Source organism: Campylobacter geochelonis, assembly GCF_013201685.1.
In the GTDB taxonomy this organism is placed as follows: Bacteria; Campylobacterota; Campylobacteria; order Campylobacterales; family Campylobacteraceae; genus Campylobacter_B; species Campylobacter_B geochelonis.
This window is the reverse complement of sequence record NZ_CP053844.1, coordinates 57,672-115,342: the sequence shown is the minus strand read 5'-3', so window position 1 is coordinate 115,342 and position 57,671 is coordinate 57,672. Positions and strand designations below refer to the sequence as shown.

Genomic DNA, 57,671 nt, shown 5'->3' with positions numbered 1-57,671 from the left:
CTTTAGGCTTTTGCTTGGTTACATCTGGTGTTGGGCTAAATGATAACAAAGTTGAGTTTGTTTGCGCTGCAGCTCACGCAGTGCAAAAAGCTGAGCCAAATTTAATGCTAATTGGCTGCAATGGCATAGCTAAAAAAGAGCAGCTAAAAGAGCTTAAAAAAGCTGGAGTTTTTAGCTATAACCATAACCTCGAAACCTCTCGCGAATTTTATAAAAACATCTGCGATAGCCACACTTGGGATGATAGATTTGCTACAAATTTATATGCCAAAGAAGTTGGACTAGAGCTTTGCTGTGGCGGAATCCATGGGCTTGGCGAGAGCGAAGAAGATAGAATTAGTTTTTTAAGCTCATTAAAGGAGTTAAATCCGTTCTCATCGCCTATAAATTTCTTTATTTCTCACCCTGCTTTACCGATAAAACAGCCAAAATTAGACGCCGATACGGCATTTAAAATCATCAAAGAGACAAAAACAGCTTTGCCAAACACAAGAGTTATGATAGCTGGCGGGCGAGAAGCAGTTCTTGGCGATAGGCAATACGAGATATTTGAGTATGGTGCAGAGGCGATAGTTATAGGAGATTACTTAACGCAAAAAGGCGAAATCGCAAGCAAAGATATCAAACGACTTGAAGATATGGGTTTTGAGTTTTTGGATATGTGTCACTGATAATTTGATAAGCTGTAAATGGGCTAAATTTATACCATATATTTGTCTAAATTTAGCTACAATTTTTAGTAAATTTAGACAAAATTAAAGCAAATTTTACTTTATATTTTACATTTTTTTTAAATCTCTTATCGCAAATTTTTAAAATTTGATAAGAGATTTATTATCTCATCAATGCTATTCAGATAAATTTTAGCTAACTTGATGTTTCACGTGAAACAATCTAATAGTCAATGCACTTTAAAAATTCATTTTTCACATCAACGCAACTTTTTATGCTGTAAATTTGACCTTTATAAATAAATTCAAGTAAATTTGAGTGAAGTAAAAGTCTTGAACTTCCACAAATTTCTACCCTGCTCTCTTGAGAAATTTTCTCATCTAAAAAATCACACGCCACCTCATCGCTCACACCATACATCGTATCGCCCAAAATCGCGTGCCCAGCATAGTCAAGATGTGCCCTTATTTGGTGTTGTCTGCCTGTTTTTGGAATGCAACGCAGATATGAAATATCAAATTTATCGAGATATTCGATAGTCTCAAATTTAGTCAAAGACTCTTTGCCATTTTTACTAGTAAACATTTTATTTTTAAGGCTTTTTGCACCTAAATTTTGAGCTAAATTTACACTTACTTCAAATTTAGACTCAGTTTTTCCTCTGGCAAACGCCAAATACTCCTTTTTTATAAGCTTCTCTTCAAACATTTTTTTAAAACAAACTTCAGCTTCTTTATTTTTTGCAACTAAAATAAGCCCACTTGTCTCTTTGTCTAAACGGTGTGCGACCTTTGCATTTGCCCCAAAAAGCGATATTATCTCATCATTTAAGCTGTACTGACAACTTCTACCGTTTTGATGTGTTAAAACTCCACTTGGTTTATCAAAAACAGCAAATTCTTCATCTTCAAAAACTGGCTTTAACCCACGTGGCAAACACTCATAAACGATCAAAAAAACATCTCCATAAAGCACTTGATTTTTGCCTTTTACGACTAAGTCATTATTTATCATGCGACCCCTATCTATAAGGCTTTGAGCCGACTTCATACTATAACCGTTTTTAAGTAAAATTTCATAAGCTTTTTGACCGGTTGCAGTAGCTATATTTTTTTTGTTATAAGGCAATTTTTACTCACTTTTTGATAGAATATTTATTCATTAATTTATATAAAATTTGTTTAAAAGAAGGTAAAAGATGGTCGAAAGATACGCACGAAAAATCATGAGTGAAAAATGGAGCGTTCAAGCCAAGTATGATGCGTGGCTAAAGGTTGAAATCGCAGCAACAAAAGCATGGAACAAGCTTGGCTTAGTCAGCGATGAGGAGTGCGAAAAGATAGTTAAAAACGCTAAATTTGACATAGAACGCATAGATGAGATAGAGCAAACCACAAAACACGATGTTATCGCCTTTTTAACAAGCGTTGGCGAGAGTTTGGGTGATGAGAGTAGATGGGTTCACTATGGCATGACAAGTAGCGATTGTATCGATACAGCCGTGGCTTTACAGATAAAAGATAGCTTAGATTTGATACTTGAAGATGTCAAAGAGCTAAAAACTGCGATAAAAAAACGCGCGTATGAGCATAAAAAGACACTAATGGTCGGTCGAAGCCATGGAATTCACGGCGAACCGATAACATTTGGTTTGGTTCTTGCTATTTGGTATGATGAGATAAACCGTGCGATGGAACTACTAGAACATGCTAAAAAAGTTATAAGCGTAGGTCAAATTTCAGGCGCTATGGGAAATTTCGCTCACGCTCCACTTGAGCTTGAAGAGCTTGTATGCGAGAATTTAGGACTTCGCCCTGCTCCAGCAAGTAATCAAGTCATCCAAAGAGATAGATACGCTCAAGTTATGAGCGCTTTGGCGATTTTGGCTTCAAGTTGCGAGAAAATCGCAGTCGCTATCCGCCACTACCAAAGAACGGAAGTTTATGAGTGTGAAGAATACTTTAGTCCAGGACAAAAAGGCTCAAGCGCGATGCCACATAAACGAAATCCAGTTTTAAGCGAAAATGTTACCGGACTTTGTCGTATGATACGCTCTTACGCAATGCCAGCTATGGAAAATGTCGCTTTGTGGCATGAGCGCGATATCAGTCATAGTTCGGTTGAGAGATTTATCCTGCCAGATGGCTTTATCACGGCTGATTTTATGCTAAATCGCTTGAGCGGTTTAGTCGATAAACTTGTCGTGTATCCAGAAAATATGATGAGAAATCTAAATTTAACTGGCGGACTTGTCTTTTCTCAACGAATTTTACTAGAACTTCCTAAAAAGGGAATCTCTCGCGAAGATGCATATAAAATCGTTCAAAGAAATGCGATGAAAGTTTGGGCTGATTTACAAGAGGGTAAAAAAGCAGTTGATGAGGCGGGACACAGCTTGTTTTTACAAAATTTATTAAAAGATGAAGATTTAAGAAAATGCCTTGATGAAGATGCGATAAAATCATGCTTTGACTATGGTTACTATACTAAAAATGTAGATGGAATTTTTAAAAGGGTTTTTGGTGAGTAAGACCAAAATTCTATCAAAGTAACTATAAATAAATTTAAGGAAAATAATGAAAGTAATAAAACGTAATGGAAGAACTGAAGAGTTAGACATATCAAAGATTAAAAAATACACCACTTCTGCAGTCGAAGGTATCGATAACGTAAGCCTTAGTGAGCTTGAAGTGGACGCAAAAATTCAGTTTCGAGATATGATAAGCACTGAAGAAATTCAACAAACGCTGATTAAAACTGCAGTCGATAAAATCGACATCGACCGTCCAAACTGGACATTTGTCGCAGCAAGGCTGTTTTTGTATGATTTATACCACAAAGTAACCACTTATAACGGATATAACACGTTAAGCGAGTATTTCGAGCGAGCCGAAAAAGAGGGTCGCATTATGGCTGGACTAAAAGAAAAGTATGATTTAGAAGACTTAAACGCTTATTTAAAGCCAGAGCGCGACTTGCAGTTTAATTATCTTGGCATAAAAACGCTTTATGATAGATATCTTATAAAAGATAGAAGTGGCAAGCCTATCGAGCTTCCTCAGCATATGTTTATGGCGATTGCGATGTTTTTAGCACAAAATGAGCTTGATAGTCAAGCTTGGGCTAAGAAATTTTATGATTTGATAAGTAAATTTGAAGTCATGCTTGCAACCCCTACTCTATCAAACGCCCGCACCACGCGCCACCAGCTCTCAAGCTGCTATGTTGGAAGCACACCTGATAACATAGAAGGTATATTTGATAGCTATAAAGAGATGGCGCTTTTATCTAAATTTGGTGGCGGAATCGGCTGGGACTGGAGCAAAGTTCGAGCTATGGGCGGAAGTATCGATGGGCATAAAAACGCAGCTGGCGGTATAATACCATTTCTTAAAATCACAAACGACATCGCCGTTGCAGTCGATCAACTAGGCACTAGAAAAGGTGCAATTGCCGTTTATATCGAACCTTGGCATATGGATGTTAGCGACTTTTTAGATCTTCGTAAAAACTCTGGCGAGGAGCGTAGACGAGCACATGAGATTTTCCCTGCGCTTTGGATAAATGATCTTTTTATGAAACGCCTCGAAAATAACGAAAAATGGACGCTTTTTGATCCAGTTGATGTGTCTGACTTGTGCGATATGTATGGAAAAGAGTTTGAGAGAAAATATATAGAGTATGAAAACGACCCTAAAATTTCAAAATCAACCATGATGGCAAAAGACTTATGGAAAAAGATTTTAACGAGTTGTTTTGAGAGCGGAATGCCGTTTTTATGCTTTAAAGACAATGCAAATAGAGCAAATCCAAACAGCCATACTGGGCTTATTAGAAGTTCGAATTTATGTACTGAAATTTTCCAAAACACACAGCCAAACCACTATAAAATCAAAGTTGTTTTTAACGACCAAAGTTATCAGTATTTTGAAGAGGATGAAGATGTCGTTGTCGATGGCGGATATAGCAAAAAAGCTAAGAAAATCACAGCGCTTGATAGCATAAATGGGCGTGAAATTTTCATAGTAGAAAAAGGGCTTGATGAAGGGCTCACCGCAGTTTGTAACCTTGCTAGTATAAATTTAGGCAAGATTAATACAAAAGAAGAGATAAAACGAGTCGTTCCTATCGCGATTAGAATGCTTGATAACGTTATCGACCTTAACTTCTACCCACACGCCAAAGTCAAACACACCAACCTCAAAAGCCGCTCAATCGGACTTGGAGTTATGGGCGAAGCACAGATGTTAGCAGAGCGCGCTATAAAATGGGGAAGCTATGAGCATTTCGAACTGATTGATAAAATCATGGAAAACATCAGCTACAACGCGATTTACGCTTCATCAAATTTAAGCATAGAAAAAGGCAAATATCCAGATTTTGACGGCTCGATTTGGTCAAAAGGAATCTTTCCTATCGACTTAGCCAACGAAAATGCTAAAGCCTTAGTCTCTCGTGGTGGGCTTTTTGATGAGGATAGTTGCGACTGGGAAAAACTACGCGAAAAAGTCAAACAAGATGGTATGCGAAACGGCTATCTTATGGCGATAGCGCCAACTTCGAGCATAAGTATACTTGTAGGAACAACTCAAACGATTGAACCAGTTTATAAACGCAAATGGTTTGAGCAAAACTTAAGCGGCATGATACCTGTAGTTGTTCCAAATTTAAGCCCAGAAACTTGGCAGTTTTACACGCCAGCGTATGACCTAGATCAGCGTTTGCTTATAAAAGCAGGTGCGATTCGCCAAAAGTGGATAGATCAAGGACAAAGTCTAAATATCTTCATCTCGCTTGATAAAGCAAGTGGAAAAGTGCTAAGCGAGATTTACTCTCTTGCGTGGCAACTTGGTATAAAATCGACTTATTATCTACGCAGCCAAAGCCCAGAAACAGAGAGTTTTGAAAAAGATACGATGGATAGAAGCATCGAATGCGAGGGTTGTCAGTAAAGGCGAGTTTTAAGAATTTGGCTAAATGCTTGTGCGCAAATTTAGCCAAAATTTAGTCAAATCTTTAGCGAAAATCACTTAAAAATTTGGCTTAAAATTTATAGAATTTAGACATTTTACAAGGAGTTATGGTGCATGAAGTTCTTATTTTAAGCGGCGCTGGACTTTCAGCTCAAAGTGGGCTAAAAACTTTTAGAGATAGCAACGGACTTTGGGAAGAATACGATGTGATGGAGGTTTGCTCCACGCAAGGCTTTAGAAAAGATAGGCCAAAAGTTCTTAACTTTTATAATAAAAGACGAGCGCAACTTAAAGATGTAGAGCCAAATTTCGCTCACAAAACCATAGCTCAGATTAAGGCTAAATTTGGTGATAAAATCTCTGTTTTAACTCAAAATGTCGATGACTTGCTCGAAAGAGCTGGTTGTGAGGATGTTGTGCACTTGCATGGAGAGCTTACAAAACTAAGGTGTGAGAAGTGCGGGAGTGTTTTTGAAGTAGGCTACGAAGCGCAAACTGGAAAAATCTGCCCAATGTGTAAAAGCGATAAAATCCGCCACCATATCGTGATGTTTGGCGAGCTTGCGCCATTGTATGAAACGCTTTATCAAAGACTTGAAGAAGCCAAGCTTTTTGTTTGTATCGGCACAAGTGGCGAGGTTTTAAATGTCGCAAGTTACGCTAGAATGGTTGGTTTAAGCATATTAAATAATCTTGAAAGCTCGCGCATAGATCCCTACTTCACAAAATGCTACATAGAACCAGCCACAACAGCAGCGCCAAAAATAGCAAAAAATATCGAGAATTTTATCAGATTTGGTCAAATTTAGGGCTTTTTTAGGACTATAACGTTGTGTCGAATTTCATGTTTTATACTTTTAACTAGCAAAATTCTGCATTTTAATGATGATTAAGAGCTAAATTTATGAGAAAGTTTGGTTTTATATAAATTTATGATTAATTTTTATTATCAATTCTTATGCGACTATCATTATACTTTTTTTAAATTAATATGTAAATTTAGAGAATTTATACTGTATTTATAAGCTGGCAAAATTTATATAAACATAAAATCATATATTTTAATACATTTAGTTAATAAAATTATTTTTAAATTTGATAATAAACTCTTTAACCAGCTTTAATATTGTTAATATAAATTATATTTTATTATAAAAATGTAAATTAGATAAAATTTATTTATATTATTTTCTTGCTTTTATATTTGTGTAATAAACTATCAGCGTTTCTTGTTATTTCTAACTTTAATATACTAGCTTGTTTTTTGATAATACAAATTTTGATAAAATCATATCATATTATCTTAAAAATCAATCTAAAATTAAAACAAGTATAACCAAAATAATATGCCTTTAAACTCATATTTAAATGTATTAATGTCAAAACTCTTAAGCTTATTACGCTTTTTGATAACTTTATATATCAAAATTCGCACTTTTTGACTATTAATTGTATCAATTCGATTTTATAGACCTTAACATTATTAAGAAAGTACTGATTTTAGGAGGTTTAATTAAATTCTTGGTGTCATTACTCATTATTTTAACCTATACTTAATTATATGAATTTTGTAATTTTATTTACGAGCAATACAAAAACTCACAAAAAAATTTACCAAAAATCAAAACCCACCACCCCATCGAATGGTTTAAGAAAACTTAAACAAATGCTAAGCTAGCTAATTATATGAAAGCCTAGAATGGCTCTTTTGACCTTTTAAGAAATCTCGTTATTATAGGGGTTTGTTTGATGAAGTTTTTTGTAAATGGTGTCAAGAGAGAGACTTGAACTCTCGACCTCCGGCTTATGAGACCAGCGCTCTAACCAGCTGAGCTACCTTGACACACAAAATAAGAGATGAATTATAACCCAAACTTGCTTATATAAATATAAAAATTTAAATTCAGTTGTTAAATTTGAATATAAACTACAAATTTTATATCTACAATCATCACAAATACAATCGCAAAGTATAAAAGAAGATACAAATGTATTTTTTAACAAAACTGGAATGACAAACTTGTATCACAACACATAAAAGCTAGAAAATCATATCAAAAGTAAGCAAAGCAAAGCCCTTAAAGCCCATCAAGTCGTCTACAAACCGCTAAAATTCTACTTCCAAAGTTAAAATTTGCTATAATGTTGTGATAAAAATTTAAACCAAAAAAGGAAAGATATGAAACGAGCAAAAATAAGAAAAATTTATAACCAAAAACGCTTCGAAAAAGATGCCTGCGTTCTTATAGGTGGCTATTTTATCCCGATTTCAGAATCCTCGCAGTATCTTACTATGCGTAAATTTTATACAAATTTAATCATAAATTTCTTTAAAAAACACTCCGATGATGTTAGCGTTGATTTTCAAGGCTCACAAGATGGCGAAGCAGTCGTTGCAAGGGATAAAAAAGGCGAAATCATCGCTTTGATACATATTGATCCTTACAACTTAGAAATCATGCAAGCAGAGTATGAAAATGGTAAATTAGAAGAGTTTTTGAAAGAGTATTGCTTTTAAATTTAGCAGTTTTTTGCGCAAGAGAAATTATCAGATAGCTTAAATTTTGCGGCAATCACTTAAAATACACTAGCCTGATTTAACTTATAAATTCGGCTAGGTATGCTTTCGTGCTATTAAAGTTATATTAAAATAAATTATAATTATATAGCCAGATAAATTTAGCGCACGCACCGCGTCTTGATAGATAAATTTCTATTAATTTGACCGTTTACTAAACTAAATTATGCCAAAACCCCTCAAGTAAAATTTTCAGATATGGCTAATCAAACTAGCGCTATACGCCGCTTTATAGCCATTATCTATATTTACCACAGTTATGCCGTTTGCGCAGCTATTTAACATGGCCAAAAGTGCTGCCATTCCTCCAAAACTCGCCCCATAACCAACACTTGTAGGCACCGCGATAACCGGCACGCTTACAAGCCCTGCTACAACACTAGGCAAAGCCCCTTCCATACCAGCAATAGCGATGATAACTTTAGCTTTTTGTAGCTCTTCAAGATGTAAAAAAAGCCTGTTTATACCAGCTACGCCAACATCAACTATCAGTTTTGTGCTATTTCCAAAAAATGTCGCAGTCTCGTAGGCTTCTTGCGCTACAGCTAAATCAGAAGTTCCAGCTGCCACTATAGCTATGTAGCTATCTGTAAATTGTGGCTGTGTGAAAGTTATGCTGATAATCCCTGCTTTTTCATTAAATTTAGCATTTTATGGTAGAAATTTATTAAGTATTTTTACAAGAAACGGCTTAAAAGTTCAATTAAATATTAAATTTTCAAGTCCGTTATAAGGTATTTTGGAAGTATCTCATAAATGCCTCAAATTTGCTCTTATGATTAAGATATTTGATTTGTATTTTGCTAAATTTTTACCGTTTTGATTTTTTAAATTTTTAAAGAGGATAAAATTCAGAGTGCTTTAAAAAAATTGTAAAGATTGTCTTGAAAGCAAAAGCCTTCAAGACAAAACTATTATAGATAGCCAAAAAGTCCAGTTATGATATAACCAGCTATACAAGATACGATAACACCGATTAAACCAGGTATTATAAAGCTGTGATTTATAACAAATCTTCCTATGTGAGTTGTACCTGAACGGTCAAACTGAATAGCAGCCAAATCACTTGGATATGTTGGAAGGATATAGTATCCATAACAAGCTGGAGCAAAGGCTAGTATTATAGCAGGACTAACGCCGATACCTAAAGCTAGTGGCACGAACGCAACAAGAGCCGCAGCTTGTGAATTTACTAGTTTTGAGATAAGCAAAAGCATAACAGCATATGTCCAAGGATGATCTGTAACAACTGCACCAAGAGCTTCTTTAATCATCGGAGTATGGACAGAAAACATTGTATTTGCAAGCCATGAAATACCAAAAACAGCAACCATAGCAATCATACCAGAGCGGAAAATCTCATTTTTACCGATTTTACTTGCATCTGTTTTACAACAAATCAATATAAGCGAACCAGTTAAAAGCATGAAAATTTGGATAACTTGAGTCATACCAAGCGGTTTCATCACGCCTTTTACCTCCCATGCAGGACGCAAATCGCTGTAGTATCCCAGCAATGCAACAAGAGCAATTGCAGCTAAGAAAATCCACATAGCAACCCATTGAATCATAGGAAGTTTTTTACCAAGTAGAGTTGTGCTATCTCCGTAAACGTAGTTTTTAAACTCAGGGTCTTTGATTCTTTCTTGAAATTCTGGATCTTTATCCAAGTCTTTTCCTCTAAACCAAGAGAAAATTCCAATCGCTAAAACACCTATATAAGTTGATGGGATTGTGATTTTTAGTAAATCTGTGTAACCGTTAAAATTCTCAAGATGATGATTTGCATTTAACAAAAACGCAGTCAATGTCACAACAGCGACTGAAACAGGACTTGCTATAATACCAAGCTGAGCCGCTATAGAGCTAGCCGCCATCGGTCTTTCTGGTCTTATGCCATTTTTTATAGCGATATCATAAACTATCGGAAGCACGGTATAAACAACGTGTCCAGTTCCGCACAAAATGGTTAATGTAGAAGTTACAAAAGGAGCTAAAATACTTACATATTTTGGATTTTTACGTAGGATTTTTTCTGCGATTTGAAGCATAACATCAAGACCGCCACTTGCTTGAAGCGTTGCACTAGCAACAACAACAGCCAAAATCGTGAAAATAACATCGGTCGCTGGATTGCCAGGTTTTACACTAAAACCAAAAACTATAAGAACTAAACCTATTCCACCAAGCATACCAAGAGCTATACCGCCCTTTTTTGCACCATAAAATAGACAGATAAGTACGATAATAAGCTGCAAAGCAAATTGCGTACCATTGCTAAGATTTGTTAAGAATTCCATAAATTCTCCTCTACTAAAATTAATTACATGTTAATTCCTGAAATTATATAAACATAAAAATTAAAACTAAATTAAAAAAATAATTATTCTTTAATATTATGTAAACTGGCTATTAAAAGTCCCAAATATCGCTATTCTAGGCAATATAAATTCAAATTCCTAACTTAAATTTAAACTGAATTTATTAATAAATTTATAAATTATTTAACTTTTATGTGTCTGCTGAAGAATTTTTGCCTATAGTTTTATTAAGCTTTTAGCGCAAAAGGATGATAAATAAATAAAAATTCTCTAAATTTATACTTAAAGACTTGGCGATGTTGCATTTATGCTAGCAGACAAATGTTATCGTGAAGCTTTGGTGCTAGCAATTGTCTAAGCTGGCTTAAGATATTTTGCAACAAATGTTATCGCAGAGCTGATTTAAATACTAAATTTGCGTTAGCAGATATAATATTTTATTAAATTTTATTGTATAAAAATAAGTATTTTTAAATTTAAAGCAAACAGCATACTTGCAAAATATTTTAAAATACGCCATTTGCTAAAAACATAGCCAAATTTAGCTTTACTTGGTTAAGCGTTGTAAATTTTAAAGCTAAATTTAATTTTTTACAACCAGCTTGGTTTTTTACCCTCTATGATAATCCCATCATCTTGCGTACAAGCTTCTAGGCTATTTTCTTTGGCTTGAATGCAGATGAATTTGATACTTGAGTTTGCGTCAGCTTTGATACAGCGCTCGCCTTTTGGCGCGATTTTAAAGGCATCACCAGCCTTTATCTCAAGCTCTTTTCCATCGATGTAAAGTGCTCCTTTGCCACTTATGACATAGTACAACTCCTCATTTTGCTTATGCGCATGGATAAATGGCACGCTAACTCCAGCTGGTAGTTCATTTATCGACATCTCGCAGCCACTTAGCTCTAGCGCATCTTTTAGCACGACTCTTGGCTCATCTTTGCAACTTGTTAATTTAAAGTTCATTTTATCTCCTTTAATTTGGCTTTAACCTTAAATATATAGTTTGATATCTAACTATATATTTAAAATTTTTACTGCAACTCTTTTAAATTTAGTGTCATTTTTTTAAGCAAAGTTTCTAAAAAATCAAGCTCTGTTTGTGAAAACTCGTTTTGCGTTACGCGGCTTAACTCATCGTTAATTTTAGCAAAAATCGGCTTTAGCTCTAAGCCTTTTTGCGTTATTTTTATCATCACTACCCTTGCGTCATCTTCGCTTTTAAAGCGTGATATATAGCCATTTACTTCAAGTTTTTCAACTAAAGTTGTAACGGTTGGTTTGCTTCTATAAATTTTTTGAGCAACTTTTGCCATAGGATAACTTTGCCCACTAAAAAGCAAATTTAGTATATCTCCATGACTTGGCGCGATGTCATTGTATCCACTAGCTTTTAGTGAGTTTATGATAAGTTTGTTTGCTTTTTCTCTAATTCTTGCGCAATATGCGATGATAGCTCTGTTTTTCATAGTGAAATTATAGTTAGATATCTAACTATTGTCAAGACTAAATCATCTAAATTTAAAAAATCAAGCAAATTTGACTAAATTTAAAGCTAAATTTAGTCAAAAAAGTGGTAAATTTCTTCTTGTTTGCTAGCTATTTTATTCATCAAAAATAGCGTTTTAGTGTCTTTGTTTAAGAAAAGCTCTTTTGTATCTTCATAGAAATAAAACGGCAACTTATTTATCTTATTTTGTATCATTTCAAAACGCCTTTTTAGCATAGTAAGGTCGTTTTTGGTGATTTCGCTGTCTTCATCTTGTGTGGTTGATAGGTAGCTTTTAAGCTTTAAAATAGTTAAATTTATCTCTTTTAAATTCTCATAAAGTGGTAAAAATTCGCTCTTTTTGCTCTCTTTTATAACGGTTTTAAACTCATTTATGCCATTTATTGATTTATGGGTATTTTTATAAAATTCGCCCTTTTTCTCGACATCTATCATATCATCGATTGAGTCCGATAAATTCGTTAAATTCTGCATAAATTTAGGCATTAACTCATCTTTGCTTTTAAATGGCCAAATAGTCATAGATATGATAACGGCTATTAAAAACCCTATGCACATATCGATAAATCTAAAGAAAATCAAGTCTGAAAAATTTGGCGTTATGATAGAAAAGTAAATCGCCAAAGCCACGATAAGGCTAAAATTCCAAACCGTATATGGAAAAGTTTTTAAATAAAATATAAAAAATGCAGCCAACAAAACAAAAAGATAAAACTCAGGAGTATCTTTAAAGACAAAAACTATGCCTATGCCAACTGCCATGCCTAAAATAGTACTTATGATGGCATCTTTTGTGACGTTTTTTACAGCAGTGGCGTTTGCCCTCATCACAGTTACTACACCAAGCGCTATCCACATACCGCGATTTATCCCGCTAACTGAGGCTATAAATACGCTAAAAGCGACCGCAAATGAGTATTTTAAAGAAAACTGAAAAAGCTGATTTTTTAAATTTAGCGTCTCTTTTAGCTTTACAAATGATAGCTTTTGCCTTTTTGCTTTTAGCGCGATTTTCTCTTCGCCACCTGCAACGATGATTTTAAAAAGGTTGTATAAAACATCGAGCGAAGCCATAAAAATGGGCATCTCTTTTAGGCTTTTAACACGGTTGTAGGTATCAAATTTTAAATTTACATCTTTTTTTACGAAAAGATTTTTAAGTTCGTTTAAGTTATAATCAATCTCTTTTTGCAACCTGTTAAACAGCGTTTTTCTATCATCGTTGCTAAAATACCTAGAACGTATAGTTGAAATACAGTAGATCAACTCTTCCATTTTATATAGATAAAATATCGCTCTAGTGTGGTTTTTGATAAGTTTTGTGTCTTTTAAATTTACACTATTTTTTGAAAAGATGTTTTTTAAATTTGCGATATTTTGCACTGTTTTGTTTTGCCAAAACTCAAATTTAGACTCATTTTTAGCATTATTTGTAAGGATTATATCATCTAAAAGCGCGCTAAAACTTCGCTTTGTAAAAAGTCCATATCCGCTAAAATTTAAAACTCTAATTAAAGTCGCAGTTACTCCACCTATGAAAAATCCTATGGCTATCTCTTTGCTGTCTATACTTCCGTGGCTATGTTTAAACGCCAAAATTATGATAGAAGTAAAGCTTGCTCCAAGCAAGACTTTGTTTAAATTCTGGCTTAAAATCGAACTAGTCGAAGCGATAAAAAACCAGATAAAAGTTGGCACAAAAAGCCAAACCCCAAATGCATCGACATAATTAGCCGAAAAGATAAATGCCAAAGAAACTGCTAAAAACAGCGATAGATAGAAAAATTTCTCTTTATTTGTTCCATCAATCGCATTTAAAAAAAAGATGTTGCTTGCTCCATTTATCGCCCAAACAGTAGCGCCAAGTCCGGAACAAAAGTAGGCTATAAGCCCACTTAAAATAAGCGCAAATACCGCTTTTAGCGAGTATATAAGGCTAAATTTAGCCGGATCATACGTATGAATAAAAAGACGCAATCTTTTTAACAAATTTAGCACCTAACTTAATTTAAATAGTATTTTGGCTGAATTTACAGCTTTTCTGCTCTCTTGATAGGTAAGAAATTTAGCAAAAATAGAGCTTAAAATAGATGATAACTCGATATCAAAAAACTCTTTTAAAACTTTATCTGAAATTTCATCATTTGTTATTTGCTCTTTTATCTTTAAAAATACGTAGTGTCCTATCTCGATATTGCTGTCATTTAGCACGTCATTTTGGATAAATTCGTTAAGTTTTTTACAAATTTTAACAAAGCCGTGAGCATTTTTAACTCCTTCTAAGCTAGCTTCGATTTTCGTATAATCGCAATCTAGCTTTATACAAGTAAAAAAGCGCGAGAAAAGCGCCCAGTTTTCATCAAACCCTAAATTTGAATCATAAGTTGCTATGATATATAAATTCGACGGTATCGCAAAACAAGAAACCCCATCTTTTAACAAAACGCTATATTTTTCTTTTTTATTTTCATCAAAAGCCGTTATAGCAGGCGAGTTTTTGCTCTGCACAAAAGCGCCTTTGTTTGTGCTTGAGTATCTATCTAAAAGCAGTTGAAAACTCTCGCCAAAAACAGAGTTTATATCGCAGTTAGCGATGTTATGTAGGATTATAAAATACTCATTTTGACTATCTAAAATCGCTCTTTTACACATCTGTTTAAACGCACCATCTACAAACACTCCATTTACAAAACCGTCCATAATGTCGCTATAGTCATATCCAGGATGCAATGTTATAAACCGATATCGATACTCTGGGACATTTTTTATATGTAGTATCTCTCTTATCTTGTTGTATTTACCGCTACCAACGCCACCCATATATAACGTATTTAAAGATAGATTGTTGTTTTTATACTTTAAAACATACTCAAAAAACAAACTAGCATAAATACATTTTATACTATTTTCATCAGATGCGTTTGGATATGGCTTAAACTCTGTGATAAATTTGGCACTTTTTTGCGAAAAATCTTCCAGATTTCGTATCTCACCGCTATCGATAGTTGATAAAATCGAAACGCTACTTTGGTTATAAAAACATATAGTTAAGTTTGGATTATACACCGCTACAACGCTTATAAATTCCAAAAGCAAGTTATCACTTAGCGACATAAAATACCCATCTTCTAAGTGTAAATTTAGCCTTGTTTCATCTTTAAAAAGCGCAACAACGCTTAAAATGTTATCAGAGAGCAAACACGACTTCACAAACTCAACCAAAAGCATAGGCTGATTTAAAAGCGTAAGGTTAAAATACTCTTTTACTAAATTTTGACTACTTGCTTCAAAAAGCTTATATAATGCATCGTAAAATTTGACAATTTTTGTTTTAAAAGCGTGTTTTAGCTCTTTATCTTCGCAAAAATCGCCATAATTTTTAGCTATATTTTCTATAAAAATATATAACGCCACTATATCTTTATCGCTTCCGCTTAAAAACTCAGAAATGGCTTGATTTTTCTTGCCTGTAAATGTGTTTTGATGGGCTATAATTCTATCTTTTAAAGCAAAATCGTTATAAAAATAATTAATATTTGTCTCTAAAAATCTAGGTATGAAAAAATACTCCGGATGTGTAAAATTTAGACTAAAATCTAAAATTTTTATATCATTTGGCGATTCGTTGCTAAAATTTATATATAAATTTTGTAAAAATTCGCCCTCTTTTTGGCTAAAACTTTGGCTAACTTTTGAAAGCACATCTAAAGCAGATGAGATGGCTAAAACTTTGTTTGTTAAAGATCTGTCTGAAAATTTCTCTTTATAAAGATCTAGTAAACTATCCACATAACTAGAATTTGTACTCATAAAACGCTCCTTTATTCTCTTCCGCTCAAAAGTGGCACAAAGACACACTCTGAAAGAATCTCTTTTTGTATTTGATTATCTTTTTTATAAAATTTAATTATCTTTTGGCGACCATTTTCCTCGATAGGCGCAACTAAAATTCCACCATCGCTTAACTGAGAAAAAAGCCTCTCATCGATACTTTTAGCCGCAGCCGATAGCAAAATTCGCTCATACGGAGCATAATTTTTCCATCCAGCATTCCCATCATCATATCTTACATGCACATTTGAAATGGCTAAATTTTCAAAGTGTTTTTTCGCTTCATTTACAAGCTTTGATATCCGCTCGATAGTAAAAACTCTACGCACAATCTTGCTTAAAATCGCCGCTTGATATCCGCTTCCACAGCCGATTTCAAGGACTTTATCCACTCCTTCAAGCTCTAATGCCATAGTCATTTTAGCTACTGTTAAAGGTGAACTTATCCACTGATTTGCCAAAATCGGCTGCGGATTTAAGCTAAAAGCATGAGCGCCAACTGGAGCAAACTCACTCCTGCTAACCTTGCAAAACGCGTCGTATAAAGCAGGACTAAGCGTTACTTCGTTTGCTATATCAAGGGCAAGTTTTTCACATCTTGCAGCCTCTAATCTATCCATATTTTATCCTTGATTTCTTAAATTTAGTTTTAAATTTTGATAAATTTATTTTCTAAATTTTCTGTTTTCTATCCAAAAAAACGAATTTAACTAAATTTAAAAAATATATTTTTAAACAACCTACGCTAAACCAAAAAAATGTCTTACAATTTGATTGCTTTTTGCGTAATTTTAACGAAAATAAGATTTTTAAGCTCTTAAAAACAACATTTTTATTTACTTTTATTTGAAAATAACGAATAAAACAAGCCAATAAATTCATTTTTTGCCTACATACTCTATCAAAGAAGAAAATCCGCTAAAAAAACCAACCAAAAGCGTAAAAAAGCCATCTATAACTACCCAAGCAAGCCAACACAAAAGATAAAGGATAAAAATAGCAAAAACAAATAACAAAGTATCTTTTACACCATTTTTAAGACCAAGCCCAAACCGCACAAAAGATCCGCTTCGTGGTTTTACTATCTGGATTTTAGGATTTTTAACACTTTTCTTTTCAAATTTATTAAAATTTTCATCTTTTTGTTCTGAATTTGGCGCATTTTGGCTAAATTTTATATTTTTTAAATCCAAATTTAGCTTATTAGCCCCAAAAGTATTTTTTAAATCGCCTTTTATAAAAGCTATAGACTCATTTATGAGATTTAAGTTTTTAACCTCACCAAATTCTATGCTAAATTTAACCCTATCGCCAACTTTTAGCTTTGGCGTTACGTAAGAACTCATATCAAACTCATAAAGCTCATCGTTTTGCGCTTTTATCAAATTTGGACTTAAAATCACACCTATCATATCCTAGCCTCTACAAAAGCAAAAATCAAAATCACAACCATAACCGTTATAGCGCAACCGCACCAGTATCCGCTAGTATAAAAAAATCCTTTAAAATCATTTTTATTTCTAACCACAAATGTTTCTTTGATGTCTAAACTCGTGCTTATATCGGTATTTTGTTGGGTGCTTTGGCTGCGCGATATATCGCTAGTTTTATCTGGATTTTGAGTTTTTAGTTGCGTTTTATTTATAAATTTAGCATTTTTTAGGCTCTGTTTGCTGCTTTTTACATCGCCGATAAAATACACCTCACTTACTTTATCGTTTAAAAGCATAAACGCGACTTCATCGCCAAATTCAAGCTTGCGATTTAAAACATCTTTGTTTTTAAACGCATCTATGCTAAATTTATAAATTTCGCCATCATTACTAGCTATAACTCCATCATCAACTATCTTACCTAGCATTACTCAACCACCATCACAACCTAAAATCCCAAGCCACAAGCAAAATGGCTAGCATATATTTTTGGTTTTAACTCGCTATTTTGAGTAGTTTTTGCTGTGTTTGTTTTAATTATTTGCAAAATTTGCCTCTTGCTAACTGCGCAAATTTTGCTAACTATGCTATTTTCAAGACAAAAAGCTAATTTTTGCTTTACAACGCATTGATTTTTTAAGCTAAATTTATAAATTTTGCCATATTCTTTTAAAATAGCTTTATTACCTACAACCACGCACTTCATACAAACCTCCAAAATTCAACCAAAACCACTTAAAACAGAGATAAAAATATATTAAAAATCGCTAAACCTTACTTTTTATACTAAATTTTACCGACAAATGTCATATGAGTTTTCACTTCAGCCAAAAATTCAGCTTTTTTTAAGATTCACGCTTATTTTAACCAAATTCAAAACACTTCGCTAACGATAGTAACGCTATTTGCGACCACTATCATCACGAAGTAATCTCAATCAAAATATCTTAAAAATCATCAAAACTCAAGCTTCCCTTGCTATAGTTTGTAACTTTGCTTTCAAAAAAGTTGCTTTTTTGATCGTTAAATTTAGAAAAGTCATCAACCCATTTTATCGGGTGTTTTGCGTTATATTTTTTATTTAGCCCAATCGCACTTAAGCGTTGATCGACTAGATAGTGGATATATTCTTCTATGATATCATCTGTAAAGCCCATGATTTGGTTTTGCGTGATGTATTTTCCCCACTCGATTTCCAAATCTCCAGCCTTTTGAAACATCTCATAAATTTTAGCCACATTTGTTTCATTAAACAGCTCTGGGCGCTCTTTTCTAACTGAGTTTATCATGTTTTGAAAAAGCAAAAGATGTGTTATCTCATCTCGTTGGATAAAACGTATCATCTGCGCCGAACCAAGCATTTTCCCAGCTCTTGCAAGCGCGTAAATCGCCGTAAATCCGCTATAAAAGTAAATTCCTTCTAAAATTTGGTTTGCTACCATCGCTAAAAGCAGTTTATCTTCTGTAACCTCTCCAGCAAGCTCTTCATAAACGCTTGAGATGTAGTCGTTTTTTCTTTTTAGCATCTCATCGTGTTTTTCCATCTCATAAATCATATCGGTATTATCGCAAATCGCTTCAACCATCACCGCATAACTTTTGCTGTGATTTGCCTCTTCATAGGCTTGGCGGCTTAAAATCGCATTGATTTCAGGCGCTGTTATGTAAGGATTTATGTTATCTGCTAGGTTGTTTGTCTGAAAGCTATCCATGCTAATTAGCTGACTCCAGACCAAGTCATACATACGTTTTTCAGCGCTTGTTAAGTTGAAGTTATAGTCTCTAACATCATCGGTCGTATCGACTTCTTTTGGAAACCATGTGTTTGCCTCCATGATATCCCAAAGTTTAAGCGCCCAAACATACTTTGCTTTTGTAAAATTTAGTATTCCGTGCGGATTTCCACCAAAAACCTTACGATCGGTTAAAGTTTCGTTTGAATTTGGGTTATAAATTTTCTTTCTTTGCATTATTAATTTCCTTAAAAGTTTCGTTGGATTATAACTAAAAGTAACTTAGAAATTTCGTAATTCTATCTTTATATCCGCATTTATCTTGTTGTAGTCAAAATCCTTGATAGGCTTTTGCAAACAGCCAAAATTATCGCCAGTTGATAAGAAATTTTGTATACAATAAGTTCCTTTGTAACCTAAATTTTGTAATAAATTTGCCATCTTTTTTACATCATTTTCATCTAAAATATCAGCATGAACAGTTGTTCTAACTTCAAATTTAAAATCTATTTTTATAAGATATTTTAATGTTTTGATAAATTTATCGTATAAATTTGAGTTTGTTATAAAAAGATAGTTTTCTTTTAACGCCTTAAAATCAAGCGCTATAAAATCAACCAAATTTAGCCCTATCGCATCTTTTAAAACGTTTAAATTTGAGCCATTTGTATCAACTTTAAGTAAAAACCCAAGCTCTTTTACCATCTTAGCAAGCTCAAGAAATTCCTTGCTTAGCGTGCATTCTCCGCCACTAAAAACAACGCCATCTAGCTTGCCAACGCGTGATTTTAAAAACTCTTTAAACTCATCTTTGCTGATATTTCCCTCTGAGTTTACGATGTTTGTGTTATAGCAGTATAAACATCTCATATTACACCCTCCAAACCACGCTATACACGCAAGTTTATCCTTAAAATCAAGAGTTGTAAATGGCGTTATCGAATATATCGGTTTCATCAAGCTATTTTTATTTTTGCGCTCCCTTCGCAAAATGCGACTCGCTCTTTATGCTCGCCTTTTTTACCAAGATTAAAGCTCTCAACTGGTCTGTGATAGCCCATCACACGTGTGTAAACAACGCATTTTGTTCGTTTGTCTGCGTTGGCTTTTAAAATTTCTTCTTTGTTCATCTTATGCTCTTTGTTCATCTTATGCTCCTTGTTCTTTTAAAATCTCTTCATCGCATAATGGGCAGTATTCATGCTCGCCTGCGATGTATCCGTGTTTGCTACATACGCTAAAAATCGGCGTGATAGTTATATAAGGCAATTTATAGCTACTTACTATGTTTTTTACTAAATTTTTACACGCTTGTCCTGAGCTAATTCGCTCTTTCATATAAAGGTGAAAAACGGTGCCGCCTGTATAGCTTGACTGAAGTTCATCTTGCATATCAAGTGCTTCAAATGGATCATCGCCAAAATTTGCTGGAAGTTGGGTCGAGTTTGTGTAGTAGATGTTTTGCTCGCTTCCTGCTTGGATAATGTTTGGATATCTTTTAATATCCTCTTTAGCAAAACGATAAGTCGTGCCCTCAGCCGGAGTTGCCTCTAGGTTGTAAAGGTTGCCAGTTTCTTCTTGAAATGAGCGAATTTTCTCTCTTAAATACTCTATTAATTCTAATGCAAATTTACGCCCAAATTCAGTCGTGATGTTTTCTTTATCGTTTGTGAAATTTCGTATCATTTCGTTTGCGCCATTTATGCCAATCGTGCTAAAATGGTTATTAAAGTGCTTTAAATAGCGCGCCGTATATGGATAAAGTCCACGCTCATACATCTCTTGTATAAATTTACGTTTTTTCTCAAGCGTACTTTTAGCCAAATTTAAAAGCTCATCAAGTCTTTTATAAAGGCTTGTTTTGTCGTTTTTATAAAGATATCCTAACCTTGCTAAATTTAGCGTTACAACGCCGATACTTCCTGTCATCTCCGCACTTCCAAAAAGCCCACCGCCACGCTTTAAAAGCTCTCTTAAGTCAAGCTGAAGTCTACAACACATCGAGCGAACTGCTCCTGGTTTATAGGCTTTTTCGTTTGGAATTTTCTTACCAAATTTATCGGTTGTGTACTGTGAGCCGATGAAGTTTTGAAAGTAACTTGAGCCCATTTTAGCAGTATTTTCAAACAATACATTTGCCACTGGACTATCCCAGTTAAAATCTTCAGTTAAATTTACTGTTGGGATAGGAAAGGTAAATGGCTGCCCGCACTTATCGCCAGATGTCAAAACCTCGTAAAATGCGATATTTATCCTATCCATTTCGCTTTGAAAATCCCCATATGTCATATCGGTTAGCTTTTTTCGCCCTCGCTCGTTTGCCTTTTTAACTAAATTTACATCATTTAAATCCTTAAAAAGGTGCAAATCCTCTTTTGTAGGAATTTGGTTTTTTAAATCACTCGGGCAAGTTAGATCAATCGTAACATTTGTAAATGGGCTTTGACCCCAGCGCGCGGGAACATTGAGATTAAAAATAAAGCTAGTAATCGCCTTTTTTATCTCTTTATCACTTAAATTATCTTTAAAAACATATGGTGCAAGATAGGTATCAAAACTAGAAAACGCCTGTGCGCCCGCCCACTCGCTTTGAAGTATGCCTAAGAAATTTGCCATTTGATAAAGCGCTTCTCTAAAATGGCTTGGCGCTTTGCTCTCGACTCTGCCACGAACGCCATTAAAACCCTCATTTAGCAAAGCTCTTAAGCTCCAACCAGCACAATACCCACTCAAACAATCCAAATCATGAATATGATAATCCCCATTTCTATGAGCCACGCCCTCTTCTTTGCTATAAACGCTATCAAGCCAGTAGTTTGCGACTACTTTGCCCGCTGTGTTGTTAATCAGCCCTGCGTTTGAATAACTCGTATTTGAGTTAGCCAAAATTCGCCAATCAGACTTGCTGATGTATTCGTTTATCGTCTGCGTTGAGTTTATATAAGTCGTATCATCACTAAGCCCTAAAATCTGCTCGCGTTGCATTTTATGAGTGTGGCGATAGAGCATAAAACTTTTTAAAATTTCAAAGTAATTGTGGCTAAAAAGTGCTTTTTCAATCGCATCTTGAACCTCTTCAACACTTATAATATCCTTAAAAGCAATCTCATCGATAACGCTATAAAAGACCTTGTTATCATACTCTACACTTTCGCTTTTAAATGCTTTTTTGATTGCGTCTTCGATTTTATAAGTGTAAAATGGCTCTTTTTTGCCATCTCTTTTTAAAGTTTCTTTCATGAAAATGCCTTAGTGATTTTAAAATATATATGATTAGTCATTATACAAAAGTAAGTTTTAATGTCGCTTAAAAACTTAAATTATCTAATTTTTTTTGATAATAGTTTTCATAAAGTAATAAATTTATAACTATTTAAATAAAAAATAAAATTTAATCTATCTCCTTAAAATAGTGATTTTCTCGTTATAAATTTATATTGTTTTATATAATATAAAAAATATATTAAAATAATTATTTAGTATTTTTCTTAAGATTTTAAATTAAGAGATATTTCATCTTAAATCGATATAATTACATAATTACAACAAAGGAAAATTATGACCTGTAATCACTCATCTGGCTGTATTCACGAACCGTTAAGAGATTTTAATCATGAGCACGAACATCACCACGAACACGAACATCATCATGAGCATGACTTTCGCCACACAGATAAAAAAGTTTTAAAAATCAGCCTTATAATAACGGCTATAGCGATGGTTGCTGAGATAATATATGGCTATGTAAGTGGCTCTTTAGCGCTTTTAAGCGATGGCGTTCATATGCTAACACACTCGTTTTCTTTGGCTATTAGCCTTTTTGCCATTTTTATAGCACAAAAAGAGCTAAATGACAGCAAGACTTTTGGATACTATAGAAGCGAGGTTATAGCGGCATTTATCAATGCTTTAACTCTTGGAGTTAGCGTTATTTGGATAGTTTATGAAGCGATTAAGAGAATTTTTGTGCCAGAGGCAATCGATATAAAAACGATGATGGTAGTCGCTATTATCGGACTTGTGGTAAATGCTATAACTGGGTATTTGCTTCAAAAAGGCGACATGGAAAATGTAAATATCAAATCAAGCTTTGCACATATGATGAGCGATTTGCTTAGTTCAGTTGCTATCATCATCGGCGGCATTATCATACACTTTACAAACTTTTATCTTATTGATGCTTTGCTTGCGCTTATGATAGCAGTTGTTATAGCAAAATGGGCGTGGGGACTTTTAAAAGATAGTTTAGATGTGCTTTTAGAGGCTTCGCCAGTGGATTTAAATTTGGTTAAAAGCAAGATTTTAAAAAGCGGTTTGGTGCTTGATATCCACGATATACACATCACAGAAATCACGCGAAATATGTATGTTTTAACAGCTCACATTTTAATCGAGCGTTCAAATTTAGCAAATTTTAAAGAGATAGTTGATGAGATTTCTGAAATTTTAGAACATGAGTTTAAGATAGGACATGTCACGCTTCAACCGGAGTGGAAGTAGATATTTAACTCACGCGAGTTGTGCGCCAGTTTTAACTTGAGCTTAAAACGGTTTTGAACTTTATAAACTTTAGTCGAAATTGCTTTAAAAAGTGTCGTAACGTGGGAATTTTTTAAATTTACTTGCTAGACAGACTAAAAATAATTTATTTATCTCTTGATTTTAGCTTTACAAAGGCATGAACGCTAAATGCGAATTTAAAATATAGAAGAATATACACTAAATTTATACCAAAAAACTAATTAAAATCCTAAAAAATAAATTTGATTCAAATTTTCTTCTTCGCACCAGGTTTCATAAAGGATTTAAAGCACCACACTTGCAAGAGTGCATTCTCCGCCACCAAAAACAACGCCATCTAGCTTGCCAGCGTGATTTTAAAAACTATGTTTAGATATCTTTTTATGACTTTGAATTTATCAAATTTTATCACTTCGCACTCAACTAAAATCATAAAATGCAAGTAAAATTTATTGCATTTAAATTTAGTAAGCAAGTTTTTAAACTTAGTTAAAAGGAGTGCAAAGCCACATTTAGCGACTTTGCATTATTAAAAAAGGGGGTGATTTTATTTAGTTAAGCTATATGCTAGCTTAAAATACTTGTGATTTAAATTTATAAATTGTGCTTAAATCATTTAAGCACAATCTAAATTTTTCTAAGCTTAATTAACTAGCTTAAATACTCTTAGCTTTAATTATTTAAAAGCTTGATTTATATCGATTGGAAGCGCGCGGTATCCTATACTTCCACCCATTCCAGTGAAGCGAATCTCAACTTTTACATTTTGAGTACCATCTTCTATCTCATTTAAAATCGGCTCAGTATCGCCCTCGCCTATTAGGAATTTTCCAAGTCCAGCAGTGGCTGAGTAGATAAACATCGTATCGCGAGCTGGCTGATACTCAACTACCGAAGTTATTGGGCTATACCAGTCAAATCCTCTATCCTTGCCATACTCCCAAACTTGTTCAACTGTCATCTTTTTCTCATCGATGATATACTCAACCGCGCGGCTATATTTCATAGTTGGAAGTGCGGGTTGCTCCATACCACGGCTATCTCCGTTGTCAAAAACAGTTAGTGCTGTTTTTCCTGGTTTTGATTTTTGTGGGACTACATAAGCTGTATGTTGAGTCCACGTCCAGTCAAAGCCACCTTTGTCGCTTAAGTAGCCAGGGCATTTTGAGCCTTCAGACTCACAAACGATTTTGTTACCTTTGCTATCAACTGGCTGAAGCAAATATGGCTTAAATTTCTCTCCCCAGCCCTCATGCGAGCCAAGTATCCATTTGATTTTATGATCTCTTCCTATCTTAACAGCTGCTCCTTGATGACGCACCGATAAAACTATACTATCATCGGCGGGATCGTAGTTTACGCTATTTATATGCGCCCAGTTTCTACCAAGTCCTACTCCAGCGACATCGCCAAATGCTGCATTTGGATCTTCAAGGCTCTCTTTGTTTGTTGTTTGACCAGCTAAGCTTGCATCGACATTTAGACAAACCGCACCTTGATCCATAGCTAAAACGTTGTTATCTCTATAAGGATCTAAAATATCATAAATTTTCCACTCATCTACTACTTTTCCACTTTCATCAACTTCGATTATAACATCGCGCACGCTTCTTACGTTTTTGCCATCTCGTCTTTTTGCATCAGCTGAAGCAACGCGGATAAGATATGTGCCTTTTGGAGTTTGCTCAATGTGGTGAGAAAAGTCTATATAAGAAAGCGGCAGTCTTCTATCAAAAATCTCTCTACCCATAAGATCATATTTCATATATCTTTGACCCATACCAAAAAGCATCGCGCCATCTTTGGTTTGTTGAAAGCCCATCATATTTCCCTTTTCATAGATGTTTGATGGATCTCTTATCTCATCAGCTTTCATATACCATCTGATATCGCCATTTGCATCGATTACCCAGTTGTATGGCTCGTTATCCCACTCCATAGCACCACCTACTGGATGGTTCCACACAGCTTGACCAGAATCAGGAGTAGAAGCTCTAATTATATGGTTTACAAAGTATAATCTGTCTTTAAATTTAGGATCCATTTTAACAACATTTGCCTTTGGAAGTGTGCCGACTTGGTTGTTTCCAGGACCTGGCATATAGACTGCTGGACCATAAATTTTATAAGTTTCGCTCATCGCTTCGCCATTTCGTTTATAGCTTACTTCAACTGTGTTTTGATACTCTGGATAAAGGCCCCAAACAGGAATTCCACCGTGTAATCTTACAGCATTATCTGAAGGTGCGTATTTGATGTCGATTCCGCCGCCTTCTTTGCCTTTTACTGTAACTTTTACATCAGTTACGTTATATCCGCCATTCATAATAACTGCCGTTAGAGGCGCTACTTTATATGGATTCATAGCTATTGCGCCAAGTTTTCCAGCTGCTTTATAACTTACTGGACCACTTGCCCCGCCTATAGCTAAAGCCGAAGTTGCACCAACACTAAGTAGTAAAGCAGCGGTTAAAACCGAGCTTAAAATTTTGTTACTTTTCATGATAACTCCTTTTAAAGTTTTCACGATTGTAACTATAAAATTTGACACAAAATCAACATTAAAATTAAAATAAACTTAAATTTAATAAATTTATATAGCTAAATTTAGAATAACGAGCAAAACGAAAGCGTTTTTTAAATTTAAAAAGTTTTGTAAGCCATCAAAGGCTTACAAATTTAGCCTACTTAAACGCTTTTTGCACGCTAAAAGGCATAGCTTGATAACCAGCGGTATTCATTAGCTGAATTTCAACTGCTGGCTCTTTTTCTCCATATTTAAATTCAAGTAAAAATGGATTTGGTTGAGACTTCATACCGCCAGTTTGAAAGTCAAATTCCCCACCAGCCGTTGCAGAGTAGATAAATACAGAGTCTTTGTCTGCTTGATACTCTGTTAGAGAAGTTACTGGGCTATAAAAGCCATTTCCTCTTTGTTTTCCATATTCCCAAACCTGCTCTACGCTCATCTTTTTTTGATCTATTTTATAAATTACACCACGACTATATTTCATAGATGGAAGTGCGGGTTGCTCCATACCACGGCTATCGCCATTATCAAACGCGCTTACATATATGATATCTCCTTTTGATTTTTCATCGATTTTAAATGCTGTGTGTTGAGTCCAAGTCCAGTCAAATCCACCCCCTTCACTCTCATAACCAGGACATTTTGAACCACTTTCACCACAATCAATCTTGTTGCCTTTGCTATCAACTGGAGTTAGTAAATATGGTTTATACTTATCACTCCAACCCTCTGGCGAACCTAAAATCCATTTAACCTTTTTATCTCTGCCGATTTTGATTATAGCGCTTTGATGGCGTGAAGATATGATAATGCTATCATCCTCTGCATCGTGATCAACGCTGTTTGCATGAAGCCAGTTCCTACCAGCGCCAGAGCCAACTATATCGCCAAATTTATCACTTTTATCTAGTGCCTCAAGATCTTTGGCACTTAGTGTTTTTCCAGCTTGTGAAGCATCGATATTTAGACAAACCGCGCCTTGATCTAAGACTTTAAAATTTACATCTCTATAAGGATCAAGTATATCAAACATCCTCCACTCATCTTGAACAACGCCATCTTTATCAACTTCTATAACGACATCTCTAACTGTTCGAACGTTTTTGCCATCAAGCTTTTTTAAATTTGAGCTTGCAACTCTTAAAAAGTAGTTGCCATTTGGTGAGTCATCCATAGAGTGAGAAAAGTCGTTGTAGTTAAATGGAAGCTCACGGTTAAAAATAACCCTACCTAAAATATCATATTTTACATATCTTTGACCAAATCCCCAACTCAAAGCGCCATCATCGTTTTGTTTAAAGCCCATCATATTTCCAGATTTTACTACGCTTCTTAAATCATGGATTGGCGGGGTAAACAAAAACCATCTTATCTCACCAGTAGTATCAATTATAAAATTATGCGAGTTAAAATCCCATTCTAGCGCTCCACCAGTCGGATTGTTCCAAACTACTTTTGCGCCTTTTCCTGTTTTTTCCATCAAGTTATTTACAAGATAAAGTCTATCTTTAAATTTAGGATCAACCTTTACTATATTTGCTTTTTCGAAAAATCCAGCCGTTTGAAGCTGTGTGCCAGTTGGCTCTGCATAGACATTTGGCGCGTAAATTTTATAAGTTTCTTTAAAATGCTCTTTTTTATCAGCTAAAAACCTGTCATACTCAACTTCAACGCTAGTTACATAGTTTGGATAAAGCCCAAAAACCGGAATTCCACCATGAGTTAAAAGATGTTTATCAGATACTTTGTATTTTATCTCTTGACCGCCCTCTTTTGGCACTATTCTAACCGAAGCATTTTTTAAAACGTAGCCGCCATTTCTAATTATCGCTGTTAATGGCGCTATTTCGTAAGGATTCATGATAACTTCGCCGATTTGACCTTGTAACATATAATCAATCTTAGCGCCACTTGGACCACCTATCGCCATAACCGTACTAGGCGCAACTGCTATAAGAGCAATCGCCGCCACAACTGAAGATAAAACTTTTTTCACAACATTCTCCTTTTTTGATATATTTAAATAAAATAAAACTTATGTAGCAATTTTAATATTTATTTTTTATAATTAATTACAAAAATATAACTAAATTTTGGAAAAAATATGATATAATATTTAGCTTCTTTTTTTAACATAAAGGATAAAAGTTGCAAAGTATAGATACGATAAGCAAATTTTTTAGTCTAAAAGATGAAGATAAAGAGGCGCTAAAATCAATTTGCATAAGCAAATCCTACCCACCAAACAGCATTATTTTTTATCAAGGCGAGAGCCCTAAAAATCTTATATTTTTATTAGATGGATACGTTGGATGCTATCATAGTGATGATAATTATAAGGATATTTTCTTTCATATTTTTGATTTTCCTGGACTTATCGCAGAGCCTTTTACTATCGAGCAAATCCCATATAACGTTAATATCATCACATTTACAAAGGCAAAAGTAGTTTTTATAAACTATGATAAATTTAAAAAACTTTTTTTAAGCAAAAGTGAGGTTTCGCAAGCTTTGCTTAAGTCGTTGTGTAAGAAAATTTGGAACTACTCTCGCTTTGCAAACAGAGAAAAGCACAATGATATTATGGGTAAAATTTGCTATTTTATCCTACACCACAAAGAGCTTTTAAACGCGATTTCGCAGCAAAACATAGCCTTTATACTAAATTTAACACCTCAAATTCTAAGCAAATACTTAAAAAAATTAAAAGATGAAAAAATTTTAGAATTCAAACAAAATCAATGGAAAATTTTAGATAAAAATAGACTAAAAAACTATGCAAACATTTTAGAGGGTTATTAAATTTACAAGCGTAGATTATCAAATTTAAAAGCAAATTAAGCTTTAAAAAATTCTGATGAATAAATTTAAAACTTGCAACATTTACAAAAACAGCGCAAATAAAAGCTAAATTTTAGAAAAATACTTAGCATTTAAATTTAAAATAAATTTAACAAAAACAAAAGCTCAAAATCTGGATTTGAGAAAATTTTAATCATAAAAGTACGATTTAGTCAAACTTCAATTTTAAAAAATACCTGCGTATTAAAAATACCAACGCTTTCTTGTTCTAAACTATAAATATAAATTTAGCCAAGCTATGCGAAATTCTTTTGCGTCCCATCATCTCACATCTAAAAAGTATAAATTTAGCACTTAAATTTATAAAACACATCAAGAAAGCCAGCCATCAACCAAAGCAAAAATCTTAAATTTCTTATTTATTTTAAGATTATCGTGCTGTATTTATGCTATTTTTTCTTTTCTTGATTTTCTATATGCGTGATGTTAAGCTTAACAAATTTGTAACTTAAAAATAGCAAAAACACCCAAGTTGCTAGTAAAAACAGTGATTTTATCATCTTTTATCCTTAGTAAATATGTTCGTCATTTTCCACTTCATCAGCGCTTAGTTTTCTTTTATCCATTAATCGCCAAACATAAATGATATAAGCCAAAACAAACGGCACAAGAAGCGAAACAAAAGCCATAACTTTAAGCGTATAAAGGCTTGAACTTGCATTTTTTATAGTTAGTGAGCTTTGAAGATCATAAAATGATGGATAAAACGCAGTATCGTTTAGCCCAACAACCAAAAACACGCTCATCACGACTAAAACAACTCCCACGCCATAAGGAAAAATTCCTTTTATACTGGCTGTGAAAGCGCCTTTATAAATTCCAAAAAGCGCCAAAACAACGCCACATAAAAGCATAAGAAAAACAAGGGGCATTTGAAGTAAATTTAGCAAATACTTATGTTTTAGCATCTCAACAACGCCGCCATCTCCTACATGATAGCCATCTTTTAGCACTATCCAAAGCAAAAAAGCTACCAAAAACGGCACAAAAAACATCGCATTTTTCTTTAAACTTGCTCTAAATTTAGCCCTTAACTCGCTATCATCGATGTTATTTATAAGATATAAATTTCCACCAACTCTAGCTTGAAAAAACAAGGCTATGCCAAGTAGGTAATTTAGCGGATTTGCAAGCGCTTCAAGCCCACGAAATGGGCTTTTCCACTCGACAAAGTTATGCTCATTTAGCAAAAACTCACTTCCGCTAAAAAATGTTGAAACCGCGACACCGATTAAAACCACGCCAAGCGAGCCGTTGATAAACAAAAACACTTCATATGTTTTTTGTCCTAAAAAGTTATCTGGTTTTTTTCTATACTCATATGCAACAGCTTGAATTATAAAACAAAAAAGTATCGCAAGCCAAACCCAATACGCCCCGCCAAAACTTGTCGCATAAAAAAGCGGAAATGCCGCAAAGCACGCCCCGCCAAACATCACAAGCGTAGTAAAAGTTAGCTCCCATTTTTTGCCAACAGAGTTAATTATCATATCTTTTTCAAGCTCGTTTTTTGTAACGCACTCTAGCAAAGTCTGCCCGCCTTGAACAAACATCATAAAAACAAGCAACCCACCAAGTAAACTTACAACAATCCACCAATAAATTTGTAGCATTTCATACATTTTAAAATCCTATCTTTATCTGTTTTAGCATGATTTTTACCTCAGCGATAAACAGCACTGTAAATAAAACCGCAAAAAGCGTAAACGATATAGCGACATTTACACTGGCTAAATTTGTAGCCGCTATGCCAACTGGCATTAAGCCTTGTATCGCCCAAGGTTGGCGCCCTACTTCAGCCACTATCCAACCAGCCTCGCACGCAACATAACCAAGCGGCAAACTAAAAACGCAAAGCCAAAGGATTTTTTTAAAGCGTTCTATATCGTTTGCCATACTTAAAAACAGTGTTACGAAAAATAAGACTATAAAGTATGAGCCAAGTGCAACCATGATGTGAAAACTATAAAACGTAAGTGCGACTGGCGGCACGATACTTTCTGGCTTGTCTAAATATCCATAGCCGAAATTTGACATATTTTCTTGCAAAATTTGCTCTGCTTTTTGCATCGCAAGTTCATCTTTTGCCTCTTTTGCTTTTTTAAACTCGCTTAGTGCGTTAATGGCGATTTTACCACTATCGATTCTGCTTTGAGCTGATGGGACGCTAAATTTAGCATTTCCATAAACCAAGTCATCAATTCCTGGAGTGAAGTTGTTTAACCCTCTTGTTGCCATGATTCCAAGTGCGTAAGGAGCTTCAAATTTGATTAAAAAAGGCTCTTTATCATCGCCAATTTTTTTATCTGGGTTTAAAATTCCCATCGTAACTATCCCAGCATTTACTTCGCCTTTATAAAGTCCCTCCATTGCAGCTAGTTTCATAGGCTGTTTTTGTGCGACTTGATAAGCGCTCTCATCGCCTGAAAACAGAACAAAAAGTGAGCTTAAAACTCCAAAACTAGCAGCAACTATAAAACTTTTTTTCGCCATATCAAAATGCCTGTTTTTAAGCATAAAAAAGGCAGAAATTCCAAGCACGAAAAGTGCTGAAGTAACGTATCCGCCACCAACTGTGTGGATAAATTTGCTTATGCCAACAGGAGAAAGTGCCACTTCAAAGAAATCACTCATCTCATTTCGCACTGTATTTGGGTTAAAAGTTGTGCCAACGGGGTATTGCATCCAGCCATTTGCTATCAAAATCCAAAGTGCGCTTAAATTTGAACCTATCGCAACAAGCCAAGTTGAAAGCAGGTGAAAACGCTTGCTAACTCTATCCCAGCCAAAAAACATCACCGCAAAAAATGTAGCCTCTAAGAAAAAAGCTAAAATCCCCTCTATAGCCAAAGGAGCGCCGAAAATATCACCAACAAACCAGCTATAATTTGCCCAGTTTGTGCCAAACTCAAATTCCATTATAATCCCAGTTGCCACGCCGATAGCAAAATTTACTGCAAAAAGTCTAAGCCAAAATTTAGTTATCCTTTTCCACTGCTGGTTTCCAGTAGCCACATAAATGCTCTCCATAAAAGCTATCATAAACGAAAGTCCCAAAGTAAGAGGAACAAACAAAAAGTGATAAAGTGCAGTTAAGGCAAATTGTGCTCTAGAGTAATCCACACTAACAAAACTTTCCATATCAATCCTTTGTTAAATTTTTATAAACGAAGTCGCTGCGCTCTTTGTCTGAGTCAAATTTGGTGTTTAATGTTTGGTTGAAGATAAAGAGTTTTAGTAGTAAAAACATAATACAAAGTTTGATTAAAATCACCAACCAAAGGGTCTTGCCAAGCTTCATGTCTTTAAAACCGCATATATAAAAATTTAAAATTTTTTTAAATAAATTCATTTGTTGATTTTACTCATTAAAACTTAAGAATATGTAAAAATATTGAATTTATATATGCTTTTCTTAGTTAAATTTAATCATCTATATAATATTATAAATATTTAATATAAAAAATTATTTTGTTTTTCAAGTATATGCAAAAATTCCACCGTTTTATCTGCTTTATGGTTTCTATTTTTATCTTTATCAGCTTTAAATCGTTGATATTCTTTATAAACTACTCCGTATTTTCCATATTTTGACATTATTTCTTTTATCTGGTTTAACGATAACAAACCCTCGTTATTATAACTTAAAAAAATATACTTAAAATTTGCATTTTTTATCAATTCATCAAATTCGTTTAATATCGAATTTTTACTACAGTATTTTGACCTATTATAGTCCCTAAGCCCAGTTTTGCCTTTTGGAATAAACTTATCATACAAAGCAATAGTGTTTAGTAAGTGATAATTAGCCCCATATTGTCTTGCGTTATATGGCGGATCTAAATATAAAATATCGCCACTAATTTGTTTTATTAGTTCATTGCTATCCCTGTTATAAGCTATATGTTGATTTTTGCTTTCAATAAAATTTGCTGGTTTTAACTCCAAATTTAGCCTTGCGGTAGGCTTTAAGTTCTTTAGAAATGCTCCATAAACTGACGCAGTATTTGCGACCTTATCTGCACTTTCAAGCAAACTACACAATAAAAAGAAATAAGTATCATCGTTAATAGAATTATTGTTTTTTAGACTCTGTATTTGTTGTCGAATCACATCTATTTTTTTGCCGTTTTCATCTGAAAAATACCGCCTGTTGCTTCCACTCCCAAAACAATAATTTTTATAAATAAAACCCTCTTTTGGCTCTATTTTATTTAATTCACTCATTAGAAAATCAATTTTTTCTATCGCAAATCTATTTTCGATGTAGTTTCTATTTAACACATAACTATAATACTCTATATCGTTTGCAATAACTTGTTTTACTTTATCTTTAAAATTTCTACCCACGATTCCTTTATAAGCTTTGTAAGTTTTAGGTTTAATTTAAAATTTGCATATTTAAAATCGGTTTTTTGGTTGAGTTTTTATTCTTATTATTATTTCATAAATTTCATCTACACTAAATCTATCTAATTCTTCTGTAAAATTTTGATATTCACAAGGCTTAAAGCCTTTACCATACTTATATTCTACAAACAAAATATCATCTTTAAGAAATAGCTTTTCATAAATTTGTGTAGCAATGGTTTTATCACAAATTATTCTACAATCAGGCGTTTCTTCAAGGAAAATAGTTTTCTTTTTACTATTTTTAACAAAATTAAAAATTTTATCGCTAATGTTATTGCGAGATTTGGCAAAAAATTCCAATAATTCATCTTTCATATTTGCGACCTAATATTTAATAAAATCTCTTTTTATGGCTTTATAATAATCGCTTTCAACTTGCTCATATGTTAGAAATTTTACACGCTTTTTTATCGGTAAAAATGCCACTTTGTCTATTTCTTTTTTAAATTTACTTAAACGACTTTTATTTGCAACACAATAAAAGCGAGTTTGGAAATCTTGTAATTCCATAAATTTAACAAAAGCGCCACGAAAATCTGTAGAATGCTCAACCTCAAAAATCACTTGTGGAAAACGCCTTTCATTAAACCATACAACGTCCAAAAAACTAACGCTATCACTAATAATATTTTCAAAAGTAAAAGGTGGAATTTTATTCAAAGTTGCCAAACTTCCCAAAGTTTTATTTTCAAATATCCAACTTTTATCGTTTGTATAAGTATCAAAAATATCTTTTTGATGATTTCCTATTTCAAGCAACATTCCTTGAATATTAGCGTGTCTGTTTTCTTGTTTATCTTGCTTCGTTATCGGAGCTTTTGCTTGCGGGAGTTTATCTAAAAACTCGGTTAAGGCATAAATACCTAAGCCAATTTTAGTAAATTTAGTATCTCTTTGAACTCTTTCTTGTATCGTATAATCAGGCGTTTTGCCTTTAATTCCGCTTCTATTTTTGTAATTCCAAATTTCACGATAAATTAGTTTAAGTGGTGCAAAATATCCATTATTTAACATAACTTTTTCTATTGCTTCTGAATATGTTAAATCTTTTATTGTCATACTTTTCCCTTAAATCTTTTATTAAAAATTACTAAATTTATCTTTATTTCTTACATCGCACTCAAAAATGTCAAATTTATTCTTATCACTATCATTCATTTGTAAATTTACATAATCTATCATTTTTGGATTTATATCAAATCCTATAAATTTTCTATCAAGCTTTTCACATTCGTATAACGTCGTTCCGCTTCCTAGAAAAGTATCTAAAACTATTTCATCTTTTTTTGTGTATCGTGATATTAATTGATATGGAATTTGTGGTATAAAGTTACCATGATAGACATTTGCATGTTTTCCTGATTTATCACGTTCATTTATGAGCCACAAGCTATTTACATCAATATCTAACTCTTTCCAATCGTATAAATTTAAATCATTAACCATGCTAAACTAATCCATTTTTATTTTTAAAAACATTATTATACTTTTAAAAAACCAAAAATAAGGTAAATTCATAATTTAAGCACAATAGCACTAATCTTAAATCAGATTTCATTACCAAATTAGCCATAAATTTATAAATATTGATTATATCTATTAAAGATTTATAGAAAATTATCAAATTTACACTCTCATAATTATATTATAACTTTTAAAAAGCTATAATACGCCATTAATAAAATTTAAGGAAAAACCATGGCTAAAAAACGAGAAACGAAGTATATCTTTGTTACAGGTGGCGTGCTTAGTTCCCTTGGCAAGGGCATTGCAGCGGCTAGTATAGCAACACTTTTAAAAAATGCAGGACTAAAAGTAAGCATTTTAAAGGCAGATCCATATATCAACGTAGATCCAGGCACGATGAGTCCGCTAGAGCATGGAGAGGTTTTTGTAACTGATGATGGAGCTGAGACTGATCTTGATTTAGGGCATTATGAGCGCTTTTTAGATGAGAGTTTAAGCCAAAACAACAACTTCACAACAGGCAGAGTTTATAGCTCAGTAATCGAGAAAGAAAGAAGAGGGGATTATCTAGGAAAGACTATCCAAGTTATCCCACATATAGTAAATGAGATAGTTGAACGCATTAAAAAAGCGGGCGAGGGCAATGACGTTTTAATCGTTGAAATCGGCGGAACGGTCGGAGATATCGAAGGCTTGCCATTTTTAGAAGCAATCAGAGCGATGAGGGTTGAACTAGATAAACATCATACTATGAACGTTCATCTAACTCTTGTGCCATATATCAAAGCAGCGGGCGAGTTAAAAACTAAACCAACCCAACACAGCGTTGGCGAGCTTCGCCGTATCGGCATAACTCCAGATATGATAATTTGTCGTTCTGAAATGCCACTAAACAGGGAGCTAAAAGATAAAATCGCAGCAAGTTGTGGCGTGGAGAAAAACTGCGTGATAGAAAGCTATGATAGCGCAAGTATCTATCAAATTCCACTTTTGTTTTTAAAACAAGATATCTTAACTCCGATTAGCGAAGTGCTAAATTTAGGTGAGTTAAAAGTAGATATGTCAAACTGGGATAGACTTGTAAAAAGGGTTATCGCCCCTACAAAAGAGGTTAAAATCGCCTTTGTTGGCAAATATGTTGATTTAAAAGAGAGCTATAAAAGCCTAACTGAAGGGCTAATTCACGCAGGGGCAAATTTAGACACAAAAGTCGATATAAAATGGTGCGATAGCGAGCGAATAGATAGCGAAAATGTCGAAGATACGCTAAAAGATGTTGATGGAATTTTAGTCGCTGGCGGTTTTGGAAGTAGGGGAGTTGATGGAAAAATGCAAGCGATTAAATTTGCAAGAGAACGCAAAATCCCATATCTTGGAATTTGCCTTGGAATGCAGCTTTGCGTTATAGAGTTTGCAAGAAATGTGCTTGGCTTAAAAGATGCAAACTCAATCGAATTTAACGAAAACTGCAAAGATCCAGTCATTTATCTAATCGATACATTCATCGATACAAATGGTAAAAAACAGATTAGAACCTACCAAAGCCCACTAGGTGGGACTATGAGACTTGGAGCGTATGATTGTAATGTAAAAGAAAATTCGCTTTTAAGCACAGTTTACAATGGTGCTAAAAAAATCAAAGAAAGACACAGACACAGGTACGAAGCAAACCCTAAATACAGAGAAGAGCTTGAAAAACAAGGGCTTTTGGTAAGTGGCGAAAGTAATGGCTTAATCGAAGTTGTTGAGTTAAAAGATCATCCGTTTTTTCTAGGTGTGCAGTTTCATCCAGAATTTACATCGCGTTTGACAAGTCCAAATCCAGCTATTTTGGGCTTTATCGACGCTTCGTTAAAACATGCTAGGTAAAAAAGAGGTTAGGGAGTTATTAGAAAAAAGGTTTAGTAAAGACATTCATACTAAAATTTCTGAAATTCCCTTGCCTTGCCATCTAAAAGATACCTACAAAGCAGCAATGCGTATAAAAACTGCGATAAATGAGAACGAGCGCATCGCTGTTGTTGGGGATTATGATGTAGATGGGGTTGTTAGTAGCGTTATAATGGCGGATTTTTTAGAACTCATGGGGGCGGATTTTTTTGTGAAAATTCCAAACCGCTTTACCGATGGGTATGGCTTAAACGCTAGCATTTTAGATGAATTTGATGGCGTTGATTTAATCGTTACGGTAGATAATGGCATAAGCGCTGTTGATGCGGCAAAAATTTGCAAAGAAAAAAAGATAGATTTAATTATAACAGATCACCATATGCCACCACCAGTGCTTCCTGATGCCTATGCGATAATAAATCCAAAGCAAAAAGAGTGTCCATTTCCAAATATCGAAATTTGCGGCGCTGAAGTCGCGTGGTATCTAGTTGGCGCGCTAAAAGATGTTTGCAAAATCGAGTATGATATGTCCCTTGCGCTAGATCTGCTTGTTATAGCGATAATCGCCGATATGATGGAGCTAAGAGATATGAACCGAGTCTTGGTTCGTATGGGTATAAAAAAGCTAAATTTATCCAAACGACCATGTTTTAGAGCTATAAAAGAATTTAACGCGAAAGATAAATTTGAGTTTGATGATATCAGCTTTCTTATAGCTCCACTTATCAACTGCACCGGCAGAATGGACGATGCGAGCCTATCGTATAAATTTCTTCGCTCAAAAAATATCAAAGAGGCAAACTACTACCTAGAAACCATCGTTAAGCTTAACACTTCAAGAAAAGAAGAAGAGAAAAATTTATATGAAAACTCTTTGCTCGAGATTAGTGGCGATGATGAGATAATCGTTACTTGGGGCGATGATTGGCATGAAGGCGTTATCGGCATAGTCGCTTCAAGACTTTGCAAGCAGTATAGAAAACCAGCTATTGTATTTAGCGTGGATAAAGATAGAGCAAAAGGAAGCGCAAGAAGCGTTGGGAAATTTGACATACTACGCCTAATCGCCTCTCAAAAAGATATGCTACTAAGCTTTGGCGGGCATAAAGGCGCAGCCGGACTTACAATCGAGCCTAGTAACTTAGAAGCGTTTAAAAAAGCGATAAATGCAAGCTGTTTTTTGCAGGATTTAAATACTCCAGCATACGCAGATGAGCTTCTTGGCGAGCTTGATGTTGGTGAGCTTGACCTGGAAATGCTTGAAATTTTAGAATTTTTTGAGCCGTACGGACAAAAAAACCCAAAGCCAGTTTTTTGTATCCAAAATGCGCTAGTTAGGAATGTCCGCTATATAGGAAAAGATCAAATTCATATAAAAATTTCATTTGAAAAAGATGGCGCGATGGTTGAAGGGCTGTTTTTTAACTATGATTATATGCCGTGCATTGGCGATAGCGTAAATTTGATAGTTTCTGTGATAAAAAACAACTTTCGAGGTGTCGTTACGCCAGAACTTCTTATAAAAGAGATAAGTTAAAAGGGCGGCAAATTTAACCATTTGGCTAAATTTGCTTGCTTTTTTGTAATAAATTTATACTGTTTTGTGTCTAAATTTAGCCTAAATTCAATATCTTTTAACGCTTAATTCATAAAATAAATTCAACAAATTTACCTTAAAACCAGTATAAATTTATCGCTATTTTTACATTGAATTTGAATAAATTTAGCTCAAATTTATGGTTTTTTGCATAAATACATCTATATTTTGCAACTAAATTTAGTTTATAAAACAAACTAAATCACATAATTTTATCGCCATGGCTATTTAAGCTAGCAATTTATTTAAATTTATTAGGCAGACACTTCAAAATAAGCACTTCATCACATCCACAAAAACACACAGCCAAATCGTGCGTATCTCGCTACAAAAGTAAAATTCACAAATCCTTATAAACTATAAAAACCAAATTTAGCTATAAATAATGCCAAATCACTAATAACTTTAAAAACTTATAAAAAATTACTTTTTAGAAATTATTTTTATTTAAAATTGCGTCCATATTCTATCAAGGAGGATAAAATGAAAATTATCAAATCACTATCTTTAGCGGCTTTACTCGCACTTAGCCTAAATGCTTCAAGCATTACGCTTAATGGCGAGAGCATAACACCAAAAGATATAGTTCTTGTATCAAATGGCGCTAAGGTTGAGATAAGCAAAAGTGCTTTAAACAAAGTTGATAAAGCACATAATGTCTTGCTTCAAGCAGCAAAAGATGGACAAAAAATCTATGGTTTAACAGTTGGCGTTGGACTAAATAAAGATAAAAGTTTTGTCGATGCAAAAGGGAATTTAGACGCCCAAGTTATAAAAGCATCAACTGATTTTAACATCGGTTTGATTCACGCTCACTGTGGTGGTGTTGGCGAAGATATGCCACTTAAAACTGCTCGAGCGGTACTTGCAACAAGGCTAAATAACCTACTTTATGGAGGAGCTGGCGTTCAAAGCGAAGTTGTAAATTTATATAAAGAGTTTTTAAACCAAGATATCATTCCAGCTATGCCAAGTGCTGGTTCGATGGGTGAGGCTGATATCACCATACTAGGGCATGTTGGACTTGCGATGTTAGGCGAGGGTTATGTATATTATAAAGGTGAAAAAATGCAAGCGAGCGAGGCTTTAAAAAAAGCTGGGCTTAAAAAGCTATCTCCTTTTGGCAAAGATAGCCTAAGTATACTAAGCTCAAACGCATACTCAGCAGCACTTGCTAGCCTTGCACTTGAAGACTTAAGACATGCTTTAGACGTCTCAAAACTAGTCTTTGCTATAAGCATAGAAGCATTTAATGGCAATGTAGCGCCTTTTACAAAAGAAGCGGCAAATCTTCGTGCATTTCCTGATTTTGTTGCTATAACAAAAGATTTAAGAGAGATTTTAAAAGATAGCTATCTTTGGGATGAAAACGATCAAAGAGCCTTGCAAGATCCACTTAGCTACCGAGATGCCTCATACTTCTTCGCAGCCTTAAAAGGCAATGTAGACTCGCTTGATAAATTGATGAAAATTCAGCTAAACACATCTGATGATAATCCTGGAATTTCGTTAAAAACATCTCCGCAAACAGATAAATTTCAAGAAACTAAGCTCTTTACAAAAAATGGTGCAGTCGTGCCAACATCAAATTTCGAACCACTTCTTTGGGTTGTTGAATTTGAAAAAGCATCTATAGTTTTGGCTCACAACTCAAAAGCTAGCGCGCTTCGCACTATCAAGCTTTCAAACGATAGTTTTACAAAGTTAACTAGATTTTTAGGCACAGATAAAACAGTTCATGCATTTGGCGCTATGCAAAAACCATTTGTTGCACTTGCTGGAGAAAACGAATACCTAGCAAACCCAGCTTCGCTTGATTATACTCCAGTTGCTGGCGAGATTGAAGATGTCGCAACAAACGCACCATATGTAGTACAAAAATTCCAAAAACAAATCGATAACTACTATCACATCCTTGGTATGGAGCTTATGCATGCAGCTCAAGCGATTGATTTACGTTTGCAAAAAGATCCAAATTTAAAGCTTTCAAAAACAACAAAAAAATTTTATGATGAGTATAGAAAAGTCGTTAAATTTGTCGATGTTGATAGACCATACACTGATGATTTTAGAAACTCAGCTGTCTTTTTAAAAAATTATAAGTAAGGGATAAAAAATGAAAAGAAGTTTAGCCTTAATTACATTATTAGCAAGCTGTGCTTTTGCAGATAGCCAAAGCATAGAAGAGGCGTTTAAAAACGGTAAAGCAAGTGGCGATGTGACTGTATTTTACGAAAATCGTCACATAAATGGCGGTGAAAAAAGCGTGTATTATAACAACACATCGTGGGCTGTTGGTTCGGTTGGGTTAAATTACGAAACTGATTTTTATAAAAATTTTAAAGCAGTAGTGGGCTTTAGAGCTGCTGCTCCTTTTTATGAAGGCGATAGGAATTACAAAACACTTCACGGAACTGGTGATTCGACAGAGAGAATTTATGAAAATGATAGATATTTACTTTCAAATTTATATCTTGAGTATAACGCGTATGATACAAGTGTAAAAATCGGTCGTCAGCAGATGGTTACTGACTGGATTGGCAAAATCAACGATGGAGTTCGCATCACAAACAACTCTATATCAAATTTAGAGATTAATGCGCTTTGGACTCGCGCAAAAGGTCGTGCGTATTTTAAAGAGATGTGGGGATTTGAAAAGCTAAATGATGATAAAGGGCTATTTAGCCTTGGTGGTAAATACAAATTTGAAAATGGTTTGAGTGCAAAAATTTATGGTTTATACGCTCAAGATTTATTTTCAGCTGTTGGCGCAAAGCTAATGTATGATGGCTATATAAACGATGAGCTTTCATTTGGTGGTATGCTTCACTATGCACAAAGCAAAGAGAAAAAAAGCGATGATAAAGGCAAAGCATTTGAAGCGACTGCTTATACAAAGTATCAAGACACAAAGCTAACTTTAGCCTATGTAACTTCTGGCAAAGAGATTGGCTGGGGACATATGGGGCTTGGAGGCGATCAAATCGTTCCTTTTGAAGAGGGAGATGTTATGTATGAACGAGATGCTCATACATACTACGCCATGGTTTCAACTATGGTAGAAAAGCTTTCAATCACAGCACTTTATGGAACAACACAGTATAAAACCGTATCAACTGGCGATAAGACTTTTAGACAAAATGAATTTAGCGCATGGCTAAGCTATCCGCTAACAAGTAGCCTAAATGCGTTTGTTATATATGATCAAGTATTTAAAGCACAACCTGGATATCCGAGTCTAACGCAAGTTGGGGCTGGATTAAGCTATAGTTTTTAAGGATAAGTTATGAAAAGTAGAAGAGATTTTTTAGGCACTCTTGCCTTGCTTAGCTCAGCAGCAATCGCACCAACAAGTGCTTTTGCTATAGATGAGATTAAATGGGATGAAGAGTGGGATGTGCTAGTTGTGGGTTCTGGTTTTGCTGGCTCTTCTGCAACCTGTCAAGCATTAGATGAGGGAGCAAAAACCATAATGATAGATAAAATGCCCGTCCTTGGCGGAAACTCAGCCATCAATGGCGGGGCATTTGCTGTTGTAAATTCTAACTATCAAAAAGTGCGAGGCATAGTAGATTCTTATGATCTTTATGTAAAAGATATCTTAAAAGCCGGTCTTGGACTAAATAGAATGGATTTAGTAGAAGTCATCGCAAAAAACGGAAATGACGCGTATGAATGGACTCTTAAAAAAGGCGTTTACTACCGCGATGCTTTAGGTCAATTTGGCGGACATAGTGTTCCAAGAACGATTTGGCCAGAGATAAACTCAGGCGGCAAGATTACAATCCCACTTCAAGAATACGCGATGAAGCATGGCGCGACTATTAGAACTCGCGTTATTTTAGATGATTTTATCCGCGATGAAAATGGCAAGATTATCGGCGCTAAAGTAAGAGAAAACCACGACTTTGATTTTGATAAAAGCAAAGATGAAGCAGATAACAAAAGCGGAGATGTTAAATTTTATAAAATTAACGGTGGCATAGTTATGGCAACTGGTGGGTTTTCATATGATATTAAATTCAGACAAGAGATAAACAAAGATGTAACTCCAGATCTTGGATGTACAAACCACTATGGAGCTACAGCTCAAGCGCTTAAAGTTATGATGAAAAATGGCGCATCAACGGTTGATTTAAAATGGATTCAGCTAGGCCCATGGGGAAGTCCTGATGAAGAGGGGTTTGGCATAGCTCCTGTTTTTGCGATACCTGCATTTTCATATGGAGTTATGGTTGATGCTAGAACTGGCAAGCGTTTTGTAAATGAGCTAGCCGATAGGCGAATTCGCTCTGAAGCTATTTTTAAAATTCATAAAAACCCAGATGGTAGTTTAACCCATCCGATTGTCATTTGCGATAGTGTAGGTGCGCAAGGCACAACAAAAGCAAATGTCCAAAGAGGAATTGATAAAGGCGTTATAAGAGTTTTTGATACTTTAGAAAAACTTGCAAAATTTTATAGCATTCCTTATGATGGACTAAAACAAACCGTAGACAACTACACAAAATACGCTCACGCTGGTAAAGATGAAGAGTTTGACAAGCCGTTTTTTAAATTTAAAGATATGGTGCCAGATCTTAGTAAACCGCCATTTTATGCGTGGCGTGCGATACCAAAGGTTCATCACACAATGGGTGGCGTTAAAATCGATACAAATGCTCGCGTATATGATACAAACGATAAACCAATCGAGGGGCTTTTTGCAGCTGGAGAGGCAGTTGGTGGGCCACATGGCGCTAGTAGACTAGGAAGCTGTGCGATACCTGATTGTCTTGTATTTGGAAGAATCGCAGGTAAAAATGCAGCTACTCTAGCAAAAAAGGAGAAAAAATGTTAAAAATTTATACTATTTTTGCATCACTTTTACTTGTGCTGGCTCTAAATTTAAATGCAAATAATACAAACAAATACGACAAAGCAAACTACCCTTTTAAAGCGCATGAGAGCTTGCAATTTGATTGTAAAAATTGCCATAAAGAAAGCAATCCGCAAGATTATAAAAGATTAAATACAAATGAGTGTTTAAGTTGTCATAAAAGCTATGAAAAACTAGCAGAGCAAACAGGGCATTTAGGTTATGATGATAACGTGCATGCTAGTCCGCACTATCCAAATATGGACTGCAACACTTGTCATAGTACGCACAAACAGTCTAAAAACTACTGTGTAATGTGCCATTCGCAAAATGGCATGAAAAAACTTTTAGTACCTTAAGGAGATATGATGAAAAAGATAACTATACAAATTTGCCTTCTTTTGGTATTTGCTTTTGTGGTATTTTTTGGCGGAAGTGCTTTAGTACACCATACTCAAGAGGATAAATTTTGTTCAGTTTGCCATGAGTGGATGGATCCTATGGTGAGTGCTTATCATAACGATGTTCACGGTGGCGCTAGTAAACATGGCTTTAAAGCAAAATGTGTTGATTGCCACTTACCACACGATGGATATGTAGGCTATATATTTAAAAAAGCGGCAAATGGCGCAAGCGAAGTTACTTATATGCTATTTAATGACGCTAAAGATAAAGCGTGGCAAGAAAATAGAAAAAATAGGGATAAATTTACCTATGATAGCGGCTGTTTAAGCTGTCATAAAACTATTTTAGATATAAACTCATCTAACCAAAATATAGATGACATGCACGCTTTGTATGCTAAATTTAAAGATGACTCAACTCAAAAAATGAACTGCGTCACATGCCATAAAAATGTAGGGCATAAAAATTTAGGTAAAATACTCTATGAGATAAAACATCCACCAGTTGGGGATTGGTAGTATAAAAACAAAAGGAAAAAAATGGTAGAAAATTTTTATAACAATCGACTTTTTATTGTTTTTTCTATCATTTTCCTATCTCTTATGGCTGGTAATTACGCCTTAAATCGCTCGTTTGTTAAAGAAATTTTAATAAACGAGCAGCTAAATATCCTTAAAAGCTCTAGCTATAGAATAGAAAAGTGGATAGAGAACAAAAGGCTAAGTTTGCAATCAATCAATAGCCTAATAACACATCTTGATTCAAAAAAAGATAAAGAAGCTATAAGAGATATTTTACTCCAAAGTCAAGCAATAGCGAATTTCTCAAGCGTTTATAGCGGTTATGAAACAGGCAAAAGTATATCTAGCAGGAATTTTAACGAACCAAAAAATTATGATCCACGCTTGCGTCCTTGGTATAAAAACACCATAGCCCAAACAAGCACATATATCACAAAACCATACGCAGATGTTGGGTTGCAAACATCTGTTATATCGATATGCCAAAGCATAGTAGAAAACCACTTGCCAAAAGGCGTTTTGTGCGGTATTTTGTCATTTAATGATATAAAAAATGAAATTTTAGACTTAAGACTTGAAAATAACGGCTTTTTGTTTTTAATCGACAATGAGTTAAACATCTTGCTTCATCCAAACAGCGCACTAGAGTTATCAAAGGCTAAATTTGATATAAAAAATATCGACTTAAACAAAACGCTAAATTACGAAACAAATGATGAAATCATAACCATAAAACCACTTCAAAACTCGCAACTTATCTTAGTTGCCAAAACTTTAAAAAAGAACATATATCACAAGATAAATATACAATTTTTAAGAAATTTTACCATCTATCTTATAAGCGCGATTTTGTTTATCTTCCTTGGATATTTTTACAACCAAAGAGTAAAAAGAGAAAAAGAGATGTTTGAAAAGGCAAAACAAGAGTACGAAATTTTGCTATTTTCACAGACTAAAATGGCTGAATTGGGGCAGATGGTTGGGGCGATTTCTCATCAGTGGATACAGCCGTTAAACGCTCTTGGGATACTTTTGGGAAATTTAGTTCAGTTTAAAAAACTAGGTAGACTTAATGATGAGATTTTTTACGATAACATCGATAGATCTCTTAAAAATATAGACTATATGACAAATACAATGAGTATATTTAAAAATTTTTATAAAGTAGAAGAAAAACCACAAATTTTTGATATAAAAGAGGCTATCGATGATACGATTTTTATACTATTTTCGCAGCACTCAAAGATAAAGATAAGGATATCGTGCAAAAAAGATATAGATTTAACTTGCAAAAATTACATAAATGAATTTAAACAAATCATCACTTGCCTTATACAAAACTCAAAGCAAGCATTAAATAACGCCAAAGATATAAAAGAGCCAAAAATAGTGATATCTATAAGCAAAGAAGATGAATTTTTTAATGTTAGAGTTATCGATAACGCCAAAGGCATAGAAGATGGCTTTAAAGATAAAATTTTCAAACCATTTCTTAGCACCAAAAACAGCAGCGGGCTTGGGCTTTATATCTCAAAACTGATAGCTTCAAAAAAATGTGGAGGGAATTTAGTGCTGTTAAAAAACAAAAAACCTACAATTTTTTTACTAAAAATAGCAAAGCAGATAAAATGCTAGACATAAACATACTTTCAAAACTTAAAAATATCTCTGTTTTGCTCGTCGAAGATGATGAGAATACTCGTTTGGCCATAACTCAGTCTTTGGAGTTTTACTGCAAAAAACTAGTTAGCGCAAAAGATGGATTAGAAGGCTTTGAAAAGTATTTTAAAGATGAGTTTGATATCGTTGTAACTGATATAAATTTACCAAATTTAACTGGTCTTGAGATGATAGATGAGATTAAAAAACGAGCGCCTCACTTGTGCTGTATAATCATAACTTCATATGATACAAGCGAAAATATGCTAGCTTCAATCGAACTTGGCGCGTATAATTATCTTAGAAAACCATTTAAAATCGAGGAGCTTCAAACAACAATTATAATGGCTACAAAAAATTTATGCGAAAACAAAATCAAATTTAAAAACATTTATGAGTATGACTTAAGCCAAAAAGTCCTCTTTAAAAATGGCGAAGAGATATTTATGCCAAAAACCGAAGCAAAACTCTTCTTTTTACTAGTTAGCAACATAAACAAAGTCGTAAGTTATGAAGTGATAGAAAATTTTGTCTGGAGCGATAAGAGCATGAGCAACGAAGCGCTTAGAATGACTATAAAAAAGATAAGGTTAAAAACAGATCAAAATTTGATAGAAAATATATCTGGCATAGGGTATAGAATTTGCTTAGATTGAAGTGATATTTGATAGACTTGCGCAGTTAAAATGAGGCGAAAGCATATAAGTTGGTTTGATTTAGTAGCGCTTGTGGTTTTGGTAAATGATAAAATTAGCTAAATTAAATTTATTAATATGTAGTTTTATATTAAAAACATACTTTAAATCACTAAAATCAAAAAGAAATTTATAAAATTTAGGATATTTTTTATATAAAAGTTATAAATTATAAAAATTTATAGCAACTCAAGATTATATCCATCGCGCTAAATATTTTTTAGTTTACGCACAAATATCTCACGTGTTTAAATTTATTTATATAATATCTATTTGAATATTTCCAAGTCCAAGCGCTGTTGATTTTCCAGCTCCGATTATGCTAGCAAGTTCGAGTAGCTCTACGCTTGTTTTGTCTAAATCATAAATTTTAAACTCCCCAATCAGCCCAGCGATTTCGTGCTTTTTCTTTTGCCTGTTGCTGTATCTTTGCAGATTATAAAACTCTAAATTTGGTTTAAAATCGCTAAATTTTGGAGTAAAATCGACCTTTTTGTTAATGCCTTTTAAAAGATAAACTCTTCTTACTAGCGAGCGTAAAAAGCTCGTTAAGTCAAGGGATTGCGCTATATGACCATCTTGTTTGATTCTAAGTGGAGTTTTTAATATGACTTTTACATTATCAGCTTGAAATTTAGGTTTGAAAGTTAGACTGCTAAAATCCTTACTTAGCAAAACCATATTTTCATAAATCACCTTTGAATTAAGCAAAATTTTATCAAATGTAAACTTTCGCCTATCGTGTCCAAGCCCGATTTCTTGCATATATTCAAAAGCGACGATGAGATATGGGATAAAACAAACTCCATCTTCAAAAAGCCAAATTTTAAAATCGTAAGTTTTTTGATAAAGGCTCACATCGATACGAAAATTTGAAAGCTCATTTTCGTTTTCGTAAAATTTATAATAAGCACATTTATGCGTTTTAGCGCACTTTTTACACTCTAAATTTGGAAAAATACAAACCGTTTTTCTAAGCGCATATCCCAAACAACCTCTAATCATAGAACCGATAAACGGCTCTTTTGGAACAATATTTGCGATACCAACCACGCTTAAAAAGGCATATTTTATCATAAAACCATCTTTTTAAAATCACTAATATATTTGTAAACAAGACTCGCGCTAATGCCGGTATTTTTAAAATTTGGGTGAGAGATATCATTTCTTTTAATGTCTATATCCTTTAAGTTTATTAATAAATTTAATAGATTTGTACCAAAAATAGCTTGATATTTTTGCTTATTTATTGTTTTTTTATACAATATATCGCTTTTTATAGCGCTTCTTATCTTATAAATATCTTGCGAAGTTTTTCTTGTATTTTTTGTGATATTGAGCTTTTTTACACCAACTAGTGTATTTGGATATTTCTCTTGTAGTTTTTGGTCTAAATAGGCTAAAATTGCCTCTATTAGAAATTGCATAGCCTGAACTAATAGATTTTTATCAAGTGCAAATTGGGCAAATTCTATAAGTTGAATATACTCACTTTTATTTTCCAAACTTGAAATTTGTTTTAAATCTTTAGTAAGTTCATTAAAATTTTTATCTAAAAACTTAAATTTATCTCTTAAACTATCTATAATTTTTTCTATATGTTTTGCCGAATTTATAGCAGTGAGATATTGATTTAATGAGAGTTCATTGCCTAATTTTTTAAGAAATGGATAAAGTTTATCCATATCTCCATTTGTTTTACCAAATTCCGGAACCCCGCCGGTTTTAATAAAAGTATTAATTAAAATAATTAAATTTGAACTATAAATTGTCTCGAGTAAATCAATAAATTTAAACTCTTGAGCATTTTCATCTGTAGTTTTAGCATAATAAATCGCTTGTGGATTATAATTTTTAGAAAGCAAAATAGAGGAAAAAATAGATATAGGATAATGCCTAAATCCCTGTGTAATATCTAGTATAAAATCATCTTCTTTGTCATTAAAAATATGCTCAAACATATAAAAAGCAAGTTGGTTATCGCTAAACCCTTCGCTTTTTTGTATATCATCTATATTTTCAAATTTATGATGTTTTATCTCATTTCCAAGTTTGCTCAATGTCTCTTTTGTACCAAATATAGTAACATCTTTGTCTAAGATTTCATAGTGCCTTTGAACGGCTTTAAACGCTAGGAATTCTTTATAAATTTCATTTTCGATTTGATATGAAAATGGTTTATCTTTTAGCGGGGTAGAGCCAAGAGTAGCTATAAGTTTCATTTAACACTTCTTTTAGTAATTTAATATTTTTAAAATTATATCACACATAACTTAAGTTTAAATTTATATAAATTTGGCGAATTTACTTAAAATTTGCTAACGAATTAAGCAAAATTTCTTTCATTTCATCTTTTAAACTTGCTGGTTCTAAAATTTTTATATCCTCAATCCAACTAAGCAAAAAGCTCTTAACTTCAAGTGTTTGAGTAAATTTATAACTCACGATAACCGAGCCATCATCGTTTTCTTTTTCGATAACTTGTGAGTTAAAAAACTTTTTTGCTTTAAAATACCTTGCTTTTTGCGCAAAAACCACTATCTTCACATCTATTAAATTCTCTTTGAAATTTGGGCTGAATTTAGCAAAAGGCGTTTGCATAGTTTTTATAAAGTCTAAAACTTCATAATTTTTATGAAAAGTGTCTTTGCTAACGGCAATTTCTTCGATATTTAAAAGCCTAAAAACACTAAAAATATCATCAGCGAAAGTAACAAGATAGAAATTTTCATTTATAAATATAATTTTATATGGATTTGTATAAACTACGATTTTCTCGCTATTTGCGTTGTATTTTAGCGTGATTTTATGAGCGTGTTTTATAGCAAATTCTATGCTTTTTAACATATCTAAATTTAGCTTTCCATTCTCTATGGCTTTGTTGATAAACTCGTAGCATTTGCTTGATTCTTTTATCTTGTTTTCTAGTATATATTTATCATCTTTGCTTAAATCAAGACTTGAAAAAAGCGAATTTTTCTTAGCTATATTATAAGCAATCACAAGCAAACTTAACATCTTGTTATCAACAAAATTTTCAAGCAAGCTGTTAGTTACCGCTTTATACGCGCCTTTTGTAGTTCTAACGCACTCAAAACTTTGAGATAAATTGCTTTTTATGATATCTAAATCTCTACGAATTGTTTTTTCGCTTAGGCCATACCATAGCGGATGGTTCATTAAATTTTCTATGATAACGATTTCGCCTTTGCTAAACATTTCTAAAAGCGCTAAAACTCTTTTTGTTTGATTATTCATTTTCTTCCTTAAAACAAGCTTTTTTGAGTCAAAACATTGCCACTCATCACAAGTCTAAAACAAGCTTCAAGAGTTTTATCGCCAAGCCCATTTGTGCGTAACATACCGCTCATACTTTTGATATTTTCATCATCTAATGCTTTTTGGATAGATGCAAATTTTATACCTTTAAACCCTAAATTTTTAGCTATTTTTTTAAGCTCTTTTAGCTCGATACTTTGAAATTTGTTTTTAAAATCATCGTATAAATCATCATTTGCAAACCTATCAAACTCCCAAATTTCAACATCCAAATCCAGCTTTTCTAACTTCTTTTTCATCAAATTCAAAACCACTTCTTTATCCAAACCGCCTTTATCTGCGCCAAGAAGCGGAAATGCTATGCTTGTAATGCCTTTGTCTTTATATGTTTGGCTAAATTTATTAAGTCCAGCTTCTATAAATTCTATCTTTGATGGAAATTTCCAGTGGTTTTTTGTAGGGAAATTTAGTATCTGTTTAAAGCTTTGAATTTCGTTGTTTGATGGCGTATATAGCCAAAGATTACCAGTTTTTATCCTATTTGGGTTATCGAAATTACACAAATTTAGATATTTTTCATACATATTTGGATATCTAAGCCTAAACTCATACGCAATCCCAGCACCCATAACTCCTACACAGTTGATTGTATTTACTATGGTTTGGCATTTTGAATTAAATATATTTCCCATTTTAACTTTAAGCATTTTTAACTCCTAAAAAAACTTGCTTGAATCTATTATAACCTTAATACCTTTAAGCCTAAATTTAGCATTTATTTTATCCGCTGTGCTTTTATCTTTACAGATAATAAAACGCAAATTTGATATATCAACGCTTTTATAAACCAAAGCTTCAGCCATCATCACAGCCTTTAACTCTTCATTTCGTATATGGTTGTTACACCAGCTAGTAGAAAATACATCTTTGAAATTTATAAACTCTTCATCGACCAAATCAGACAAATTTTTTGTGAATTTAACATCTCGTTTAGAGGCATTTTTGTTTGAGAACAAGACTTTGTTTGCTTTAACTATCATAACGCTAAATCCAAGGATGATAACATCATCTTCGTATCTGTTACGATATAGCATGGCATTTCGCGGGTTGAAGTAGAATGGAACGTATTCGTGAATTTTATGCCCGTAAATGTTCTCTTTGACCTCTCGTCTAGCATTTACTTCGGTGTTACTTATATCTGTAACTTTGTATTTTGTATAGTGGTTTTGTAATCCATGCTTTAAAATGTTTTCTAAATTTTGTAAAGATGTCATATGAGATAGGTAGTTTATCTTGTTTAGTTGGTTAAGATTAGCTTTCATAATTTTTCCTTTATTTGATTTATAACAAAGGAATTGTAGTGTTTGTTATGGACATATAATGTCTATAAATAAAAAGTTATGGGTTTAAATCAAAGTAGTTTTTAAATTCTAAAGCCGATTTAGCTTTAGAATTTTAATTTGATTTTATAAAAGGTGTTTTTATAAGTAGTCGATATCTGTTTGGAAGTTGTCATTGCTTGTTAGTTTTATCTCTAAAAAATCTTTTTTATACAGTTGAATTTGTAAAATATCTTGCATAAATTCTACTGTTGAAGTGTATTTTATCGACCATTGTTGACCAGTATGCAAAGCCCCTAAAATGCCAAATACCTCAGCGCGAGAGATATTTTTACGCAAAATTTTGATAGGAAGCTCGTTTTTTTCGCCATCTTTATCTATATAAATTGTTATTTCGTTATTGTCTTTTCTTCTGAAATACCACTGCCAAAAAACAGCAAACATCGTCGCAAAAGCAAAGATAATAGTAACATAGTCCATATAAGTTATAGCAGACATAAAAAATTCGCCCATATCTTCTCCAAGTTTTATAATTTAAATTTAATTATACCTCTTTTTTATTTGGCTAAAGCTAAATTTTTATAAAACCTACTGCTTATATGCAAATTCTATCTCAATCCCCTAATAATCGGAGAAAGTGTCTAAACAAAACTCGGGTGGTAAATACCACATCTGGGGTGTCATAACTGAGTTTCAATCTCCTAATAATCGGAGAAAGTGTCTAAACAGTCCATTTTAGTTGACTGTTACAAAGCTAGTAAGTTTCAATCCCCTAATAATCGGAGAAAGTGTCTAAACCCTGAAGGTTTCTCCTTCAAATTCCTTAAGATAACTATATCTTGTTTCAATCCCCTAATAATCGGAGAAAGTGTCTAAACTTCAACATACCTAAGTTAATGGTGGCTATACATATAAAGCGTTTCAATCCCCTAATAATCGGAGAAAGTGTCTAAACGGAATTGTCAGACCAACAAGTAGCGACAGCAGTCGCCAACAAAGCGTTTCAATCCCCTAATAATCGGAGAAAGTGTCTAAACAAAATGAAAAAAAAGAGGATGAACATTTCTACCTCAAAGGGTTTCAATCCCCTAATAATCGGAGAAAGTGTCTAAACAAAAAACCTACACAACAAGAAAAGGCGTTAGTTATAAAAAAGTTTCAATCCCCTAATAATCGGAGAAAGTGTCTAAACAAACAAGAACAGTAGGAAATAGAGTAATAGTATTAGGTTTCAATCCCCTAATAATCGGAGAAAGTGTCTAAACCCAACTCTAGAAGGGAACAAAAAGCCGAAAAGGCATCAGAAAGCGTTTCAATCCCCTAATAATCGGAGAAAGTGTCTAAACAAAGATTGAAAATAAAGATTTTAAAAATATCTTTAATAGTTTGTTTCAATCCCCTAATAATCGGAGAAAGTATCTAAACGTGGTAACAGGTGTAGGGGCTGTTAATTCCCTTTTAACGTTTCAATCCCCTAATAATCGGAGAAAGTGTCTAAACAGTGGAGAAGCCTAGCGGTAAACATAGTCCATAGTATAGATGCTGTTTCAATCCCCTAATAATCGGAGAAAGTGTCTAAACAAAAAAAAATGAATATTAAAAAAGAGTTAGAAAGAGTGTTTCAATCCCCTAATAATCGGAGAAAGTGTCTAAACGTAGTATAACTCACATAAGCGATGCGCATAGTTTTATTTTTGTTTCAATCCCCTAATAATCGGAGAAAGTGTCTAAACCTGAAGTCTTTGGAGATGCTGTAGTAAAAGGAAATGCTAAGTTTCAATCCCCTAATAATCGGAGAAAGTGTCTAAACGTAGTATAACTCACATAAGCGATGCGCATAGTTTTATTTTTGTTTCAATCCCCTAATAATCGGAGAAAGTGTCTAAACCTGAAGTCTTTGGAGATGCTGTAGTAAAAGGAAATGCTAAGTTTCAATCCCCTAATAATCGGAGAAAGTGTCTAAACCCCAACTTAGCAATTAACATTTGTAGATTTAAAAGTTTCAATCCCCTAATAATCGGAGAAAGTGTCTAAACATGGTATTAAAAGAGCTTCCTACAACAGCTAGAGTAATTGTTTCAATCCCCTAATAATCGGAGAAAGTGTCTAAACAAGGCTCTGGTCCTTCCATAGATTACAGGGAGATACCTAATAAGGTTTCAATCCCCTAATAATCGGAGAAAGTGTCTAAACTAGATTATAGAACACAATCAGTAACTAAATATCGGTTTCAATCCCCTAATAATCGGAGAAAGTGTCTAAACACTGTAAATTTAGTTATTTGCAAGATGATTATACTTTTTTAATGATTATAAATTCTTTAAGCAAAAGCCTGTGAGAGCTGAATTTGATCGAATTTATTCGAAACTCTATTGATTTTTAAAATGTATAAATCGATAGTTTTGCTAAATTTGTCCTTAAAGTATCGGTAAAATGGTGGTTTTTGAGATTTAAAAATTTAGAAAGTCGAATGGGGAAATTTTTAAACTGCGTATAGTTTCCAAATTTAAGAAAAATCTAAGTTTTAAAATACCGCAAAAATGGGCTTTTAAAATTTAAATAATTATAAAAATTAGAAAGTGTGTTTTTAAAAATACTAAATTTATTGAGTTTCTAACTTTTTTAAAAGAGCAAAAAACCAAAAAGCTCTAAATTTGGGAGTTTTAAAATATAAAAAGTTAGAAACTCTAAAGTGATAAATTTGTTAAAAATATCTTAAAATATATTGAAATCATGGCGGAACCAAAAATAAAAACCGTGTTTAAAAATTTATAGATAATCAAATTTATATAGCACGATGTAACTCGTAAAATTTACAAATCAAAAGCGACCAAATAGCTCTTAAACAAAGCTATCTTTTACTTCAAAAACCCCTTTTTGTCCAAGACTTAAGGATTTTATCATACAGTCAAAACACAAAGGATATATCAAAACGCTATCTGTTTTAGGCTCGATGATAGCTTTTGCTTTGGCTATAAAAATCTCAAGCTCTTTTGCTGTTAGCTTAGCTTCGAAGACTGATTTGTTGGCTCTTGTTCCTATAGCTTCAAGAAGCGTGGCAAGGCGGGTTCGGCGTCTGGTTTGGGCGATGTCATAACAGATGATATAGTGCATAGTTATCCTTGAAAACGGACTAAAAAGCCCTTGTATTTGGCTTCGTTAAAAATTTGCTTTCGTAAAAGATAGGCTTGAGCTTGTATGATTTGTTCTAAATTTAGCTCTTCATTTTTGTATTTATGCGTGCTAAGTAGAGCAAGAGCTACCTTTTGAGTGAGTTTTTTCTTAGTTGGCACATCCAACAAACCATCTTTTAAACTAAGTTTTGTTTTTTGATGCAAGAGCGTAAAAACCACTCTATCAACCGCGACAACTCTGAACTCCTCAATAAAATCAAAACTAAGGCTAAATTTAGCGCTTACGTGAAAATAACTGATATTTAGATACAAACCAGCTTTTATAAGGGCTGATTGAACCGTGCTATAGAGTATGGCATAGCCATAATTTAAAAGAGAATTTACCAAATCAGTCGCGCCTTTTCCTACTCGTTTAAACTCTTTATCTTCTAGCGTGGAGGCGATAGCGTCAAAATAAAGCGAAGATATAGCTCCTTCATAGCCCATAAGTTCGCTTGTAGTAGTGGCGCTGATGAGTGCTTTTTTGAGATTTTTGTGCATTTTATCTATGTTTGAAGCAAGAATTTTATAGTGTTTATCAAGATATTTTAGGTAATTTATCTGGTTTGTAGCTTTGGCTTTAATGAATTCTTTGGCTAAATTTAGCGAATTTGGTGAGTTTAAAAAATCAATTTGAGCTTTGTAAGCTGGAGTAATGGTGCTTGTATGAGAAAAAAGACTGGCATAAATTTGGTTGTTAAAGCCAAGGAAATCTATGCTGATATTTCTTTTAGTAGCCGCTTTTATGGCGTTTGTACTAAGAGAAATATCGCAAGCGATGATGATTTGATGAATTTGATCTATTCTAACTTTTAAGATGACTTTGCCTTTGTAGCGAATGACAAAGTTTACATTACTAACACCAAGAAAACAGTGTGGCGTAGAGATGTGCAAAAGTGAGTTTTGGGCAAATTGTTCTAAATAGTGTTTTTTCTTTTTGTTAAGCACGTGTTGTGGATTTGGCTGAGGTTTTGCTTTTAACGCCTGTTTTTCACGCGTTAGGGCATAAATTTGGTTATAAAATTCATCTTTTTCGCCCTTTGATTTGAAATTTAAAGCAAAATTTAATGTATCTAAAAAAGTAAAAATTTCAAGACGAGTTTTAAGCGTGGTTTTGTTTTTTATATACAAACTAACGCATTTTTTAAGTGCATATATAAAGCGTTTTAATTGTGTTTGGTCGGTTTTAATAAGATTTAAAGATATGGTTTGAAGATGGACTATGTATGAGTTAAAATCTGTTTTAAAATCATTGCTTTTAGATAGAGCGTAAATTTTTTCTTGAATTTTGTCAAATTTAGCTTCATTTATGCTTAAATTTGAACCATAAAAACTAACTCCTAAAAACTCAAAACTTTGAGTTGGCGAATATATGGCTGTTTTGGTATCTTTAAGCGATAAATCTATAGTAGAAAGAAAAGTTTTTAAAGAATTTATCTTAGCTTGCACGAACTTTTCATCATCTGCTAAAATCACGAAATCATCGGCATATCTTATGAAAATTTCATTATTTGTTTCTAGGAATTTATCCATTTGGTTAAGATAAATGTTAGCTAAAAGCGGACTTAAAACATCGCCTTGATGGATACCAAATTTAGAGTGTTTGATGTAAGTTTGGCGGTTAAAAATACCATTTTTTATCCAAATTTCTACCAAATTTAGCACTCTTTTATCTTTGATATATTTAGCCAAAAGCGCTACTAACTTGCTATGATTTATGCTTTCAAAGCAATCTTTTATATCGCTTTTAATGACAAAATATGGTTTTACTCTTAGAAAATCTCGCAAACGAAAAATAGCATTTTTATAAGATTTTCCCGGTCTATAAGCGTAGGATTTATCCGAAAAATGCTTATCAAAATACCACGCAAGCTCGTTTGCAAGGACTTTTTGTATGAGTTTGTCTTTAAGCGATGAGATGGCTAGCTTGCGATAGTTTTCGCCATCGCTTTTGGGGATAAGTTTTTGCAAAACCGGCTCTGGAACATAAGTTTGGTTTAGGCAACTTTGTTTTAGCTTGTGTATAAAATGCTCGTTTAACTCGCTTAGATTATCAATGCCAAGAGCAGTTTTTTTGAGCGAATTTAGAGCGATTTGGATGTTTTTATCGCTTAAAATTTGCTCCAAAGTTTTTTCAAACATCTAGTATTCTCTAAATTTAACATGTTTAAAAATGCTCTTTTTTACACCATCTTCATCTATAACAACATCTCGTTTTGTAGTGGCATAAACTGGTTTTAAATTTGCTCTTTTGCAAAACTCAACTAGCTTATAACTAAGCCCAAAATCGCCCTGAACCAAGACAAAATCGCCCTTTGTTGCACTTGCTTTGATAAACTCATAAAATGGTTTAGCAAACTCATCTAGACTCTCAAGTTCGGCTGGAACTTGAGAAAATCGGCCTTGTAAATCTTGCGGAAGAGATATAAATTCAGTGATTTTAAGCGAGTTTTTTGCATCTTTAATCTGCTCGTTTGTTAGAGAGTGCGAAAATAAAAGAAGAAGTTTCATTGTAAATTCTCATCGTAAATTTGGGTAATTTTTTCTTTCTTAATATTGTTATATAAGGTTTGAACCTCTTTTTTGTTTTTATCAAAGAATTCAAAAATTTCTTTATTTTTAGCTAAATCATTTTCAATGTAAGTTTTGATATAAATATCATAAAAATTCTTTTCTTGTATTTGAGAATTCATTTTTTTATTAGTTTTTTCTATAAATTCTTTCAATTTATAAGCTGTATAATTTTGAATATTGCACTCTTTAGTCGATAAATCTCTTAAAATATCATTGTCTATTATCTGTTCGCGAAATTCGTCTATTTGTTTTTTTAAATCATCTTGTGAAACATCTGAGTTTTCTTCAATATGAGTAAGTTTGTGTCTGATACCGCCTATATTTTTTCTAAGATTGTTTAAAATATTAAATTTATCAAAGTAGATGTTATAGATAAATTCATCATTCCCACCAAAATTAAAATAACAAGATAGCTGTTTATCTCGATATATTTTGCCAAATAAAAAGTTTTTACATAGCTTACTTATATCTTTATTAATCTTTTTATTATTTTTGTATTTTATAAATTCTTTTAAACAATCATAGATATAAAATGGAATAGCTTCGATTAAAAACTGTGATGAGTTTAAAAAATATCCTTTTTTGTGTAAAAATACAGCCACATTAAAGTATATTTGATATCTTGGAGTTTGATTTGTAATCTCATCAAAAAAGCTTAAATCACCTAAAATATCATCGATAAATTCGGATAAATATGCTAGTTCGCCATTTTTTTCTTTTTTTAAACTATTTTTTAATTCAGTATAGTCATCTTGACATTTATCTATTTGATTAGATAAAAATGCTTCACTAAATCGTTTAAGATTTTTATAAAAATCATCATCGATAGACAAATT

General features: G+C 33.5%; 48 protein-coding genes, 1 tRNA gene, 2 pseudogenes and 1 CRISPR repeat array (2 of these 52 cut by a window edge). Of the genes and pseudogenes, 16 read left to right on the top strand and 35 right to left on the bottom strand.

Annotation, left to right across the window (positions count from 1 at the left end; genetic code table 11):
• On the top strand, window positions 1-671 hold the 3' portion of the coding sequence (locus CGEO_RS00535) for a biotin synthase (RefSeq protein WP_075494361.1). It extends 157 nt beyond the left edge of the window; only the last 671 of its 828 coding nucleotides appear in the window; the start codon falls outside the window, past its left edge; its stop codon occupies window positions 669-671.
• A gap of 223 nt (window positions 672-894) precedes the next feature.
• Here the strand turns inward: CGEO_RS00535 and CGEO_RS00530 are convergent, their stop codons facing one another.
• Window positions 895-1,800 carry an RluA family pseudouridine synthase gene (locus CGEO_RS00530; RefSeq protein WP_075539927.1) on the bottom strand — a complete coding sequence of 302 codons (906 nt, stop codon included), beginning with the start codon at window positions 1,798-1,800 and terminating at the stop codon, window positions 895-897.
• Between the two features lie 70 nt (window positions 1,801-1,870).
• Here CGEO_RS00530 and purB point away from each other — a divergent pair, with 70 nt between their 5' ends.
• From purB to CGEO_RS00515, 3 genes are all read left to right on the top strand, one after another.
• On the top strand, window positions 1,871-3,202 hold the full coding sequence (gene purB / locus CGEO_RS00525; protein ID WP_075539928.1) for an adenylosuccinate lyase: 1,332 nt from the start codon (window positions 1,871-1,873) through the stop codon (window positions 3,200-3,202).
• Between the two features lie 46 nt (window positions 3,203-3,248).
• On the top strand, window positions 3,249-5,624 hold the full coding sequence (locus CGEO_RS00520; RefSeq protein WP_075494249.1) for a ribonucleoside-diphosphate reductase subunit alpha: 2,376 nt from the start codon (window positions 3,249-3,251) through the stop codon (window positions 5,622-5,624).
• A gap of 131 nt (window positions 5,625-5,755) precedes the next feature.
• Window positions 5,756-6,454, top strand: a complete 699-nt coding sequence (locus CGEO_RS00515) for an SIR2 family NAD-dependent protein deacylase (RefSeq protein WP_106381563.1) — start codon at window positions 5,756-5,758, stop codon at window positions 6,452-6,454.
• Window positions 6,455-7,411: 957 nt separating this feature from the next.
• Here the strand turns inward: CGEO_RS00515 and CGEO_RS00510 are convergent.
• Window positions 7,412-7,488, bottom strand: a tRNA-Met gene (locus CGEO_RS00510).
• A 336-nt stretch (window positions 7,489-7,824) separates the two neighbouring features.
• Here CGEO_RS00510 and CGEO_RS00505 point away from each other — a divergent pair.
• A complete protein-coding gene (locus CGEO_RS00505) occupies window positions 7,825-8,163 on the top strand; it encodes a hypothetical protein (RefSeq protein WP_075494258.1) in 339 nt (112 codons plus the stop codon).
• Window positions 8,164-8,415: 252 nt separating this feature from the next.
• Here CGEO_RS00505 and larB read toward each other — a convergent pair.
• The 14 genes and pseudogenes from larB to CGEO_RS00435 form a co-directional block, all read right to left on the bottom strand.
• A pseudogene (gene larB / locus CGEO_RS00500) lies at window positions 8,416-8,871 on the bottom strand (nickel pincer cofactor biosynthesis protein LarB); the annotation flags it as partial.
• A 266-nt stretch (window positions 8,872-9,137) separates the two neighbouring features.
• A complete protein-coding gene (locus CGEO_RS00495; RefSeq protein WP_075539930.1) occupies window positions 9,138-10,523 on the bottom strand; it encodes an anaerobic C4-dicarboxylate transporter in 1,386 nt (461 codons plus the stop codon).
• Window positions 10,524-11,135: 612 nt separating this feature from the next.
• Entirely contained in the window at window positions 11,136-11,510 is a 375-nt protein-coding gene (locus CGEO_RS00490) for a cupin domain-containing protein (protein WP_075539931.1), read from the bottom strand.
• Between the two features lie 68 nt (window positions 11,511-11,578).
• Window positions 11,579-12,013, bottom strand: coding sequence for a MarR family winged helix-turn-helix transcriptional regulator (locus CGEO_RS00485; RefSeq protein WP_075494261.1), 435 nt, complete (start codon window positions 12,011-12,013; stop codon window positions 11,579-11,581).
• Between the two features lie 92 nt (window positions 12,014-12,105).
• Entirely contained in the window at window positions 12,106-14,043 is a 1,938-nt protein-coding gene (locus CGEO_RS00480; RefSeq protein WP_075539932.1) for an FUSC family protein, read from the bottom strand.
• A 9-nt stretch (window positions 14,044-14,052) separates the two neighbouring features.
• The gene (locus tag CGEO_RS00475; protein ID WP_075494263.1) at window positions 14,053-15,864 is read right to left on the bottom strand and encodes a hypothetical protein; all 1,812 of its coding nucleotides are present in this window, start codon (window positions 15,862-15,864) and stop codon (window positions 14,053-14,055) included.
• A gap of 11 nt (window positions 15,865-15,875) precedes the next feature.
• The gene (locus CGEO_RS00470; protein WP_075494264.1) at window positions 15,876-16,505 is read right to left on the bottom strand and encodes a protein-L-isoaspartate(D-aspartate) O-methyltransferase; all 630 of its coding nucleotides are present in this window, start codon (window positions 16,503-16,505) and stop codon (window positions 15,876-15,878) included.
• A gap of 258 nt (window positions 16,506-16,763) precedes the next feature.
• Window positions 16,764-17,297 carry a hypothetical protein gene (locus tag CGEO_RS00465; RefSeq protein ID WP_075539933.1) on the bottom strand — a complete coding sequence of 178 codons (534 nt, stop codon included), beginning with the start codon at window positions 17,295-17,297 and terminating at the stop codon, window positions 16,764-16,766.
• On the bottom strand, window positions 17,294-17,746 hold the full coding sequence (locus CGEO_RS00460) for a hypothetical protein (protein WP_075539934.1): 453 nt from the start codon (window positions 17,744-17,746) through the stop codon (window positions 17,294-17,296). The genes CGEO_RS00465 and CGEO_RS00460 overlap by 4 nt, the downstream gene beginning before the upstream one ends.
• A 20-nt stretch (window positions 17,747-17,766) precedes the next feature.
• On the bottom strand, window positions 17,767-18,024 hold the full coding sequence (locus tag CGEO_RS00455) for a hypothetical protein (protein ID WP_075494268.1): 258 nt from the start codon (window positions 18,022-18,024) through the stop codon (window positions 17,767-17,769).
• Between the two features lie 241 nt (window positions 18,025-18,265).
• A complete protein-coding gene (locus CGEO_RS00450; protein ID WP_075494269.1) occupies window positions 18,266-19,288 on the bottom strand; it encodes a ribonucleotide-diphosphate reductase subunit beta in 1,023 nt (340 codons plus the stop codon).
• Between the two features lie 45 nt (window positions 19,289-19,333).
• Complete coding sequence (locus CGEO_RS00445) at window positions 19,334-20,008, bottom strand: anaerobic ribonucleoside-triphosphate reductase activating protein (protein WP_075494270.1); 675 nt, start codon at window positions 20,006-20,008, stop codon at window positions 19,334-19,336.
• Window positions 20,008-20,181, bottom strand: coding sequence for an anaerobic ribonucleoside-triphosphate reductase (gene nrdD, locus CGEO_RS00440; RefSeq protein WP_133147190.1), 174 nt, complete (start codon window positions 20,179-20,181; stop codon window positions 20,008-20,010). The genes CGEO_RS00445 and nrdD overlap by 1 nt, the downstream gene beginning before the upstream one ends.
• A gap of 19 nt (window positions 20,182-20,200) precedes the next feature.
• A complete protein-coding gene (locus CGEO_RS00435; RefSeq protein ID WP_075539936.1) occupies window positions 20,201-22,291 on the bottom strand; it encodes a ribonucleoside triphosphate reductase in 2,091 nt (696 codons plus the stop codon).
• Window positions 22,292-22,609: 318 nt separating this feature from the next.
• On the opposite strand from CGEO_RS00435, the gene CGEO_RS00430 reads away from it, so the two are divergent.
• Window positions 22,610-23,551 carry a cation diffusion facilitator family transporter gene (locus CGEO_RS00430; protein ID WP_075494272.1) on the top strand — a complete coding sequence of 314 codons (942 nt, stop codon included), beginning with the start codon at window positions 22,610-22,612 and terminating at the stop codon, window positions 23,549-23,551.
• A 697-nt stretch (window positions 23,552-24,248) separates the two neighbouring features.
• Here the strand turns inward: CGEO_RS00430 and CGEO_RS00425 are convergent.
• Entirely contained in the window at window positions 24,249-26,075 is a 1,827-nt protein-coding gene (locus tag CGEO_RS00425; RefSeq protein WP_075539937.1) for an aryl-sulfate sulfotransferase, read from the bottom strand.
• Window positions 26,076-26,256: 181 nt separating this feature from the next.
• A complete protein-coding gene (locus CGEO_RS00420; RefSeq protein WP_075539938.1) occupies window positions 26,257-28,098 on the bottom strand; it encodes an aryl-sulfate sulfotransferase in 1,842 nt (613 codons plus the stop codon).
• A gap of 152 nt (window positions 28,099-28,250) precedes the next feature.
• Here CGEO_RS00420 and CGEO_RS00415 point away from each other — a divergent pair, with 152 nt between their 5' ends.
• A complete protein-coding gene (locus tag CGEO_RS00415) occupies window positions 28,251-28,904 on the top strand; it encodes a Crp/Fnr family transcriptional regulator (RefSeq protein ID WP_075531272.1) in 654 nt (217 codons plus the stop codon).
• Window positions 28,905-29,473: 569 nt separating this feature from the next.
• Here the strand turns inward: CGEO_RS00415 and cydB are convergent.
• From cydB to CGEO_RS00380, 7 genes and pseudogenes are all read right to left on the bottom strand, one after another.
• Window positions 29,474-30,586 (bottom strand): cytochrome d ubiquinol oxidase subunit II, encoded by a 1,113-nt coding sequence (gene cydB / locus CGEO_RS00410; protein WP_075494276.1) that lies wholly within the window; start codon window positions 30,584-30,586, stop codon window positions 29,474-29,476.
• Between the two features lies 1 nt (window position 30,587).
• A complete protein-coding gene (locus tag CGEO_RS00405) occupies window positions 30,588-32,105 on the bottom strand; it encodes a cytochrome ubiquinol oxidase subunit I (RefSeq protein ID WP_075494277.1) in 1,518 nt (505 codons plus the stop codon).
• A 1-nt stretch (window position 32,106) separates the two neighbouring features.
• The gene (locus CGEO_RS00400) at window positions 32,107-32,316 is read right to left on the bottom strand and encodes a DUF4492 domain-containing protein (protein WP_075531270.1); all 210 of its coding nucleotides are present in this window, start codon (window positions 32,314-32,316) and stop codon (window positions 32,107-32,109) included.
• A gap of 101 nt (window positions 32,317-32,417) precedes the next feature.
• A pseudogene (locus CGEO_RS00395) lies at window positions 32,418-33,320 on the bottom strand (DNA adenine methylase); the annotation flags it as partial.
• 45 nt (window positions 33,321-33,365) lie between these two features.
• Window positions 33,366-33,692 (bottom strand): hypothetical protein, encoded by a 327-nt coding sequence (locus CGEO_RS00390; RefSeq protein ID WP_075494279.1) that lies wholly within the window; start codon window positions 33,690-33,692, stop codon window positions 33,366-33,368.
• A gap of 9 nt (window positions 33,693-33,701) precedes the next feature.
• Complete coding sequence (locus CGEO_RS00385) at window positions 33,702-34,436, bottom strand: type II restriction enzyme NmeDI-related protein (protein WP_075539940.1); 735 nt, start codon at window positions 34,434-34,436, stop codon at window positions 33,702-33,704.
• Between the two features lie 21 nt (window positions 34,437-34,457).
• Window positions 34,458-34,823: a DNA methyltransferase gene (locus tag CGEO_RS00380; protein WP_075539941.1), complete on the bottom strand. Its 366-nt coding sequence runs from the start codon at window positions 34,821-34,823 to the stop codon at window positions 34,458-34,460.
• Between the two features lie 252 nt (window positions 34,824-35,075).
• On the opposite strand from CGEO_RS00380, the gene pyrG reads away from it, so the two are divergent.
• The 9 genes from pyrG to CGEO_RS00335 all read left to right on the top strand — a co-directional run bounded on the left by pyrG (window position 35,076) and on the right by CGEO_RS00335 (window position 46,430).
• Window positions 35,076-36,713, top strand: coding sequence for a CTP synthase (pyrG, locus tag CGEO_RS00375; RefSeq protein WP_075494282.1), 1,638 nt, complete (start codon window positions 35,076-35,078; stop codon window positions 36,711-36,713).
• Complete coding sequence (gene recJ, locus CGEO_RS00370) at window positions 36,703-38,271, top strand: single-stranded-DNA-specific exonuclease RecJ (protein WP_075531266.1); 1,569 nt, start codon at window positions 36,703-36,705, stop codon at window positions 38,269-38,271. Before pyrG ends, recJ begins: the two co-directional genes overlap by 11 nt.
• A gap of 543 nt (window positions 38,272-38,814) precedes the next feature.
• Window positions 38,815-40,437: an HAL/PAL/TAL family ammonia-lyase gene (locus CGEO_RS00365; protein ID WP_075494284.1), complete on the top strand. Its 1,623-nt coding sequence runs from the start codon at window positions 38,815-38,817 to the stop codon at window positions 40,435-40,437.
• 10 nt (window positions 40,438-40,447) lie between these two features.
• Window positions 40,448-41,608 carry an Opr family porin gene (locus CGEO_RS00360; protein WP_075539942.1) on the top strand — a complete coding sequence of 387 codons (1,161 nt, stop codon included), beginning with the start codon at window positions 40,448-40,450 and terminating at the stop codon, window positions 41,606-41,608.
• 9 nt (window positions 41,609-41,617) lie between these two features.
• Window positions 41,618-43,171: a flavocytochrome c gene (locus CGEO_RS00355; RefSeq protein WP_075539943.1), complete on the top strand. Its 1,554-nt coding sequence runs from the start codon at window positions 41,618-41,620 to the stop codon at window positions 43,169-43,171.
• On the top strand, window positions 43,165-43,548 hold the full coding sequence (locus tag CGEO_RS00350) for a cytochrome c3 family protein (RefSeq protein WP_075531264.1): 384 nt from the start codon (window positions 43,165-43,167) through the stop codon (window positions 43,546-43,548). The genes CGEO_RS00355 and CGEO_RS00350 overlap by 7 nt, the downstream gene beginning before the upstream one ends.
• A 9-nt stretch (window positions 43,549-43,557) precedes the next feature.
• On the top strand, window positions 43,558-44,112 hold the full coding sequence (locus CGEO_RS00345; protein WP_075494288.1) for a cytochrome c3 family protein: 555 nt from the start codon (window positions 43,558-43,560) through the stop codon (window positions 44,110-44,112).
• Between the two features lie 21 nt (window positions 44,113-44,133).
• The gene (locus tag CGEO_RS00340) at window positions 44,134-45,750 is read left to right on the top strand and encodes a sensor histidine kinase (protein WP_075494289.1); all 1,617 of its coding nucleotides are present in this window, start codon (window positions 44,134-44,136) and stop codon (window positions 45,748-45,750) included.
• Window positions 45,744-46,430, top strand: coding sequence for a response regulator transcription factor (locus CGEO_RS00335; RefSeq protein ID WP_075494290.1), 687 nt, complete (start codon window positions 45,744-45,746; stop codon window positions 46,428-46,430). The genes CGEO_RS00340 and CGEO_RS00335 overlap by 7 nt, the downstream gene beginning before the upstream one ends.
• A 297-nt stretch (window positions 46,431-46,727) precedes the next feature.
• Here CGEO_RS00335 and cas6 read toward each other — a convergent pair whose 3' ends face one another.
• The 10 genes from cas6 to CGEO_RS00285 form a co-directional block, all read right to left on the bottom strand.
• A complete protein-coding gene (gene cas6 / locus CGEO_RS00330; RefSeq protein WP_075539944.1) occupies window positions 46,728-47,546 on the bottom strand; it encodes a CRISPR system precrRNA processing endoribonuclease RAMP protein Cas6 in 819 nt (272 codons plus the stop codon).
• Complete coding sequence (locus tag CGEO_RS00325) at window positions 47,543-48,529, bottom strand: TM1812 family CRISPR-associated protein (RefSeq protein WP_422851318.1); 987 nt, start codon at window positions 48,527-48,529, stop codon at window positions 47,543-47,545. The genes cas6 and CGEO_RS00325 overlap by 4 nt, the downstream gene beginning before the upstream one ends.
• Window positions 48,530-48,773: 244 nt before the next feature.
• Window positions 48,774-49,727, bottom strand: a complete 954-nt coding sequence (locus CGEO_RS00320) for a WYL domain-containing transcriptional regulator (RefSeq protein WP_075539946.1) — start codon at window positions 49,725-49,727, stop codon at window positions 48,774-48,776.
• An 8-nt stretch (window positions 49,728-49,735) separates the two neighbouring features.
• Window positions 49,736-50,455, bottom strand: a complete 720-nt coding sequence (locus CGEO_RS00315; RefSeq protein WP_075531261.1) for a macro domain-containing protein — start codon at window positions 50,453-50,455, stop codon at window positions 49,736-49,738.
• 9 nt (window positions 50,456-50,464) lie between these two features.
• Entirely contained in the window at window positions 50,465-51,070 is a 606-nt protein-coding gene (locus CGEO_RS00310; RefSeq protein WP_075539947.1) for a DUF4433 domain-containing protein, read from the bottom strand.
• A gap of 159 nt (window positions 51,071-51,229) precedes the next feature.
• The gene (locus CGEO_RS00305) at window positions 51,230-51,601 is read right to left on the bottom strand and encodes a hypothetical protein (protein ID WP_075494296.1); all 372 of its coding nucleotides are present in this window, start codon (window positions 51,599-51,601) and stop codon (window positions 51,230-51,232) included.
• Between the two features lie 97 nt (window positions 51,602-51,698).
• A CRISPR array of direct repeats spans window positions 51,699-53,352; the repeat unit is 37 nt; unit sequence GTTTCAATCCCCTAATAATCGGAGAAAGTGTCTAAAC.
• Window positions 53,353-53,929: 577 nt separating this feature from the next.
• Window positions 53,930-54,202 (bottom strand): CRISPR-associated endonuclease Cas2, encoded by a 273-nt coding sequence (cas2, locus tag CGEO_RS00300; RefSeq protein WP_075539948.1) that lies wholly within the window; start codon window positions 54,200-54,202, stop codon window positions 53,930-53,932.
• A 2-nt stretch (window positions 54,203-54,204) separates the two neighbouring features.
• The gene (cas1, locus tag CGEO_RS00295) at window positions 54,205-56,403 is read right to left on the bottom strand and encodes a CRISPR-associated endonuclease Cas1 (protein WP_075539949.1); all 2,199 of its coding nucleotides are present in this window, start codon (window positions 56,401-56,403) and stop codon (window positions 54,205-54,207) included.
• Window positions 56,404-56,772 (bottom strand): CRISPR-associated protein Csx20, encoded by a 369-nt coding sequence (csx20, locus tag CGEO_RS00290; RefSeq protein ID WP_075539950.1) that lies wholly within the window; start codon window positions 56,770-56,772, stop codon window positions 56,404-56,406.
• Window positions 56,769-57,671, bottom strand: the 3' portion of a protein-coding gene (locus CGEO_RS00285) for a hypothetical protein (protein ID WP_075539951.1). It continues 555 nt past the right edge of the window; the window shows 903 of its 1,458 coding nt (coding positions 556-1,458); the start codon falls outside the window, past its right edge; it ends in the stop codon at window positions 56,769-56,771. The genes csx20 and CGEO_RS00285 overlap by 4 nt, the downstream gene beginning before the upstream one ends.

Bases quoted from the DNA above. Each gene is read 5' to 3' on its own strand.
- CGEO_RS00400 (WP_075531270.1), bottom strand. From the start codon at position 32,316: ATGAATTTATTTAAAAAAATTTTAAATTTTTATATATGCGGTTTTAAA.
- cas2 (WP_075539948.1), bottom strand. From the start codon at position 54,202: ATGCACTATATCATCTGTTATGACATCGCCCAAACCAGACGCCGAACC.
- cas1 (WP_075539949.1), bottom strand. From the start codon at position 56,403: ATGTTTGAAAAAACTTTGGAGCAAATTTTAAGCGATAAAAACATCCAA.
- CGEO_RS00475 (WP_075494263.1), bottom strand. From the start codon at position 15,864: ATGAGTACAAATTCTAGTTATGTGGATAGTTTACTAGATCTTTATAAA.
- CGEO_RS00490 (WP_075539931.1), bottom strand. From the start codon at position 11,510: ATGAACTTTAAATTAACAAGTTGCAAAGATGAGCCAAGAGTCGTGCTA.
- CGEO_RS00385 (WP_075539940.1), bottom strand. From the start codon at position 34,436: ATGACAATAAAAGATTTAACATATTCAGAAGCAATAGAAAAAGTTATG.
- CGEO_RS00495 (WP_075539930.1), bottom strand. From the start codon at position 10,523: ATGGAATTCTTAACAAATCTTAGCAATGGTACGCAATTTGCTTTGCAG.
- CGEO_RS00365 (WP_075494284.1), top strand. From the start codon at position 38,815: ATGAAAATTATCAAATCACTATCTTTAGCGGCTTTACTCGCACTTAGC.
- CGEO_RS00340 (WP_075494289.1), top strand. From the start codon at position 44,134: ATGGTAGAAAATTTTTATAACAATCGACTTTTTATTGTTTTTTCTATC.
- CGEO_RS00425 (WP_075539937.1), bottom strand. From the start codon at position 26,075: ATGAAAAGTAACAAAATTTTAAGCTCGGTTTTAACCGCTGCTTTACTA.
- CGEO_RS00405 (WP_075494277.1), bottom strand. From the start codon at position 32,105: ATGGAAAGTTTTGTTAGTGTGGATTACTCTAGAGCACAATTTGCCTTA.
- cydB (WP_075494276.1), bottom strand. From the start codon at position 30,586: ATGTATGAAATGCTACAAATTTATTGGTGGATTGTTGTAAGTTTACTT.
- CGEO_RS00460 (WP_075539934.1), bottom strand. From the start codon at position 17,746: ATGCTAGGTAAGATAGTTGATGATGGAGTTATAGCTAGTAATGATGGC.
- nrdD (WP_133147190.1), bottom strand. From the start codon at position 20,181: ATGAACAAAGAAGAAATTTTAAAAGCCAACGCAGACAAACGAACAAAA.
- CGEO_RS00310 (WP_075539947.1), bottom strand. From the start codon at position 51,070: ATGAAAGCTAATCTTAACCAACTAAACAAGATAAACTACCTATCTCAT.
- CGEO_RS00315 (WP_075531261.1), bottom strand. From the start codon at position 50,455: ATGCTTAAAGTTAAAATGGGAAATATATTTAATTCAAAATGCCAAACC.
- CGEO_RS00450 (WP_075494269.1), bottom strand. From the start codon at position 19,288: ATGCAAAGAAAGAAAATTTATAACCCAAATTCAAACGAAACTTTAACC.
- CGEO_RS00305 (WP_075494296.1), bottom strand. From the start codon at position 51,601: ATGGGCGAATTTTTTATGTCTGCTATAACTTATATGGACTATGTTACT.
- purB (WP_075539928.1), top strand. From the start codon at position 1,871: ATGGTCGAAAGATACGCACGAAAAATCATGAGTGAAAAATGGAGCGTT.
- CGEO_RS00355 (WP_075539943.1), top strand. From the start codon at position 41,618: ATGAAAAGTAGAAGAGATTTTTTAGGCACTCTTGCCTTGCTTAGCTCA.
- CGEO_RS00435 (WP_075539936.1), bottom strand. From the start codon at position 22,291: ATGAAAGAAACTTTAAAAAGAGATGGCAAAAAAGAGCCATTTTACACT.
- CGEO_RS00465 (WP_075539933.1), bottom strand. From the start codon at position 17,297: ATGATAGGTGTGATTTTAAGTCCAAATTTGATAAAAGCGCAAAACGAT.
- CGEO_RS00430 (WP_075494272.1), top strand. From the start codon at position 22,610: ATGACCTGTAATCACTCATCTGGCTGTATTCACGAACCGTTAAGAGAT.
- CGEO_RS00345 (WP_075494288.1), top strand. From the start codon at position 43,558: ATGAAAAAGATAACTATACAAATTTGCCTTCTTTTGGTATTTGCTTTT.
- CGEO_RS00455 (WP_075494268.1), bottom strand. From the start codon at position 18,024: ATGAAGTGCGTGGTTGTAGGTAATAAAGCTATTTTAAAAGAATATGGC.
- CGEO_RS00445 (WP_075494270.1), bottom strand. From the start codon at position 20,008: ATGAAACCGATATATTCGATAACGCCATTTACAACTCTTGATTTTAAG.
- CGEO_RS00485 (WP_075494261.1), bottom strand. From the start codon at position 12,013: ATGAAAAACAGAGCTATCATCGCATATTGCGCAAGAATTAGAGAAAAA.
- CGEO_RS00335 (WP_075494290.1), top strand. From the start codon at position 45,744: ATGCTAGACATAAACATACTTTCAAAACTTAAAAATATCTCTGTTTTG.
- cas6 (WP_075539944.1), bottom strand. From the start codon at position 47,546: ATGATAAAATATGCCTTTTTAAGCGTGGTTGGTATCGCAAATATTGTT.
- CGEO_RS00350 (WP_075531264.1), top strand. From the start codon at position 43,165: ATGTTAAAAATTTATACTATTTTTGCATCACTTTTACTTGTGCTGGCT.
- CGEO_RS00320 (WP_075539946.1), bottom strand. From the start codon at position 49,727: ATGAATAATCAAACAAAAAGAGTTTTAGCGCTTTTAGAAATGTTTAGC.
- CGEO_RS00390 (WP_075494279.1), bottom strand. From the start codon at position 33,692: ATGAAAGATGAATTATTGGAATTTTTTGCCAAATCTCGCAATAACATT.
- CGEO_RS00380 (WP_075539941.1), bottom strand. From the start codon at position 34,823: ATGGTTAATGATTTAAATTTATACGATTGGAAAGAGTTAGATATTGAT.
- csx20 (WP_075539950.1), bottom strand. From the start codon at position 56,772: ATGAAACTTCTTCTTTTATTTTCGCACTCTCTAACAAACGAGCAGATT.
- recJ (WP_075531266.1), top strand. From the start codon at position 36,703: ATGCTAGGTAAAAAAGAGGTTAGGGAGTTATTAGAAAAAAGGTTTAGT.
- CGEO_RS00520 (WP_075494249.1), top strand. From the start codon at position 3,249: ATGAAAGTAATAAAACGTAATGGAAGAACTGAAGAGTTAGACATATCA.
- CGEO_RS00470 (WP_075494264.1), bottom strand. From the start codon at position 16,505: ATGGATAGATTAGAGGCTGCAAGATGTGAAAAACTTGCCCTTGATATA.
- CGEO_RS00505 (WP_075494258.1), top strand. From the start codon at position 7,825: ATGAAACGAGCAAAAATAAGAAAAATTTATAACCAAAAACGCTTCGAA.
- pyrG (WP_075494282.1), top strand. From the start codon at position 35,076: ATGGCTAAAAAACGAGAAACGAAGTATATCTTTGTTACAGGTGGCGTG.
- CGEO_RS00360 (WP_075539942.1), top strand. From the start codon at position 40,448: ATGAAAAGAAGTTTAGCCTTAATTACATTATTAGCAAGCTGTGCTTTT.